Raw genomic sequence first — 56,188 nt, forward strand, 5'->3', positions numbered from 1 at the left:
CCGGGTACTTCCTCGGTGCTGCCATGACTCTCATCCTCCCGTGCGATGAGAGCCTCCATCAGACCCGGTACGAGACACAGACAGCGGGAGCTGTTGTACCTCGCCTCCTCGTCGCCGACCACGGGCCCAGGTGTCCTGGGCTTCGCAGGCCTTCTGGCCGGCGGATTCGTCGCGGGAGGGCATGTGTGGAGGAACAGCCCTCTGCTCAACGGCAGCGGTTGCTGGTCGCGGTGCATGACGGTCTTCTTCAGCGAGCGTCGGCTGGGACGAGCGCACCGCGAGACGGCGCGGTCGGCGCCAGAGCCGCAGGGAGGCGGCCCGTGACGCATGAGCAGGTGACACGGTCCGGCCTCGCCACACGCCGATCCTCGACCGGACGCCAGGGCCGCGTGTCGCCAGCTCGTGCAGCAGTCTCCCATCGACGATGTCGCCGCCAGCGCTCAAGCTCCTCCCCAGATGATCTTCGCTAGGTTCGTGGTCATGCGCACAGACGCGACCTCTCGATACGGCGGGTCGCTGCTCATCGCCGTGGTCTTCGGCCTCGTGCTCGGCTTCGCGGTGACTCCGACCGTCGGCGTGGTCGTCGGACTCGCCGCCGGCTCCGCTTGGCTCGCCGTCGGACTGATCGGTCAGCGAGGCACGAGGCGCACCTGAGCACAGCGACCGCCCCTCAGTGGATCCTCGTCCGGGAAGGACGGCGCGGCGTCCTGGGTCCGGAGGCCCTGATGCACCCGCCCCGGCCACTGCCGTGCCTACGGTGAGGCCATGCCCTCATCCCGCGACGCATCTCCGTGGGCGGCCGTCGCCGTGCGCTTGATCGGCGCCCTCGTCCTGGTCACCGCCGTCGCGGGCGTCCTGGCACTGCTCGACGTCTCCGGTCTCGCCACCGCCTGGGGACTGAGCGCCATCGTGATCGGCGCCCTCGTCGGCCTGACGGCCAGCGACCAGGTCACCCGCGGCGTGGGCATCGACCTCGGCACCGCCTTCGGAGGCGGCACGGCGATCGGCCCAGACCGGCGCAGGGAGCGCCACGCGAGTCCGCTGACGGGCTTCGGGGCCTTCCTGCTCGTGGGCCTCCCCCTCGCAGCGCTGGGCCTGGTCGTCCTCAGTCTCTGACCCCTGCGCTCGCGCCGACACGCCCTACCTCGTCGACGAGGGCGCGCATCGGCTCCCGCAGACGGTCGCTGGACGGTCAGCGTCCCGCTGACGACGGCCGGCCGATCGGAGTTCCCCTGGCGACTCGCTACAAGCCCGTGCTGCACCGGTCGAGGCGCGCCCCCCGGGGGGAGCGATGAGCACGCGCCCGGCCGCCGGTCGAAGATGCAACCGACACGAGGAGCGTCATGCCGCAGCTGCTGAAGGTCCAGAACTTCACCGTCTCCGCCGACGGCTACGGCGCTGGCGACGACCAGAGCCTGGAAAGACCCTTCGGCCATGCCGACCCAGGCACCCTGCTGTCCTGGGTCTTCCCCACCGCCAGCTTCCCTGGTCGCACCGCACCCGGAGGCACGCGCGGGCTCGACGACCACCTCGCCCGCGACTTCCACCACGACATCGGCGCCGAGATCATGGGCGCGCACGAGTTCAGCCCCCACCGAGGGCCGTGGACCGACCACGAGTGGCAGGGCTGGTGGGGCGACGAGCCGCCGTTCCACACGCCCGTCTTCGTCCTCACCCACCACCACCGCCCCTCCTTCACCCTCGCCGACACGACCTTCCACTTCGTCGACGACTCCCTGGAGGACGTGCTCGACCAGGCGCGCACCGCCGCGGACGGCCGCGACGTCCGCCTCGGCGGAGGCGCCCAGACCATCCGCGCGTTCCTCGAGGCCGATCTGGTCGACACCCTCCACGTCGCCGTCGCCCCGATCGAGCTCGGCTCAGGCACCCGGCTCTGGGCCTCGACCGATGAGCTCGACGACCGGTACCACCACGACGTCATCCCCAGCCCCAGCGGAGTGGTCCACCACCTGCTCTGGCGACGTTGAGCGACCGCCGACAGGTCGAGGACCCGGGCCCACAGGTCGTCCCATCGGTCGGTCCTCGACCGGTCACCTCGTCGCGACAGCACCGCTTCGCTGTCACTGGCTCCTGCAGCACTCCCCCGCAGGAGCCCAGGAACGTGCGGGCGCGTCGAACGTCTCTGACGCATCACGGCTCCCCCACCTCGTCGCTGGGTCGATCCCGCGGCATGGGTCCCGCTCGACGTGGCGCCGCGCTGGTCCTCGTGGCGGCTCTAGCGGGCTGTGGTGAGTCGGCGCCGACGACGCGAGAGGACGGCCTCGCAGTCGCCTACGACGAGCCCACGGGCGGTGGCGGGAACAGCGCCCTGCTCACCGGCGTCGTCGAAGACCTCGACGGCTGCCTGGTCGTGCAGCAGGACGGCGGTGGTCAGGAAGAGCCTTACGTGCCGGTGTTCCCCAGCAACGACAGCACGGCGCGCGACGTCACCGAGGGAAGCACCGTCGAGCTCGGCGGCGGATGGACTCCTGAGCTCGATGCAGACGCGGACATCCCCGACGCCTGTCCGACGGACGGCCCCTTCTGGGTGGTCGCTCAGCCCGACTGAGACTCGGTGGACGGCATCCCGCAGACGGTCGTCGACCGGCGATGGGCAGGCTGTTCGGGCCTGGGGCAGCGTGGAGCACGACCCGCAGACCTACGTGCCGGTGCGCTCTCGGTGCGTGCACCCCGGCCAGCAGCACGGTCGCCGCTCGCCGCGCTGCAGCTCGTCCTCGGTGACGCGGATGCGACGTCGGCGGGTCTGGTCCTGCTCGGCGTCCTCGACCCAGCAGATGAACTCGTTGCGGGCCAGTGGCGTGATGTCCCGCCATGCGGTGAGTGCGGTGTTGTCGTCGACGAGCATCCGGTGCAGGTCCTCCGGCAGTGGGTGCACCACTCCGCCGGGTACGTCGTGGACGCCCTGCTGGGCGACTACCTGGTTCATCGTGCTGCTCACGCGCTCCCTGTCCGCAGGTGATGGCCTGTGCCCGGTGGGTCAGCTGTCCGGAAGGCCGGCGAATGTCCTGTGGACGTCGCGGTACCAGCCGAGTGACTTCTTGGGGTGACGCCACCGGGCCCTCATCGCGTCCCGGGCGAGCTGGTGAGACGCGTCCCCGGCCTTCTCAGCCTCCTTCAGGTGTCGGTCGTTGGCGATGATGATGTCGTCGGCGGTCTTGCCCTGGTGCTCGACGTCGCAGGCGCCGCCCAGCTGGCGGCAGGTCATGGTCTTCACAGCGGGTCTCCTTCAGCGCAGTCCTGCACGTGGTCGGGGTTCCGTGCTCTTGACGTTCCTGAGGGGTCGGGTGTGACCGGCCCCTCCAGTCCTCCTCCTCACTGGCGTCGCATCCCGCCGTCGCGGCGGACCACCTGGGCCAGCACGTCGGCGTCGGCGCGGAAGGTGATGCGCGCGACGACGCCGTCGATGACGGTGATGTCGAAGACCACCCGCGCGTGCCCGCGGTGGAACCAGGCGGCCACCGGCCGGTCCCGGAGCAGGACCGGCAGCGCGGCGCTGGCGCTGCCGTTGAAGAAGGCGGCGACCTCCTGCCGTCCGTCGAGCCGCTCAGGGGTGCCGAGGCCGGCAGCGGCCGCGTCGGCGCGGACCCCGACGTCCGGAGCCAGCAGCTGCAGGAGTCGCTGGAGGTCCCCGCCGCGGGCGGCCGCCATGAAGGCGTCGACGACCTGCCAGTCGGCCAGCCCGTCCTGCGGGTCGGGCTGGCCGATCTTGGCGCGGGCCCGGGAGGCGAGCTTGCGCGCGGCCGCCGGCGTGGTCTCCAGCACCGCGGCGATGGTGGAGAAGTCGAACCCGAAGCTGTCGTGCAGGACGAACGCCACCCGCTCCCGCGGGAAGAGCCGCTCGAGCACGACCTGGAGGGCGATGCCCACGGTGTCGGCCAGAGCGACCTCGTCCGCCGGGTCTCCTGCGGCGCCCGCCTCGACCTCGATCCCCACGTCCTCAGCCAGGGGGGTGCGCGCCCGCAGGCGGTCGAGGCACAACCTGGTCGTGACCGTCGTCAGCCACGCGGGCAGGCTCTCGATCTCTGCGGTGGTGCCGTGCAGACGCAGCCAGGCCTGCTGCACGACGTCCTCGGCCTCAGCCGGGTCGTCCAGCACGCGCGCCGCGATCCCGACCAGCCGAGGGCGTTCCCCCTCGAAGGCCTCCGTCACATCCACCGACGACACCCCTTCTCGACGACCACGCCTTGACGGGCACTGACGTCTGGACAGCGGCGAGTGTGACGGGACCATCGGCCCCATGACCGAGACGGTGGCCCTCGATCATGACGTCGAGGACTGCCGCACGAGGGTGGCACCTGGGTCGTGGCGTCCGAAGACGACCGCTGCCTGCACGCTGGTGGACGCCGGCGACGCCGCCGACGCCTGCACCTGAGCATCCCGCTGACGATGGTCATCCGGGGCGGCATGACGGTGGGAGAGCACGAGCGCACCTGGAGCCGTCGAGACCTGATGAGGAGCGCCCGCGAGCCCTGCGAGGTGAGCGGGCAGTTGGCGCAGCCTGCGCCGCCGGGCGGGGCCGGTGGGGCGCTCAGGCGAAGGCTGAGATCACGGCGACCAGGGCCGCGAGGCAGAGCAGCGCGAGGACGAGGACCTCGTAGCGGCCTGGGTCGAGTGCGCGGAAGATGCGGTCGCCGGCGAAGAAGCCGGCGAGGGCGGACAGGACCAGCCAGCCGAGACCGGGGATGAGGACGAGCACGCCGCCGATGGCCAGTGCGGTCACGCTCAGCGGAAGACGGACGAGGTTGAGCGTGACGAGGGTGTCCCTGACCGTCGCCGGGCCGTGAGGCCGATGGGTGAGGTAGTAGACGGTCGGAGGGCCACCGAGCGTCGTCGAGGTCGCCAGGGCGCCGGACAGCAGGCCCGCCACGGCACCCCACCTGCGCGAGGCGGGCTTCGCCGCCTGGCCTGCGCGGCGGGAGGCGACCCGGAAGGCGATGGCGACCAGCACCGCGGCGGCGATGACGATCATCAGCAGCCGCTGGGGCAGGACGACGAGCAGGTACGCGCCCAGGGCCAGGCCGGGCAGCGAGCTGATCCCGAGGACGGCGACCTCGTCCCACCGGGGGGCAGGTGGGCGGCGCCGCAGGAGCAGGACCAGCAGGTCGACGGCTGTGCCGACGATCACCACGGTGGTCACGGCTGCGGCCGGGCTGTGGAGCAGCACGGCGCCGAGGGGGGCGCTGAGGATCGCGAAGCCGAACCCGGTGGCGGTCTGCAGCGCGGAGCTGACCGCCACGAGCAGGGACAGCGCGACCAGCAGGCCCGGGTCGGGGACCGCGAAGAGCGCCACGGGCTGCATCCTCACGCACGCACGAGCACCGGCGGCACTGGCCCATGGACGGCTGACACCGGACCCGTCGCGCCCGTGAGCCGACCCTGCGACTGCTCGACGACATCACCGACGAGAGCGCCGCAGCCGCCCACTCGACGATCGCTGGCCGGTCGCCGTGCCGCTGACGGTCGTCGACCGGACGATGATCGACGACCGGCCACGCACCGTGGGTCCGTCGGCGGGCACGAGTGATGCTCGGGCGTCCGCCATGGAGCGCCGGTGGACGCCCGAGCGGCCCGGAGGATCAGGAGGGCTGGTCGAGGCCGCCGGACTCGGCGGCGGCGGGGACGTCCATCCACGTGACCTCCCACACGTGGCCGTCCGGGTCGCGGAAGCTGGTGCCGTACATGAAGCCGAGGTCCTGCGCGGGACCGTAGGGCGATCCGCCGTGGGCCAGAGCCTTGGCCCTGAGGGCGTCGCACTCCTGGCGGCTGCCCGCCGACAGCGCGACCATGAACGCCGTCGTCCCTGCGGGCGCGGCCTCCGAGTGCAGGAACTCGCGCCACCTCGTCGGCTCGTGGACGAGGACGAAGATGTTCTCCTCGACGACGATGCACGCGGTGGTGTCGCTCTCGAACTGCGGGTTCGGCGTGAAGCCGAGGGCGGAGTAGAAGGACTTCGAAACCTCCTTGTCCGCGACGGGCACGTTGATGAAGGCCATGCGCACGGCGATCTCCCGGTCGGTCGGTCGGCCCCTCGCGGGCCGCCTGCTGCGTGGACGTGCGGCAGTCGCCGAAGTCATCGGTCCCCTGCCGTCGGGTGTGCGGGCTCAGGCAGGTCCACCGCACCGCGCCGCCGAACCCGATGCCGCGGCCGGGTCGAGGGGCCACGCCCGCCGTGCGACCCACGCATCCGGTAGACGACGCCCCTTACCGGTGACGGCCGAGGTCGGAGAGCCGTCGTCCACGACGGCCCCCTCCTCGGAGGTCACGGGTCTGCGCGTGCGTCGGTTGCACCCCGTCGACGAGCGGCCCCACGCCTGGCGCGGCGACCGTCCGCGCAGCGACGTCGTCAGCGCCCGCCGACCGCCACGAGCACCCGCCCAGCAGCGCGCCACCGCCCGGCGGGCCTGCTGGGACGCCGGCGGGGCGCCGTCCCAGCAGGCCGCCACGGCGTGGCCCGAGATCAGCCCGGGACCACGTCCACGCCGACGACGCGCCGGTCGGCGGTGGTGACGCGGTGCACGGCACCGGTGAGCTCGACGGCGGCGGTCAGCACCGGGTCCTGGCAGGAGGTGCCGACGGCCAGGTCGATCGCCCCCGGCTCGACGACCCGGGTCATCGAGCGGTCGGTGAACGCCAGCCGCGTCGTCGGGACGTCGAAGACGACCTCCGCGCTCTGCCCGGGCGCGAGCTCCACCCGCGCGTACCCGAGCAGCTGCGTGACGGGCCGGGTCACCGAGGCCACGGGGTCGCTCGCGTAGAGCTGCACGACGTCGGCGCCGGCCCGCTCGCCGGTGTTCTCCACGCGCACCGAGACCTGCAGCGCGCCGTCGGTGGGCACCTGCGCCGAGGCCACGCGCAGGTCCTCGTGGGCGAAGGTGGTGTAGGACAGGCCGAACCCGAAGGGCCGCACGGGCGCGGTGTCGATGTTGCTCACCGAGCTCTGCGCCCCCAGCTTCGGGTGCAGGTAGGAGTACGGCTGGGCCCCCACCGAGCGGGGCAGCGACACGGGCAGGCGCCCCGAGGGGTTGACCCGCCCCGACAGCACCCCCGCGACGGCCCCGGCGCCCTCCTGGCCCGGGAAGAACGCCTGGACGACGGCGGCGCAGCGCTCCAGCGCCCAGTCGACCGCGTAGGGCCGGCCGGTGAGCAGCACGGCCACGACCGGGGTTCCCGTGTCGAGCAGCGCCTCCAGCAGCTGGCGCTGCACGCCCGGCAGGTCCAGGGACTCGGCGTCGCAGCCCTCGCCCGAGGTGCCGCGGCCGAAGAGCCCGGCGCGGTCGCCCAGCACCGCCACGACGACGTCGGCGTCGCGCGCCGCGTCGACGGCCGCGGCGATCTGCGACGTGTCCGCCGTGTCGACGTCGCACCCGCGCGCGGAGGTGGTGGTCGCCCCGCTCAGCTCGGCGCGCACGGCCTCGAGCACGGAGGCGACGTCCAGACCCAGCTCGACGCCGGGGTGCTGGGCCAGCACGTGGTTGGCGAAGCTGTAGCAGCCGAACAGCGCGGAGGTGTCGTCGGCGTTGGGGCCGACGACGGCCACCCGCCGCGGCTCGGCCGCCGCGAGCGGGAGCACGCCGTCGTTGCTCAGCAGCACCACGCCCTCCTCGGCGATCTGCCGGGCGAGCTCGCGGTGCGCGGGCGGGTCGAGGTCGATCTCCCCGACGGCGTCCGGGTCGAAGACGGCGTCGAGCAGGCCCAGGCGCTCCTTCTGCGCCAGGACGCGCCGCAGCGCCCGGTCCACCAGCTCCTCGCCGGTGCGGCCGTCGCGGACGCGGGCGGCCAGGGGCTCGAGGTAGGTGGTGCCCGTGGGCAGCTCGACGTCGATGCCGGCGGCGAGCGCCTGCGCGGCCGCGTCGCCCGGGTCGCCGGCCACCCCGTGCAGCGACTGCAGGAACGCGACGGCGAAGTAGTCGGCGACCACCGTGCCGGTGAAGCCCCACTCGTCGCGCAGCAGGTCGGTGAGCAGGGACGCGTCCGCGGCCACGGGCACGCCGTCGACCTCGGCGTAGGAGTTCATCACCGAGTCGACGCCGCCGTCGAGGACGGCCATCTCGAAGGGGGGCAGGAGCACGTCGGCGATCTCGCGCGGGCCCGCGTGGACCGGGGCGAGGTTGCGGCCGGCGCGGGAGTTCGAGTAGCCGACGAAGTGCTTGAGGGTCGCCACGACGCCGGTCGACTGCACCCCACGGACGTAGGCGGTGGCCACGGTGCCCACCACGTACGGGTCCTCGGCGATGCACTCCTCGACCCGTCCCCAGCGGGCGTCGCGCACGACGTCGAGCACCGGGGCCAGGCCCTGGTGCACGCCGAGGGACCGCATGGACTCGCCGATGGCCGCGCCCATGCGCTCCACCAGCTCGGGGTGGAAGCTCGCGCCCCAGCTCAGCGGCGCGGGGAACGTGGTGGCGCGCCAGGCCGCCAGGCCGGTCAGGCACTCCTCGTGCACGAGCGCGGGCAGGCCCAGCCGCGTCTTCTCCGTCAGCCACCGCTGCCGGGCGGCCAGCCCGCGCGCCCCCTCGACGGGGTCGAGCGGTGCCGTGCCGAAGGGGCGGGTCAGCTGCCCCAGCCCCTGGGTGGCGAAGGCCTCGAACTCCGCGTCCTCGGACTGCATGGCGTCCTGCATGGGCGCGACGTCACCGCCGTCGCCGTCGCCGCCCCTGCCCTCCCACAGGCCGACGAGCTGGGCCAGCTTCTCCTCCAGCGTCATCGACGCCAGGAGCTCCTCCACGCGCGCCGAGGCGGGAGCCGGGGCTCCGAGGCCGGTGGGCGGGGACAGGTCGGTGCTCATGGGGTCCTTCCGGAGGGCGTGGTGGAGAGGAGGGCTCGCGGCGGCGGGCGGTGCGCCACCGCGAGGGGGCGGCTCGACGGTAGGCCGCTGCAGCGGGACGGAGGCAGGTCGGTGCAGAGGGATCGAGGTCCGCTCAGCCCTTGACGGCGCCCTGGAGGCCGTTGACGATCCGCCGCTGCATCGCGAGGAAGAAGATCAGGGCCGGGATCATCGCCAGCGAGGTGAAGGCGAGGACGCCCGCCGTGTCCTGGGCGTACTGGCTCGAGAAGCTCGCCACGCCCAGGGGCAGGGTCTGCGAGGCGGGGTCGGAGAGCACGAGCAGCGGCAGCAGGTAGGCGTTCCAGGAGGCGACGAAGGCGAGCACGCCCACCGTGACCAGGCCGGGCCCGGACAGCGGCAGCAGGACCCGCCAGAAGAAGCCGAACCGGGACGCGCCGTCGATCATGGCCGCCTCCTCGAGCTCCTTCGGCAGCGCCGCGAGGAAGGGCCGGAGGATGACGACCGTCAGCGGCAGGGCGAACGCGGCCTGCGGCAGGGCCACGCCCCAGACCGAGTTCGTCAGGCCGACGTCCCGCACGAGCAGGAAGAGCGGGATGATCGCCACGGTCAGCGGGAACAGCAGGCCCAGGGTGAAGACCAGCGCCAGGGCCTCGCGGCCCTTGAACTGGTAGCGGGCCAGCGGGTAGGCCGCCATGACGCCGAGGACGCACACGATGACGGTCGTGACGAGCGCCACGAGCGTCGAGTTGAGCGTGTAGCGCCAGAAGCTCGGCGACGTCAGCACGTCGACGTAGTTGTCGACCACCCACGGGTCGGGCAGGCCCGTCGGGTTCGCGGCCAGCTGCGCGTTGGAGCGGAAGCCGCCGAGGAAGGCGTAGGCGACCGGGGCCACGGTGACCACGACGACGACCGCCGCGATCGCGTAGACCAGCGGGCCGCCGCCCCCGAAGGCGGTGCGGCGACCGCGCCGCTCGGGCTGCAGCGGGACCGGTCGGCCCGGGGCGGGGGTGGTGGTGGGTGCGCTCATCGCACGGCCTTCCTCGGCGTCGGTGCGCTGTCGGTGTCGCGACGCAGGATGAACTGCTGGTACAGCACGGCCAGCACCAGCGAGATGACGAAGAGGATGACGGCGACCGCCGAGGCGTAGCCGTACTGGCCGCGCTCGGTGCCCTGGTTGATGAGGTAGATCGCCATCGTGACGGTCGAGTTGGCAGGACCACCGCCGGTGAGGATCCACACCATGTCGAACAGCTGCAGCGAGCCGATCATGGACAGGAAGCCCCAGGTGCGGATCGTCGGCCCCAGCAGCGGGATCGTGATCCGGCGCTGCACCTGCCACCACGACGCGCCGTCGAGCTGCGCGGCCTCGTAGACGTCCTCGGGCACGCCCTGCAGGCCGGCCAGGAACAGCAGCACCGCCAGGCCGAGGTACTTCCAGGTGAGCACCACCATCACGGTCCCGAGCGCGACCTCGGGGTCGCCGAGCCACAGCTGGGTCAGCCCGCCGAGCCCCACGCCCTCGACGACGGCGTCGACGAGGCCGTTTGGCTGCAGGAGCAGCACCCAGACGACGCCCGCCACGACCTCGGCGAGGACGTACGGCATGAAGATGACGACCCGGAGGAAGCCCCGGCCGCGGATCTCCCGGTTGAGCAGGAGCGCGATCCCCAGCCCCAGCGGCAGCTGGATCGCGATGGACAGCCCGATGATGAGGAAGTTGTTGAGCACCGCGCTCGTGAAGACGGTGTCCTGCAGCGCGCGGGCGTAGTTCGCCAGGCCCACGAAGTCGTCCAGGGGCCCCAGGCCGTTCCAGTCGAACACCGAGTAGCGCACGGCCTGGACGACCGGGACCACCACGAAGAGGGCGAGCAGGGCCAGCGCCGGGCCCGTGAAGACGGCGATCTCCAGGCGCTGGCGCCCCGCCGAGGAGAGCCCGCGCCGGCCGCTGCCGCCCCCGGCCGCCGCGGGGTGGGGCCGCGACGTGCGCGCCCGTCGAGCGTCCGCTCACGTCGTCCGCCCCCGGCCTCAGGCGGTGCCGGCCGCGGCCTGGACCGCGTCGACGACGTCCTGCGGCGTGGCCTGCCCGGCGAACAGCAGCGCGATCTCGTCGTTCATCGCCCCGCCGACGTTCTCGCCGAACGCCGTGTCGAAGTACAGCTGCACGTACGGCGCGCTGTCGCGGTACTCGATGAGGTCGGCCAGCGCCGGGTCGGACACCGCGTCGTTGGCCGCCGGGTTGGTCGGCAGGCCCATGTCGCGCTCGGCGAAGCCCTGCTGGACCTCGTCGCTCAGGAGGTGCTGGACGAAGTCCACGCACACCGGCGGGGCGTCGGCCGCGCAGGCCCAGGCGTCACCGCCGCCGAGCGCGGCGTCGGGCGCGCCGTCACCGCCCTCCACGGAGGGGAAGGGGAACCAGCCGGTCTTCTCGCCGAGGCCCTCGCCGTCCTCGGTGAGCCCCTGCATGACGCCGGGCTCCCAGTGGCCGGCCAGCTCCATGGCCACCTGCTCGGTCGCGAGCAGGCCGGAGGCGCTGGCGGGGCCCTCCTGGGCGGGGGTGCCCAGGAAGCCCTCGTTGAAGGGCTCGGTGGCGACGAGGCCCTCGAGGTCCTCGCCGGCCGCGACGAAGCACGGGTCGGAGAAGTCGAGGGTGGTCACGGCGTCCTCGAGGACGTCCTGGCCGCACTCGCGCAGGGCGGTGTAGTACCAGTAGTGCGCCGCCGGCCACTTGTCGCCGGCGCCCACGGAGATCGGCTGGATGCCGGCGTCCTTGAGCGCCTGGACCGCGGCGTCGAGCTCCTCCATCGTCGCGGGCGGCTCGGTGATGCCGGCCTGCTCGAAGAGCTCGGTGTTGTACCAGAAGCCCACGACGCCGACCGAGAACGGCAGGGCGTACGTGGCGCCGTCGACCTGCCAGCCGTTGACCGAGCTGCCGATGGTCTCGATCGTGTCGGCGGCGGCCTCGGAGAGGTCCATCGTGAGCCCGGCCTCGACGTGGTCGGCGAGCTCGCCGCCGCCGCGCTCCATGTAGACGTCGGGCGTGTCACCGGTCTGGAAGGCGGCGTTGAGCCGCGTGAGCATGTCCTCGTGCGCCAGGGCGCTGATCTCGATCGTCGTGCCCGGGTTGGCCTCCTCGAAGTCCGCGGCGACCTGCTCGTAGTAGGCCTTGCCGGGGTCGCTGTTGGAGTTGTGCCACCAGGTCATGGTGCCGTCGGACTCGCCGCCGCCGGCGTCGGAGTCGCCGCCGCCGCAGGCGGTCAGGACGGACGCCGTCGCCAGGATCGCGACGGCGGAGAGGGCTCGGTTCCTCGCCATGGGGAGTGTCCTTGTCGTCGTTGACGGAGGGGTGCGCCGCCGAGGATGCACACGCCCCATTCCGGGTGTCAAACGTTTTCGACAACGGTTTCGAAACGCTAGGCTCCTCGCGTGGACGAACTCCGTCAGCGCGCGACGACGCCCGCTGACCCCCAGCGCGTGACCATCACCGACGTCGCCCGGCTGGCCGGGGTCTCCGCGGCGACCGTCTCGAAGGTGGTCAACGGCCGCTACGGGGTCTCCGCCCGGACCGTCGAGCACGTGCGGGGCGTCATCGAGGAGGTGGGCTACGAGTCGAGCCTGGTCGCGCGCAGCCTGCGCAGCCACCGCACCAACGTCATCGGGATCCTCGTGGCCGAGTTCGAGCCCTTCAGCACCGAGATCATCAAGGGCACCGCGGCGGCCATCAGCGGCACGGGGTACGAGCTGCTGGCGTACTCCGGCGGCGGCCGCGCCGAGGAGGACGCGGGCTGGGAGCGCAGGTCGCTCTCGCGGCTGGGGGGCACCCTCATCGACGGAGCCATCCTCGTGACCCCCACCGTCGTCGGGGCCGCCGGCGCCGTGCCCGTGGTCGCGATCGACCCGCACGCCGGCCCGAGCGACCTGCCCACCGTCGACGCCGACAACGTCCGCGGCGCCGTCCTCGCCACCGAGCACCTGCTCGGCCTGGGCCACCGCCGGATCGCCTTCCTGGGCGGGCGCCCGGGCCTGGAGTCCTCCCGCCTGCGCGAGGAGGGCTTCCGCACCGCCATGGCGGCCGCCGGCGCGCCCGTCGACCCCGACCTCGTGCGGGTGGGCGGGTACCGCCCCCAGACCGCCACGGGCCCGGCCCACGAGCTGCTGGCGCACCCGGACCGCCCGAGCGCCGTCTTCGCGGCGAACGACGTCTCCGCGATCGCCACCATGGGCGTCGCCCGCGAGCTGGGCCTGTCCGTCCCGGGCGACCTGTCCGTCGTCGGCTTCGACAACGTCCCCGAGTCGGTGCTGGCGGAGCCGCCGCTGACCACCGTCAGCCAGCCGATGCAGGCGATGGGCACGTCCGCCGTGCAGCTGCTGGTCCAGCTGATGAACGGCTCGCCGGAGACCGCCCCGGACGGCGGCACGCACGTCCGGCTGCCCACCGAGCTCGTCGTGCGCGGGTCGACCCGGGCGCTGTAGCCCGACCACCCGCGCCGCGCCGGCGACCCGTCCGCGCCCGGTCCGGCCGCTCCCCCGGCCGCCGCTCCCCCAGCCACCGCTCCCCCAGCCACCGCTCCCCGACCGCCGACGAGAGGCGCACGCCGTGCCCCTGCCCCACCGCTCGCCCTCCCCCGACCCGCAGCTGGCCCACCGCACCGCGGACGCCGTGCTCGAGCTGCGCGGGCCCGACGGCGCACCGCTGGCCGGCACCGACGTCGTCGTCGAGCAGACGCGGCACGCGCTGTCGCTGGGCAACATCGGGTTCGACTTCGTCGGCCACGCGAACGGCGAGACGGAGGCCGACCCGGACAGCGCCTTCGGCGGCGCCTCGCCCGGGCTCGCCGAGCGGCTGGCGGAGCTGTACGTGGACCTCTACAACACCACGACGCTGCCCTTCTACTGGGGCGGCTTCGAGCCCGAGCGCGGGAAGCCGGACACCGCTCGCCTGCTGCGCACCGCGCGGTGGTTCGCCGACCAGGGGGTCCGGGTCAAGGGGCACCCGCTCGTGTGGCACACCGTCACGGCGGACTGGCTGCGCGACCTGCCGACCGAGGAGGTGGAGGCCGCCCAGCGCGCCCGCATCCGGCGCGAGGTGGGCGCCTTCGCCGGCGTCGTGGACGTGTGGGACGCCGTCAACGAGGTGGTGATCATGCCGGTCTTCACCAACGAGGAGCGGATGAACGGCATCACCCGCCTGTGCCGCGAGCGGGGTCGCATCGCCGTGATCCGGATGGCGTTCGAGGAGGCCCGCGCCGCCAACCCCTCAGCCACCCTGCTGCTCAACGACTTCGACATGTCCCCGGCGTACGAGTGCCTGGTCGAGGGCGTGCTGGAGGCCGGCGTGCAGGTCGACGCCCTGGGCCTGCAGAGCCACATGCACCAGGGCTACTGGGGCGAGGAGAGGACGCTGGCCGTCCTCGAGCGCTTCTCCCGGTACGGCCTGCCGATCCACATGACCGAGAGCACGCTGCTGTCCGGGCCCCTCATGCCGCCGGAGGTCGAGGACCTCAACGACTACCGCGTCGAGTCCTGGCCGTCCACGCCCGAGGGCGAGGAGCGGCAGGCCGACGAGCTGGTGCGGCACTACCGCACCCTCGCCTCCCACCCCTCCGTGGAGGCCATCACCTACTGGGGCCTGACCGACGACGGGGCGTGGCTCGGCGCGCCGGTCGGCCTCGTGCGGGCCGACGGCACGCCGAAGCCCGCCTACGACGCGCTGCGCGACCTCGTGAAGGGCGAGTGGTGGCTGGCGCCCACGACGCTGCGCACCGACGAGCAGGGCCGCGTGCGCGTGCGCGGGCTCCTGGGCGACTACCGCGCCACCGCGGGCGGCGCCACGGCGGCGTTCTCGCTGCAGGCGCCGGGCGAGGTGCGGGCGAGCGCCGTCCTGACGGGCTGAGACCGCCAGGAGGGCGCGGCCCCCGGCCTCAGCGCCCCCCGAAGGCCGCGTCGAAGGAGGCGGACGGCGGGTCGAACTGCTGGGCGCGCACGAAGGCCAGGGCCTCCGGCGCCCCGTGCAGCCGGTCCATCCCGGCGTCCTCCCACTCCACCGAGACGGGGCCCTCGTAGCCGATCGTCGTGAGCATCCGGAAGCACTCCTCCCACGGCACGTCGCCGTGCCCGGTGGAGACGAAGTCCCACCCCCGGCGGGGGTCCGCCCACGGCAGGTGCGACCCGAGCCGGCCGTTGCGCCCGTTGCCCACCCGGCGCTTCGCGTCCTTGCAGTCCACGTGGTAGATCCGGTCCCGGAAGTCCCACAGGAAGCCGACCGGGTCCAGGTCCTGCCAGACGAAGTGGCTCGGGTCCCAGTTCAGGCCGAAGGCCGGGCGGTGGTCGACGGCCTCGAGCGCCGCCACCGTCGTCCAGTAGTCGTAGGCGATCTCCGAGGGGTGGACCTCGTGGGCCCACCGGACGCCCACCTCGTCGAAGACGTCGAGCAGCGGGTTCCACCGGTCGGCGAAGTCCCGGTAGCCGGCCTCGACGAGGCCCTCGGGCACCGGGGGGAACATGGCGACGTACTTCCAGATGCTCGAGCCGGTGAAGCCGACGACGGTGTCGACGCCGAGCCGGGCCGCGGAGCGCGCCGTGAGCTCGATCTCGCGCGCCGCCCGCCGGCGCACGCCCTCGGGGTCGCCGTCGCCCCACACCCGCTCCGAGAGCATCGCCCGGTGGCGCTCGTCGATCGGGTCGTCGCAGACGGCCTGACCGGTGAGGTGGTTCGAGATGGCCCAGACCCGCAGGCCGTGGCGCTCGAGGACGTCGAGGCGGTCGCGGACGTAGGCGTCGTCCTCGGCGGCGCGGGCGACGTCGAGGTGGTCGCCCCAGCACGCGATCTCCAGGCCGTCGTAGCCCCAGCCGGAGGCGAGAGCGCACACCTCCTCGAACGGGAGGTCGGCCCACTGGCCGGTGAACAGGGTCACGGGACGGGTCACGCGCGTCTCCTCGGGTCGGGCTCGTCGAGCCGGATCTCGGACTCGGGTTCTCCAGCAGCGGTTCTGGGTGCGGCCCGCCCGCCCCCCGCACGGGCGGGCCGCACCGGCTCAGCCGGCGGCGCGGCGCGGCGCGGCGTCCTGCGCGGGGGCGGGCACCTCGACCCACCGCCCCCCGGCCGCCGCGCTGCGCTCCACCGCGTCGAGGACCCGCTGCACCACCAGGCCCTCCCGGAAGGACGGCGAGGGGGCGCGACCGGCGGCGAGGTCGCCGAGCAGGTCCACGGCCTGGTGCGTGAAGGCGTGCTCCCACCCGAGGACGTGCCCGGGGGGCCACCAGCCCGACATCCAGGGGTGCCCCGGCTCCGTGACCACCACGCGGCGGCGGCCCTCGACCAGGGCGTCGCCCCCGCGCTCGTGGACCTGGAGCTCGTTGAGCCGCTCGAGGTCGAAGACCACGCTGCCCAGCTCGCCGTCGACCTCCAGCCGGAGGGCGTTCTTGTGCCCCGTGGCCGTCCGCGACGCCTCGAAGGTGGCCAGCGCGCCGCCGTCGGTCCGCGCGAGGAAGACGGCGGCGTCGTCCACCGTCACCGGCGCCGTGGCCCCCCGGGCGCCGGTGCCGCCGGTCAGCCCCGAGGGACCGTCCACCACCGGGCGCTCGCGGACGAAGGTCTCGAGCAGCCCGGTGACCCCCGTCAGCCGCTGGCCGGTGACGTGCTGGGCGATGTCCACGGCGTGGGCCCCGATGTCGCCGAGCGCGCCGGAGCCGGCGCGCTGCTTGTCGAGGCGCCACGACATCGGCGCGTCGGCGTCGACGAGCCAGTCCTGCAGGTAGGCCACGCGCACGTGGCGCAGCGCCCCGAGACGCCCGGAGGCCACGAGCTGGCGCGCCAGCTCCAGCGCGGGCACCCGTCGGTAGGTGAAGCCGACCATGGAGCGCACGCCGCGCGCGGACGCCTCCTCGGCGACGGCCACCATGGCCTCGGCCTCCTCGACGGAGTTGGCGAGCGGCTTCTCGCACAGCACGTGCTTGCCGGCGGCCAGTGCGGCGCAGGCGATCTCGGCGTGCGTGTCGCCCGGCGAGCAGATGTCGACGAGGTCGACGTCCTCGCGCTCGAGCAGGGCCCGCCAGTCGGTCTCCACGTCCGCCCAGCCCAGGCGCTGCGCCGCCTCGGCGGCCCTGGTCCCGTCCCGCCCCGCGAGCGCCGCGAGGCGGGGCAGCAGCGGCACGGGGAAGCTCGCCGCCGCCGAGGTCCAGGCGCGGCTGTGGGCGGCGCCCATGAACGAGTGGCCCACCATGCCCACCCCGAGGGCGGGCCGGTCGTCGGCTGCGCCGACCCGGGGGCCGGACGGGAGGGACCCCTGCTCGGCGGTGCGCGGGCTCACGACTCGAACGCCATCGGCAGGTAGTCGTCGACGTTCTCCGCCGTGACGACCGGGGCGTACAGCGTCATGGAGCGGGGCACCTCGTTCTCCACGAGGTCCGAGAGCCCCTTGCCCTGGGCGATCAGACGGGCCAGGCGGATGCCGTCGGCCGCCTGGGTCGAGGGGTAGACGACCGTGGCCTGCACGACCGAGCCGCCCTCCTGGATGTCCCGCATCACGTTCGCGGACCCCGCCCCGCCGACCATGATGAACTCGTCCCGACCGGCCGCCTCGATGGCGGCGAGCACGCCGACGCCCTGGTCGTCGTCGTGGTTCCACAGGGCGTCGATCTCCGGCGCCGCCTGGAGCAGGTTCGCGGTCACCGCCTCCCCCGACTCCACGGTGAACTCGGCCGCGACGCGGTTGTCCACGTCCAGGCCGCAGTCGGCGAGCGCGTCGGCGAAGCCCTGGCTGCGGTCCTGCGTCAGGGGCAGCGAGTCGATGCCGGCCACCTCCGCGACGACGGCGTCGGGCTGGTCGCCGAGCTGCTCGCAGATGTAGGTGCCGGCCGAGACGCCCATGCCGTAGTTGTCGCCGAGGACGGTGGAGCGCGCGGCGAAGGGGCTCGAGAACTCGCGGTCCACGTTGATGACGGGGATGCCCTCCTCCATGGCGCGCAGGGCGATCGGCGTCAGCGCGGCCCCGTCGACCGGGAGCAGCACGATGGCGTCGACGCCCTCGTTGATGAAGGTCTCGACCTGGCTGATCTGCAGGCCGACGTCGTTGGTGCCCTCGGCCTGCCGGAGCTCGACGTCCTCGTAGCCGTCGGCCTCCGCGACGGCGGCGGTGCTGACCGCGGCCATCCAGCCGTGGTCGGCGGCCGGTGCGGTGAAGCCGATGACGACCTCGTCGCCGGGGGCGTCGTTGCCGCTGCCGGCGGCGGGCGCCGCCGCGGCCTCGGCGCTCTCCTCCTCGGGCGCGGCGTTGCTGACGCAGCCGGGGAGCAGCACGGCGACGGCCAGGGCGGTCGGCAGGGCGAGCGCACGGCTGCGGCTGCGGCGGGCGGCGGTGCGGGGGGTGCGGGTGGTCGACATCGTCGTCTCCTGGGGGTGGTGGCACGGGGTGCGCGGTCGGGTGGTGCCGGGGGGCGCGGCGGTGCGCGGGGTCGCGGGGAGGGCCGGCGGGACGGGTGCGGGACGCGGAGGCCGGCGCTAGTGCCGCCCGCTGCCGGAGCTCGCCCTCCCGGCGACCCGCTGCTGCAGGAGGACCGCGCCGACGATGACCGCGCCGCTGGCCACGGCCTGCACGGACGTGGAGAGGTTGTTGAGGACGAAGACGTTGGTCAGCGTCGTGAAGATCAGGACGCCCAGGACCGTGCCCGTGATGGTGCCGCGGCCACCGGCCAGGAGGGTCCCGCCGATGACGACGGCCGCGATGGCCTCGAGCTCGAGCAGGGTGCCGTGGGTGGAGCTGCCCGTCGTGGTGCGGGCCATGAGCATCACCGCGGCGATGCCGCAGGTGAGGCCGCTCAGGGTGTAGAGCATCAGCGTGTGCCGCTGCACGCGGATGCCGGCGAGGCGGGCGGCCTCGGGGTTGCCCCCGACGGCGAAGGTGCGCCGCCCGAAGGTGGTGCGGTTCAGCAGGACCCAGCCCGCGGCGGCCACCAGCCCGAAGACGAGCACGAGGACGGGGACGCCGAGGACCGACGCGCCGAAGAAGTCGGCGAAGCCGGGCACGCCGTCGATGATCTGGGTGCGGCGGCCGGCGATGATCTCGGCGAGGCCGCGCGAGGCGACCAGCATGGCCAGCGTCGCGATGAAGGCGACGACCCTGCCGTAGCTGATGACCACGCCGTTGACGAACCCGGCCGCGGTCCCCACGGCGAGGGCCGTGAACACCATGACGCCCCAGTGCAGGTCCGCGGCCAGGGCCTGGGTCGCCAGGGTGGTGGCCCACACCGAGGACAGCGCCACGAGGCCCCCGACGGACAGGTCGATGCCGCCGCCCGTGATGACGAAGGTCATGCCCACGGCCACGATGCCGACGACGGCCGCGGCGCGCAGCACCGTGACGAGGTTGTCCACCGACGCGAAGCGCTCCCCCGCCGTGAGCGCGCCGACGGCGCACAGCACGAGCAGGGCGAGCACCAGGCCCGCGCTGCGCCCGGCCGAGCCGGACAGGAGCCCCGCCCGCCGGCGTCCGCCGGAGGCCCCGGGCTCGGGCGACGGCTCGGGCAGGCCCAGGGCCGCCCCCGGCTGCGCCGTCGTGCTGCTGCTGCTGCTGACGCTCATGCCGCGCTCCCGTGCGTCGTGGGGGCTCCGGGCCCCGGTGCGGTCGTGCTGGGCGGTGCCGTCGGGCCGGGCGGGGCGGACGTCCCCGGCGAGGAGGTGGAGGCCCTGCTCCCCCGCCTCGCGCCGCCCCCCTGCATCACCAGGTCCAGGACCCGGTGCTCGTCGAGCTCGCCGGCGGGCCCCTGGTGCACGACCTCGCCGTCGGCCACCACGAGCACGCGGTCGGACAGGCCGAGGACCTCCTCGATCTCGCTCGAGACGACGACGACCGCCACGCCCGAGTCCGCCAGCGCCCGCACCAGGGCGTACAGCTCGGACCGGGCGCCGACGTCCACGCCGCGCGTCGGCTCGTCGAGCAGGAGCACGCGGCAGCCGCGCAGGAGCCAGCGCCCCAGCAGGACCTTCTGCTGGTTGCCCCCCGAGAGGTCGCCCGCGGGCCGCTCGGGGTCGCGGGGCCGCACGTCGAGCGCGGCCACCTGCTCGTCGGCCGCGGCGCGCTCACGCCCCCGGTCGACGAGGCCGCCACGGGCGAAGCGGCCCAGGCTCGAGAGGCTGATGTTGCGGACGACGGACTCGCCGAGGACCAGGCCCTGGCTCTTGCGCTCCTCCGGGCACAGCCCGACCCCCGCGCGGACGGCGCCGGCCACGTCCCCCGGGCGCAGCGGCCGGCCGTCCACCTCCACGACGCCCGAGGTGGCTCGGCGTGCGCCGTAGACCGTCTCGACGATCTCGGACCGGCCGGCGCCCACGAGCCCGGCGAGGCCGACCACCTCGCCCGCGCGGACGTCGAAGCTGACGCCGGTGAACTCCCCCCGCCGCGCGAGGTCCCGCACCGAGAGCACCGGGGCGGCGTCCTCGACCGGCGCCGGGCGCGGTGGGAAGACGTTCTCCACGGAGCGCCCGGTCATCAGCCGGATGACCTCGTGCGTGGGGGTGTCCCGGACGTCGAGCGAGGAGGCCACCGTCCGGCCGTCCTTGAGGACGGTGATGCGGTCCCCGATCTCGCGGACCTCCTCCAGCCGGTGGGAGATGTAGACGACGGCCACGCCCTGGGCCGTGAGCTCGCGCACGACGGCGAACAGCCGCTCGACCTCGCCGGAGTCGAGCACGGCCGAGGGCTCGTCCATGATCATCAGCTGCACGTCCCGCGAGAGGGCGCGCGCCATGCTGACCACCTGCTGCGCCGCCGCGGGGAGCGAGCCCACCTCCGCCGAGGGCGAGATCTCGGGGTGCCCGAGCCGGGCGAGCAGCGCCGAGGCCCGCTGCCTGGCCTCCCTCCGCCGGGAGAGCCCGGCGCGCGAGCGCTCCTGCCCCAGCTCGACGTTGTCCGCGACGGTCAGGCCGTCGACGAGGTCGAGCTCCTGGTAGATCGTGCCGATGCCGAGGTCGATGGCGGCCTGGGGGGTCGTGACCCGCACGGGCTCCCCCCGCCACACCAGCTCCCCCTCGTCGGGGGCGTGGGCCCCCGCCAGGACCTTGATCAGCGTGGACTTGCCGGCGCCGTTCTGGCCCAGCAGGCAGTGCACCTCGCCGGGGAGGACCTCGAGGTCCACGCCGTCGAGGGCGCGCACGCCCGGGAAGGCCTTCACGAGACCGGTGCACCGCAGCAGCGGCGCACCCGCCGCGGGCCGCGGCGCCGGGGGCGCGGTGCTCGGCTCAGCTGGCACGGGTGCCTCCTCGTCGACGTCGACGCCGTCGTCTCCGCCACCCCGGGGGGTGACCCGGCTCCTTCGCCGGGCACGACGGACGCTAGGGAGACTTCTGACGCCCGTCAAGCAAAAGTTCTCCGTCGACGGTGTGAAAGGCCTCACGTCCCGCCGCGTAGTGTCGGTCGGCGGTCACCTGGCACCGCGGCAGAGCAGGAGGACCCATGGCGCAGCAGACCCCCGCCGCCGGGACGGCCGAGGCCGTGCCGCCCCCCGCCGGGGCGCCCGCGAGCCGCTCGGGCGCCGCACGCCCGCGGCCGGCCGTCGCCGGGGTCGGCGACCTGTTCCAGCACCTGCGCGACGGCCGCGCCCGCACCCGCGCCGAGCTCGCGGAGACGACCGGCCTGTCGCGCTCCTCCATCGCCTCCCGCGTCGACCGCCTGCTGGAGTCCGGGCTCGTCGCCGCGGTGGGAGAGGCGGTCTCCACGGGCGGGCGGCCACCGGCCCGCTTCGCCTTCGCCCCGGGGTCGCGCGTCGTGCTGGGCGCCGACCTCGGGGTCACCCACGGCGTCGTGGAGCTCACCGACCTCGCCGGCGAGGTGCTCGCGGCGCACGCCGCGCCGCTGCGCATCGCCGACGGCCCGGAGCCCGTGCTCGAGTGGGTCGTCCGGACGGCCTCGCACCTGCTCGAGCGCGCCGGGCGCGGCCCCGAGGAGCTGGTGGGCACGGGGATCGGCCTGCCGGGCCCCGTCGACCACGGCAGCGGGCGCCCCGTGCGGCCGCCGATCATGCCCGGCTGGGACGACGCCGACGTCCGCGGCCTCGTCGGCGCGCACCTGCCCGGCGTCGTCCTGGCCGACAACGACGTCAACCTCATGGCGCTGGGAGAGCACGTCCACGCGTGGCGCGGGGCGGACCACCTGCTCGTGGTCAAGGTCTCGACCGGCATCGGCCTGGGCATCATCAGCGGCGGCCGGCTCGACCGCGGCGCCCGCGGCGCAGCGGGCGACCTCGGCCACGTCCAGGTGCCCGGCCGCGACGACGCCCCGTGCGCGTGCGGCCACACCGGGTGCCTCGAGGCGGTCGCCGGGGGCGGGGCCCTCGCGCGGGCGCTGGCGGCGGACGGCGCGCGGGTCGAGGGCGTCGGGGACGTCGTGGAGCTGGTGCGCGGCGGGGACGCCCGGGCCGTGGCCGCCGTCCGCACCGCGGGTCGCGACCTCGGTCGCGTCCTCGCCACCTGCGTCAACATCCTCAACCCGTCGGTGGTCGTCCTGGGCGGCTCCCTGGCCGAGGTGGACGAGCACCTGCTGGCCGGCGTGCGCGAGGTCGTCTACGCGCGCTCGCTGCCCCTCGCGACCGCGGACCTGCGGGTGGTCCGCTCGCAGATGGGCGACCGGGCGGCGGTCGCGGGCGCCAGCGCGATGGTGGCCGAGCACGCCCTCTCCCCCGAGGGCGTGGACGCCGCCTGCGGGTGACCGGGGGCGGGTGACGGGCGGCCGCCGCCCCGGCACCCGGCGCTCAGTCGCCCCGCAGCGCCCCCGCGACGGCGCGCCCGGCGGCGCCGACCGACTGGCGCAGGCCCTGGCGCAGGACGCCGGCGGCAGCCGGGTCCCCCTTGAGCTGGCTCTTGAGGGTGTTCCACGCCTGCTCGGCGCTGGGGTGCGGCGGGATCATCGGCACGTCCTCGTCCACGACCGCGTCCAGCACGAAGGGGCGGTCCCACGCCCACGCGGCGTCGAGGGCCGACCCGACCTGCTCGGGCCCGTCGAGGCGCCGCCCGGCCAGCCCGAGCAGCTCCGCCCAGCCCGCGTAGGGGACGTCGGGGACGCGCTGGGCGTCGGCGTAGGGCACCTCGCCCTGCTGCGCCCGCGCCTCCCAGGTGACGAAGGACAGGTCGCGGTTGTTGAGCACGAGGACGACGAAGCGCGGGTCCGCCCACCCGCGCCAGCGCTGGGCGACGGTGATGAGCTCGTTGACGCCGTTCATCTGCATGGCCCCGTCCCCGATGATCGCGAGGACGGGCCGGTCGGGGTGGGCCTCCTTGGCGGCGAGGGCGTACGGCATCCCGCCGCCCATCGACAGCAGCGTGCCGGACAGCGAGGCGAGCATCCCCGGGCGCATCGACAGGTCCCGGGCGAACCAGGCGGTCGCCGTGCCGCAGTCGGCAGCCACCATGACGTCGTCGGGCAGGCGGTCGGACAGGCCGCGCACGACCAGCTGGGGGTTCAGCGGCTCCGCCTTCGCCGTCGCGCTCTCCAGGCTCCAGGCGTCCCACGCGCGGTTCCAGCGCGCGACGTCCTCGCGCCAGGACGGGTCGGGCTGCGCCCCGCCGTCCTCCTCCAGGAGCGGCAGCAGCGCCGCCAGGGTGAGCGCCGCGTCGCCGACGAGGTTGACCTCCGTCGGGTAGCGCAGCCCGCAGCGGGCGCCGTCGACGTCGATCTGCACGGCCCGCGCCGCCCCGGGCGCCGGGTAGTACTCGCTGTAGGGCATCGTCGAGCCGACGATGAGGAGGGTGTCGCAGCCGTCCATGAGCTCCCACGACGGCCGCGTCCCGAGCAGCCCGATGGCGCCGGTGACCCACTCGAGGTCGTCGTCGAGCACCGTCTTGCCGAGCAGCGCCTTCGCGACCCCCGCGCCCAGCCGGTCGGCCACGGCCGTGAGCTCCTCGCGAGCGCCCGCGGCGCCGACGCCGGCCAGGACCGCCACCTTCTTGCCCGCCCGCAGCACCTCGGCGGCGGCGCGCAGGCTCTCGGCCGGCGGCGTCCCGACCGGGCTGCTCGGCACGGACGAGGTGTGCACGTACCCGTGCGCGTACGGCGGGTGCTCGACGGCGTCGGCGTCCTGGAGGTCGCTCGGCAGGACCAGCACCGTGACCGTCCGGTGCGCCAGCGCCGTGCGCGCCGCGCGGTCCACCGCGTGCTGCACCTGCGAGGCGTCCGACAGGACGTGCACGTAGTCCCCGGCGACGTCCTTGACGAGGTTCGCCAGGTCCACCTCCTGGTAGAACGACGTCCCCAGCGCCGAGGTGGCGGTGTGCCCCAGCAGCGCGACCACGGGGACGTGGTCCATCTTCGCGTCGTACAGGCCGTTGAGGGCGTGGATCGCCCCGGGGCCCGAGGTGACGGCCACGACGCCGAGGTCGCTGCCGCCGTACTTGACGTCCGCGCACGCCGCGAAGGCGGCCGTCTCCTCGTGCCGGACCTGGACGAACTGCGCCGCGCCCCGCTGGGCCGCGCGGTCGACGGCGGACATCACGCCGCCGATGCCGTCCCCGGCGTAGCCGTAGTACCGGTGGGCGCCCCAGGTGGCCAGGCGCGAGACGAGGTGGTCGCCGACGGTGGGCATGGGGGACCTCCGAGGTGGGGGGGTGGGCGCCCCACCCTCGCCGCCGGGGCGGCCGGGCGCACGCCGCGGGGCCTCGGCGAGGCCCCCCAGGACGGGGCCGGCCGGACAGCCGGCGCCCAGCGACCTCCCAGGCGAGGGGCAGACGCGGGCCAGGCTCGGCGCGCACACTGGCCGACATGACCGACTCACCGGAGGCCCGCCTCCTCGTCGTCGACGACGAGCCGAACATCCGCGAGCTGCTGTCCACCTCGCTGCGCTTCGCGGGCTTCGAGGTGCACACGGCCGCGGACGGGCACGAGGCGCTGCGGCAGGCCGAGCGCGTGCGCCCGGACCTCCTCGTCCTCGACGTGATGATGCCGGACCTCGACGGGTTCGCCGTGACGCGCCGCCTGCGCGAGCGCGGGCGCGACACGCCGGTCCTCTTCCTCACGGCGAAGGACGACCTCGCCGACCGCGTGCAGGGCCTGACGGTGGGCGGCGACGACTACGTCACCAAGCCCTTCAGCCTCGAGGAGGTCGTCGCCCGGATCCGCGCCATCCTGCGGCGCACCGGGGGCGGGGCGGCGCCGGCGCCGGGCCACCTGGTCTTCGCCGACCTGGAGATGGACGAGGACAGCCACGAGGTCCGCCGCGGCGGGCGCGACGTCGAGCTCTCCCCCACCGAGTTCAAGCTGCTGCGCTACCTGATGCTCAACCCGAACCGGGTGCTGTCCAAGGCGCAGATCCTCGACCACGTGTGGAACTACGACTTCAACGGCGAGGCCGGGATCGTCGAGTCCTACATCTCCTACCTGCGCCGCAAGGTCGACACCGGGACGGGCCTCGACGGCCAGCCGGTGCACCCGCTGATCCACACCCGCCGCGGCGTCGGCTACGTGCTGCGCCTGCCCCCCGAGGCGGCGTGAGCCCCACCCGCTACGCCCGGGTCACGCGCCGGCTGCCCGAGCCGGTGCGCCGGCGGCTGCCGGCCGAGCCACCGCCGCCCGAGGTGGGCCCGGACGGCACCGAGCGCCGGCCCCCCGCGTCCCGCTGGGTCGACCAGGTCCCGCTCAGCACCAAGCTCGTCGTGCTCGTCGCCGGGCTGCTCCTGCTCGCGCTGCTCGTCACCGGCGTGACGACGACGTCGCTGCTGCGGTCGGTGCTCGTGGGCAGCGTCGACGACCAGCTGGTGGCTCAGAGCGCCACCCCGCGCGACATCAGCAGTCTGCTCCAGCGCCAGGCGGCCGGCGAGGACGCAGCGGTGCCCACCGACTACGTCGTCGTCGTGACCGACGACGACGGGCGCGTCAGGTACCCGCCGGAGACCCCGGGGGCAGACCTGCCGGACCTCAGCGGCCTCGACGTCGAGGTCGCCGTCGAGCGCGAGGGCGCTCCCTTCGGCGACGACGACTGGCGGGTCGTGGCGGTGCCCTTCCCCGCCCAGGGCGAGGTCCTGTCCATCGCCTACCCGCTCGACCAGGTCGACGCGGCCGTGTCGACCGTGCGGACCCTCTTCTGGCTGGTGGCGCTGGCCGTCCTGGTCGTCGCCGCCCTCGCCGGGCGCGTGGCGGTGCGCCGCTCGCTGCGCCCGCTGCGCGAGGTGGAGGCGGTGGCCGTCGCCTACGGCGCCGGGGACGCCAGCCGGCGGGTGCCCGACGCGTGGCCGGGCACCGAGGTGGGGCGCCTGGGCGAGGCCGTGAACGCCATGCTCGAGCGCATCGAGACCTCGCTGGCCGCGCGCGAGGCGTCCGAGGCGCGCATGCGGCGCTTCGTCGCCGACGCCAGCCACGAGCTGCGGACGCCGCTGGCCGCCATCCGCGGCTTCGCCGAGCTGCACCGGCAGGGCGCCGTGCGCGAGCCCGCCGACGTCACGGCCGCCTTCAGCCGCGTGGAGACCGAGGCGTCCCGCCTGGGCGGGCTCGTCGAGGACCTGCTCGCCCTGACCCGCCTCGACGAGCAGCGACCGCTGCGCCGCGACCCCGTCGACCTCCTCGTCCTGGCCGGCGACGCCGTCCACGACCTGGGCGCGCTGGCGCCCGACCGCGCCGTCCGCCTGACCGGGCTCGACGGCTCCCCGGCGCCCTCGCCCGCCCCCGTCACCGGCGACGACGCCCGGCTGCGCCAGGTGCTCACCAACCTGGTGGGCAACGCCGTCCGGCACACGCCCGCGGGCACCCCGCTGGAGATCGGCGTCGGCGTCCGGCGGCACGAGGGCGGGGCCTGGGCCACGTGGCAGGTCGTCGACCACGGCGCCGGCATCCCCCCGGACGAGGCCGAGCGGGTCTTCGAGCGCTTCTACCGCTCGGACACCTCGCGGACCCGGGGCAGCGGGGGCGGCAGCGGGCTGGGGCTCGCCATCGTCGCCGCCCTGGTCCGGGCCCACGGCGGCGCGGCGCGGGTCGTCCCGACGCCCGGCGGCGGGGCGACCGTCGAGGTGGCGCTGCCCGCGGAGGAGCTGCCGGACGACGACGCCGCCTACGACGACGAGGTCGACGACCTCGACGGCGAGGGCCCGCTCGAGCGCTGAGCGAGCCGCCCGCCCGCCCGCGTCGGCCGGCAGCGGGAGCGTGCGGGTGCGGGCGGTCCGGCGCACGGGCCCGCCTTCGGAGGCAACGTCCAGGCTGCACCCGGGGTGCGCGCATCCGCGGGGTCTCTACTGGTCGCATCGCCCGGAGCGTCCCGCTCCGCGCCTCGCACCACCCGCAGGAGGAACGACGTGACCCACCCCGCCCCGCCCCAGGCCGGCGTCCCCGGTGACCGGCTCCCCCCGCGCGACGGCTCCGACCGGGACCCGCACGGCCCCTACGACGTGCACGGCCACCACGACGGGGCGCCCGCTGCGCGCTACGCGGGGCAGCCGGTGGGTGGCGGCGCACCGTCCTCGTGGGAGCGCCCCCGGGCGAGCTCCCCGCAGACCGGCTCCGCCCAGGCCAGCCCCTCGCAGACCAGCCCCTGGCCCTCGGACCCGTGGGCGGCGCCGACCACCGGTGCCCGCCACGGCGGCGAGCAGCCGACCGCCTGGTACGGCGCGGCTCCGCCGCCCCAGGGCCCCGGGGGCAGCGCCCCGACCGACGGCGCGCGCCCGTCCCGCCAGCGCCGCGGGCCCGGCTGGGGCTCCCTGGTGGCCGTCGGCCTCGTCGCCGCGCTCGTCGGCGGGGGCGCCGCCCTCGGCGTCGACGCGCTGACCGACCGCGGCGCGTCCACGACGTCCGCGGCGGCCCTCGCGCCGTCCTCCAGCTCGTCGTCCGCCTCCGGCTCCGCCGGCGCCCCGGCCACCACCGGCGCCGTCGACTGGCAGCGCGTGTCCCGGGAGGTCGCCCCCAGCGTCGTCGCGATCCAGGTGGCGAGCCAGGCCGGCTCGGGCGAGGGCTCCGGCGTCGTGCTGGACGACCAGGGCCGGATCCTGACGAACTACCACGTCATCAACGGCGCGGGCCCGGGCGCGCAGCTGCGGGTGGTCCTGTCCGACGGCCGCGTCCACGACGACGTGACCGTCGTCGGGGAGGACGCCGCCACGGACCTCGCCGTGCTCCAGATCGCCGACCCGCCGGCCGACCTGCCCGCCGCGACCCTCGGCGACTCCGCCGCCGTCGAGGTGGGCCAGCCCGTCATGGCCGTCGGCAACCCGCTCGGCCTCACCGACACCGTGACGACCGGCATCGTCTCGGCGCTCGACCGCCCCGTGACGACCACGCAGCAGACCGCGCAGGAGCAGCCGCAGCAGCAGCTGCCCTTCGGCACCTCGCCGCAGCAGCAGCAGACGGAGCAGGTGGTGACCAACGCCATCCAGACCGACGCCGCCATCAACCCCGGCAACTCCGGCGGCGCGCTCGTGGACGCGAGCGGCGCCGTGATCGGCATCAACTCCTCGATCGCCAGCACGGGCGAGGCGGCCGGGTCCATCGGCCTCGGCTTCGCCATCCCCTCGGACGAGGCGCGGCGGATCGCCGACGAGCTCATCGCGGACGGGACGGCGGACCACGCCTGGCTCGGCGTCTCGCTCACCGACGCGACGGCCACGGCCGACGGCACGACGCGCCTGGCCGCCGGCATCCAGGAGGTCACGGGCGGGACGCCCGCCGAGGAGGCCGGCCTGAGGGCCGGGGACGCCGTGACGGCCGTCGACGGCCAGCCGGTGGTCGGCGCCGAGTCCCTCACCGCCCAGCTGCGGGAGCGGGCGCCCGGCACCGAGGTGGAGCTCACGGTCGTGCGCGACGAGCAGCAGAGCGCCGTGCCGGCCGTGCTCGGCACCCGCGCCGTCGGCTGACCACCGCCCTGCCGGCACCTCCGACGACGCCCCGGCGCACCGCGCCGGGGCGTCGCGCCGTCCGCGCCCGCGGCGGCGCCCGGGGCCTGTGGACGAGCGCTGCGGAGGCGCGGCGCGGCGACCTAGCGTCCCGCGCAGCGGGACCGCACCGGTCCCCGAGACGAGGAGGTGCCGTGAGCAGGTTCGAGGTCGACAGCGGCCAGGTGCAGCAGGCGAGCGCGGCGGTGCGGGCGTCGTCCGCCGCCCTGGCCGGCGAGGTGGACCGGATGATGCGCTCCCTGCTGGACCTGCAGGGCAGCTGGAAGGGGCAGGCCTCCAGCCAGTTCCAGGCCGTCGTGGCCGACTGGCGCGGCACGCAGGAGCGCGTGCGCTCCTCGCTGGACCAGGTGAACGGCGCGCTCGCGGCCGCGGGCACGTCCTACGCCGAGGTCGAGGAGCGCAACGCGCGGATGTTCGCCCTCTGACGGTCCGCCCACGCCCTCGGGCGTCCGCCCTCCGGAGCCCGGTCACCGGCCCGCCCCCCGTCGGGCCGGTGGCCGACCGGGACCTCGGTCGGGGGCGGGCGCCCTGCCGCAGACGTACCCTGGTGGGCGATGAGCGTCCCGCAGGCACCCACGGCACCGACCGGTGCCGTCGCGCTCGGCATGCCCCCCGTGCGGCGCCCGCCGCGGGACGCCCGCGACCCCGCCGCCGTGGCCGCGGCCACGGCGGGGCGGCCCGCCGTCCCCGGGCTGGTGGACCGCTCCGGGCGCACGGCGGTCGACCTCCGCGTCTCGCTGACGGACCGCTGCAACCTGCGGTGCGGGTACTGCATGCCGCCCGAGGGCCTGGACTGGATGCCGGACGACCAGCGCCTGTCCGACGACGAGGTCGTCCGCCTCGTGCGCCTCGGGGTGGAGCGCCTCGGCGTCCAGGAGGTCCGCTACACCGGCGGTGAGCCGCTGCTGCGGCGCGGCCTCGAGCGCATCGTCGCCGAGACGACCGCCCTGCGGACGGCCGACGGCGCCGCCGTCGAGGCGTCCCTGACCACCAACGCCCTCGGCCTGGACCGACGGGCCGCCGGGCTCGCCGCCGCCGGGCTGCGCCGGGTCAACGTCTCCCTCGACACCCTCCGCCCCGACCGCTTCGCGCGGATCACCCAGCGCGACCGGCACGCCGACGTCCTCGCCGGCGTGGCCGCGGCCGCCGCCGCGGGCATCGGGCCGATCAAGGTCAACGCGGTGCTCCTGCCCGGGGTCAACGACGACGAGGCGCCCGAGCTCCTCGCGTGGGCCCTGGAGCACGGCTACGAGCTGCGCGTCATCGAGCAGATGCCGATCGACGCCCAGGGGGCCTGGACGCGCGAGGGCCTCGTCACGGCCGACGACGTCCTCGCCCGCTTGCGCAGCGCCTACGACCTCGAGGCCGAGGACCCGGCGGTGCGGGGCGGCGCCCCCGCGCAGCGGTGGTGGGTGCGCCCCCTGGGCGCCGACCCGGCGTCGCCGCCGCTGGGCCGCGTCGGCGTCATCGCCTCCGTCACCCGCCAGTTCTGCGGGCCGTGCGACCGCACCCGGCTCACCGCCGACGGCCAGGTGCGCAGCTGCCTGTTCTCGACGTCCGAGACCGACCTGCGCGGGCTCCTGCGCTCGGGGGCGAGCGACGACGAGGTCGCCGACGTCTGGCGCGCGGCGATGTGGGGCAAGGCCCCGGCGCACGGCATCGGCGAGGCCGAGCCGCTGACGACGAGCGGCTTCGCGCGTCCGTCGCGGTCCATGAGCGCGATCGGTGGATGAGGAGCGCATGACCACGCACGACACCGCGCGCAGCGGCACCGCCGTGGACGGCGCCCGCCTGCGCGTCCGGCTCTTCGCGGGCGCCGCGGCGGCCGCGGGCACCGAGGAGGACGTCGTCGACGTCCTCGCCGGCGAGGCGGGGGCGGTCCCGGTGGTCGCCGACCTGCGCCGCGCGCTCGCCCGGCGCCACCCGGCCCTGGGCCCGGTGCTCGAGGTCGCCACCGTGCTCGTCGGGGAGGTGGCCGCCGGGCCGCAGGACCCGGTCGTCGTCGGGCCGCAGGACCCCACGGCACCGCTGCCCGTCGTCGACGTGCTGCCCCCCTTCGCCGGTGGCTGACGCCGGGCGGGGTGGCGTCGAGGTCCGCGTCGTGCCCGGTGACGACCCGCGCCACGCCCGGCTGGTGCGCGCCGCCGAGGCGGAGCTGCGCCGGCGCTACGGCGACGGCTCGCTCGAGCCGCCCGAGGGCCTGCCCGCCCCAGAGGCCGGTGACGTCGTCCGCCTGCTCGCGTCGGCGCCCGACGACGCGGAGCCCCTGGGCTGCGCGGTCGTCGCGCCGCTGCCGGTCGCGGGCCCGGGCGTCGGCGAGCTGAAGCGGCTCTTCGTGCCCGCGTCGGCCCGGCGGCGCGGCGTCGCGACGGCGCTGCTCGCCGCCGCCGAGGACGCCGCCCGGCAGCGCGGGTTCCGGGCGCTGCACCTGGTCACGGGCACGCTGCAGCCCGAGGCGATCGCCCTGTACGAGCGCGAGGGATGGCGCCCGGCCCCGGCCTACGCCTGGGCGGACGACGAGATGACGCGGACCTACGGCAAGGGCCTGGTCGCCGCACCCGCCGAGCGCTAGGGCCCGGCTCGAGCTCCACCCCCGTCCCGGCCAGGCCGAGGCACGTCGGCGGAGCGCCGCCGCGGGGCGGTCGTGGCATGCCGGCCCGCTCGTCGGGCGGTCAGGGCGTGCCGGCCCGCTCGTCGGGCGGTCAGGGCGTGCCGACCCGCTCGTCGGGCGGTCAGGGCATGCCGACCCACTCGTCGCCGCCGTCGGACAGGAGCTGGTGCTTCCAGACCGGCAGGCGGGCCTTGACCTCCTCGACGACGACCTCGCAGGCGGCGAAGGCCTCGCGGCGGTGCGCGGCGGACACGGCGACGGCGAAGGCGACGTCCCCGACCTCCAGGGCGCCGGTGCGGTGGCTCACAGCCAGGGCGTCGACCGGGTGCGCCGCCAGCACCTCACGCGCCACCTCCTCGACGACGCGACCGGCGGTGGGGTGCGCGGAGTACTCCAGCCGCGCCACGCCGACCCCGTGGTCGTGGTCGCGCACCACGCCGCCGAAGGTGACGACCGCCCCCGCCGCGGCGTCCTCGACGGCGGCGGCGTGCTCGGCGACGTCCAGCGGCTGCTCCGTGACGACGGCGCGGGCCAGGCGCCGAGCCGGTGCCGAGACGCGCGAGGAGTCGCGCTCCCGGGCTGGGCCGCGGGGTGCGGAGACGTCCGAGGTGCTCACGCGCCCACGGTAGGCCTGCGCCGAGGTCAGCGCCGCGCGGCCACGACCGCCTCGAGCGAGTGGACGACGAGCGGCCACCAGGGCGGCGCGCCGCACACCTGGGCGGCGCTGGTCACCGGGACGCGACGCAGCTCGTCGAGCGCCCCCGCGACGACCTCCGACGGGGCCGCGTCGACGAGCGCGAGGTGGCGCCAGGACGACGACGGCGCCCGACGCCCCCCGGCGGCGGGGTCCGCCGGCGGCCGGTGGCGGGTGAAGCCGAGCGGCCGGCCCACGACCGGGACCACCACGGGCAGCGCCCAGCGACCGTCCTGCGAGCCCGCCAGTCGGCGCAGCAGCAGGCACCGGTCGTCGTCGAGCACGAGCCCGCGGACGCCGCGGGTCGTGGGGGCCGGGGGCGGGTGGGAGCTGGCGACGAGGTCGACGTGGACGGCCGCGCCGTCGGTCCTGCGCTCGAGCCAGCTGTCGAGCACCCGCTGCCCGCGGCGCTTGGGCACCCGCAGGCCGCTCGCGACGAGGCGTCGCAGCAGCTCGCCCGCCGGCACGAGGACCGCGCCGGCGGCCAGCAGGTCCTCGAGGCGCTCCGCCGGCACGTCGTAGTGGTCGCCCTCGAAGCCCCGCGCGGGGATGCCGACGCGGCGCGCGAACGCGTGCAGCTCCTCGAGGGAGACGTCGCTCACGAGGTGCGACCACTCGCGCCCGTGCGCGGGCCAGCGCGGGGGGTCGACGAGCACGGCCACCGCCCGACCCTACGTCCGGGCGCGCCCGCTCCCGCCGGCCGACGTGGCCGCGCGCCGCCGTCCCCGGCGCCCCTCGCCCGACGTGGCCGCAGGTCGGGGTCTCGACGGCACGGCGAGCGGGCACGGGGACGCCACGAGGGCGGCACCCCGGTGGGGTACCGCCCTCGTGGGACGTGCAGCTCGGTCAGGAGCGGTGCCGGGCGAGCCCGGCGGGCGGACTCAGAAGTCCATGCCGCCCATGCCGCCGTCGGCGCCAGCGCCGGCGCCGGCGCCAGCCTTCTCCGGCTTGTCGGCGATGACGGCCTCGGTGGTGAGGAACAGGGCCGCGATGGACGCCGCGTTCTGCAGCGCCGAGCGGGTGACCTTCACCGGGTCGTTGATGCCGGTGGCGAGCATGTCGACGTACTCGCCGGTGGCCGCGTTGAGGCCGTGGCCGACCTCGAGGTTGCGCACCTTCTCCGCCACGACGCCGCCCTCGAGACCGGCGTTGACCGCGATCTGCTTGAGCGGGGCCTCGACGGCGACCTTGACGATGTTCGCGCCGGTGGCCTCGTCCCCCGTGAGGGACAGGGTCTCGAAGGCGGTCTTGCCGGCCTGGATGAGGGCCACGCCACCACCGGCGACGATGCCCTCCTCGACGGCCGCCTTCGCGTTGCGGACGGCGTCCTCGATGCGGTGCTTGCGCTCCTTGAGCTCGACCTCGGTGGCCGCGCCCGCCTTGATGACGGCGACGCCGCCGGCGAGCTTGGCGAGGCGCTCCTGGAGCTTCTCGCGGTCGTAGTCGGAGTCGCTGCGGTCGATCTCCGCGCGGATCTCGTTGACGCGGCCGGCGATCTGGTCGCTGTCGCCCGCACCCTCGACGATGGTCGTCTCGTCCTTGGTGATGGTGACCTTGCGCGCCTGGCCGAGCAGCTCCAGGCCGGTGGTCTCGAGCTTGAGGCCCACCGTCTCGGAGATGACCTGGCCGCCGGTGAGGATGGCCATGTCCTGCAGCATCGCCTTGCGGCGGTCGCCGAAGCCCGGCGCCTTGACGGCGGCGGAGCGGAAGATCCCGCGGATCTTGTTGACGACCAGCGTGGCCAGGGCCTCGCCGTCGACGTCCTCGGAGATGATGACGAGCGGCTTGCCCGACTGCGTGACCTTCTCGAGCAGCGGGAGCAGGTCCTTGATCGAGGAGATCTTGCCCTCGTTGAAGAGGATGTACGCGTCCTCGAGGACGGCCTCCATGCGCTCGGAGTCCGTGACGAAGTAGGGCGAGATGTAGCCCTTGTCGAAGCGCATGCCCTCGGTGAGCTCGAGCTCCAGGCCGAAGGTGTTGCTCTCCTCGACCGTGATCACGCCCTCCTTGCCGACCTTGTCCATGGCCTCGGCGATGAGCTCGCCGATGGACGCGTCGCCCGCGGAGATGCCCGCGGTGGCGGCGATCTGCTCGCGCGTCTCGACCTCGGTGGCGGAGGCGAGGAGCTGCTTCGAGACGGCCTCGACGGCCTGCTCGATGCCCTTCTTGAGGGCCATCGGGTTGGCGCCGGCGGCGACGTTGCGCAGGCCCTCGCGGACCATCGCCTGGGCCAGGACCGTGGCGGTCGTGGTGCCGTCGCCCGCGACGTCGTCCGTCTTCTTGGCGACCTCCTTGACGAGCTCGGCCCCGATCTTCTCGTAGGGCTCCTCGAGCTCGATCTCCTTGGCGATGGAGACGCCGTCGTTCGTGATCGTGGGGGCGCCCCACTTCTTCTCGAGCACCACGTTGCGGCCCTTGGGGCCGAGGGTGACCTTGACGGCGTCGGCGAGCTGGTTCATGCCGCGCTCGAGGCCACGGCGGGCCTCCTCGTCGAACGAGATGATCTTGGCCATGCTGGGGGTTTCCTCCCGGTGACGGGTGGGCGGCCGGTCGGTGCCCGCGACGGACGAGCCGCGGCGCAGCGGTCACGTCCCGCCGCGCGCACGGCCCTCACCTGACGACCGAGGTCCGTTGTCACTCTCGTGCGAGAGTGCCAGTCCCCATGATGAGCACTCCTCCCCCTCGAGTGCAAACGACCCGGCCCCCGGATCTGCGGCCGCGCGGGCGCCGGCGCCCCGGCCCCGGGACCCCGACGCACGACGACGCCGCCGCCCGGTGCGGGCGACGGCGTCGTGGGTGGCAGCCCGGCTCGGGCGCCGTGAGGGTCAGGAGGCGAGTCGCACGGCCTCCGCCTGGGGGCCCTTCTGGCCCTGGCCGACCTCGAACTCGACCTGCTGGCCCTCCTCGAGGGAGCGGTAGCCGTCCATCTGGATGGCGGACCAGTGCACGAAGACGTCCGGGCCACCGCCGTCGACGGTGATGAAGCCGTACCCCTTCTCGGCGTTGAACCACTTCACGGTTCCCTGAGCCATGGTGCTACTCCTGTGTCGCTGTGTGCGGGTTCGCGGCGCCGTCGGGCACCCCGGGTCTCACGCTCGCGGAGCTCGCGATGGTTGCGACGCGCGGGTCGTCCGTCCGGGCGCGCCCGGGACCGGTGCTCGTCGAACTGCTCGACCGGCGCCGAGAGTAGCCGCTCGCTCCCCGCGCTGGCGAGGAACGGAGGAGGTCGCTGCGCCCCCTCAGCGGCGCGGAGGAGCTCAGCGACCCAGGTCGAACCAGAGGGTGACGACCAGCGCGGCGAGCACCGCCAGCGCGAGGACGAGCAGCACGGGGGCGACCCGGCGCAGCGCGCTCGGCCGGGCCCGGTGCGCCCCCTGGCGGCGGGGGTCCTCGGGCAGGTCGTCGAGCTCGTCGCGCGGCGGGCCGGACGCCACGCCTAGCCCCGCGCGCCGAGCCGGCGCTCGGTGCGCGAGCGCTGGCGCTGGCTGCGCATGCGCCGCAGCCGCTTGACGAGCATGGGGTCGTGCGCCAGGGCCTCCGGGGAGTCCAGGAGGGCGTTGAGCACCTGGTAGTAGTGCGTCGCCGAGAGGTCGAACAGCTCGCGGACCGCCTGCTCCTTGGCCCCGGCGTAGCGCCACCACTGGCGCTCGAAGGCGAGGATCTCCGCGTCGCGCTCGGACAGCGCGCCCACCGGCGGGCCGGGGACGGCGGGCGCGTGGTCGGCGCCGGCGGCTGCCTCGTCCACGGGGTCTCCTCTCGAGCGCGGCGCGGCGCGCGTCCGCGCCGCTCGGGCACCCTACGCCGCGGATGACACCGGTGTGGTTCGTCGCAGGAGCACCACCCGACCGGCGCCCGCGCGGCCCCGGGGGCCGCCCGGGCGCCGGGCCGTCGCGGGCCGCGCCTAGCGTGGACGGGTGCCGAGGCCGCCGTCCCAGTCCCCGTCGCCGTCGTCCTCCCCGCCCCCGGTCCCGGACGACCAGCTCGCGCTCCTGCCCGAGCCGCCGGCACCGGCGCCGGAGGGCCCGTCGGCGGAGGTGGGCCCGTCGGCGGAGGTCGCGCGCGCCGCGGAGCGCGCCGGCGTCGACCTGGGTGTCGTGCACCCCGGGTGGTGGCCCGCGCTGGGCGCGGCCCGGCACGCCCTCGTGCGCGCGCTGGACGCGCTGGCGGACGACGTCGCCCGCGGCCTCGAGGTGCTGCCGCGCGGCGGCCGGGTGCTGCGCGCCCTCGCCCAGCCGCCCGGGGACGTGCGCGTCCTCGTGGTCGGGCAGGACCCCTACCCGACGCCGGGCCACGCGGTGGGCCTGTCCTTCTCCGTCGAGGCGCACGTGCGCCCGCTGCCGCCCACGCTGCGCAACCTGCTCGCCGAGCGCGACGCCGACACCGGCCTGGCCCCGGCCGCCACGGGCGACCTCTCCCCCTGGGCCGACCGCGGGGTCCTCCTGCTCAACCGCGTGCTCACCGTGGAGGCGGGCCGCTCGGCCGCCCACCGGGGCCGCGGCTGGGAGCAGGTCACCGAGGAGGTCGTGCGGGCCCTGGTCGCCCGGGACCTCCCGCTGGTGGCCGTGCTCTGGGGCCGCGACGCCCAGGCGCTGCGCCCGGTGCTCGGCGTCACGGCGGTCGTGGAGAGCGCGCACCCCAGCCCCCTGTCCGCCCGGCGGGGGTTCACCGGCTCCCGGCCCTTCTCGGCCGTCGACGCGGCCCTGGCGGCGCAGGGCGCGGGCCCGGTCGACTGGTCGCTCCCGACGTCCTGAGCGCCGCCTCGACCAGCGGACCGGCGCGCCGTCGTCGGCGGGCGCTGGTAGGACTGCCTCCCCCCGGTCGGGCACCCTGGGGGCGCGTCGGCGCCAGCTCCCCGCCCGCCGCTCGACCCAGCAGAGACGGGACCCCGCTGTGACCACGCCGCCCACCGGCCCCGCGCCGACAGCGCCCGCGCCCGCGGCGACGGCGCGGACGGCCGCCGCCTGATGCCCCTGGTCGTCCTGCTCGCCGGCCTCGTCGCGCTCGCCGCGGCGGCCCCGGTCCTGGGCCGGGCCCTGGGCCGCAGCTCCTGCCTGGTCCTCGCCGGGGGCCTCGCGGCCGCCTCCGCGCTCGCGCTCGCGCTCGCGCCCGGCGTCGTGGCCGGGCGGGACGTGGTCGTCTCCGCGCCCTGGCTGCCGTCGCTCGGGGTCAGCGCGGCGCTGCGCCTGGACGCCGTCGCCCTGGTCTTCGTGCTCGTCGCCCTGCTGGTGGGCGTGCTCGTGCTCGTCTACTGCGCGCGCTACCTCGACGACGAGGAGGCGCGCGGGCCGGTGCCCGCCCTCCTCGTGCTGTTCGCGGCGTCCATGACGGGTCTCGTCCTCGCCGACGACCTGGTGCTCCTCTACCTCTGCTGGGAGCTCACGACGCTGTGCTCCTTCCTCCTGATCTCGACCGCCGGGGCGGACGCGACGGCGGCCGGGCGGCAGGCCCTGCTCGTCACCGTGGCGGGCGGGCTCTGCCTCCTGCTGGCCGTCGTCCTCGTCGCCGCGGCGACCGGCACGACGAGCGTCTCGGAGCTGACCGCGCAGCCCGAGCGCCTGCTCGGCTCGCCCCTGGCCCTCCCGGTGGCCGCCCTCGTCGTCGTGGCCGCCGCCACCAAGTCGGCGCAGCTGCCCGTGCACTTCTGGCTGCCCGGCGCCATGGTCGCCATGACGCCCGTCAGCGCCTACCTGCACGCCGCGACGATGGTCAAGGCCGGCATCTACCTGCTGGTGCGCACCAGCAGCGTCTTCGCCGGCGAGCCAGCCTGGACGGCCGTGCTCGTCACCCTCGGCCTCACCACCGCCCTCGGCGGCGCCCTGCTGGCCCTGCGCGACCACGACCTCAAGGGCGTGCTCGCCTACTCGACGGTGAGCCAGCTCGGCCTGCTCGTGGCGGCCGTCGGGGTGGGCACGCCCGAGGCCCTCGCCGCGGCGCTCCTGCACACGGTCGCCCACGCCCTCTTCAAGGCCACGCTCTTCATGCTCGTCGGGATCGTCGACCACGAGACGGGGCAGCGCGACGTCCGCGACCTCGCCGGCCTGCGGAAGGTCATGCCCTGGACGGCGGCCGCCACGGGCGTGGCCGCCCTGTCCCTCGGGGGCGTGCCGCCCCTGCTCGGCTTCGTCAGCAAGGAGTACCTCTTCGAGGGCTACCTGACCGCCGGGCCCGCCGCGTGGGCCGGGCCGCTGGCGGTCGGCGCGGCCGTGGCCGCCTCAGCCCTGACCTTCGCCTACGCGGCGCGCGTGGCCCACGGCGCCTTCGGCGGCGGGGAGCTCTCGCACCCCGGCCTGCACGAGCCCGCCCGCCTCTTCGTCGCCCCCGCGGCCGTGGCGGCGCTCGCCGGCCTCGTGCTCGGTCCGGCCGTGTCGTGGCTGTCCCCCCTGGTGGCGGCCGCGACGGCGGACGCCCTGCCCGGAGAGGAGCCGCCGGAGGTCTACCTCTGGCACGGCCTGACCCCCCAGCTCGGGCTCTCGGCGCTGACGCTCGCGCTCGGGGTCCTGCTCTTCTGGCGGCGCGACGACGTGGACCGCCTGCTCCAGCGGCCCCGGCTGCCGTCCGCGGCCGACGCCTTCGAGCGCGCGCACTCCGGGCTCGTCCGCCTGGGCGACGCGGTCGGGGCGCCCGACCGGGCCGGCGGCGCGCCGGCGCAGCTCGCCCGCCTGCTCGTCGCACTCGTGGTGCTCGCCGGGGTGGGCGCGGCCGTCCTCGGCCCCCAGCCGGCGCGCGTGGCGCTCGACGACCCCGTGGGCTGGGCCGTCCTCGCGCTCGTGGCCGCCGTCGTCGCGGTCGCGGTGGTCGTGCGCTCCTCGCTCGTCCTCGTCGCGGTGACCGGGCTGGTCGGCCTGCTCGTCACGCTGTGGCTGCTGCTGCAGGGGGCGCTCGACGTCGCCATGACGCTGCTGCTCGTCGAGGTGCTGACCGCCGTGGTCGTCGTCCTCGTCCTGCGCGGCTCCCCGCGCCGGCTGCCGCGGACCCCGCCGCGCCGCGCCGTCCCCACGGCCGCGCTGGCCCTCGGCGTCGGGCTCGCGGCGGGGGCCGGCACCTACGCGCTCACGGGACGGCGGGAGCTGTCCGACACCGGCGCCACCGTCCTGGCCCGGGCGGAGGAGCTCACGGGCGGGCTGAACGTCGTCAACGTCGTGCTCGTCGACCTCCGCGGCCTGGACACCCTCCTCGAGTCGGTCGTCGTGGGGGTCGTCGCCGTCGGGCTCGTCGTGCTCGGGCGCGGGCCCGCCGGACGCCGCGCCGGCCCGCCCGGCCCCGACCCCGTGACCGAGGACCTGGTCCTGCGCGTCGGCACCCGCCTGCTCGTGCCGCTCATGCTCGCCCTGTCGGCGTTCCTGCTGTGGCGGGGCCACGACCAGCCGGGCGGCGGGTTCATCGCCGCCCTCGTGACCGGCACCGCGGTGGGTCTCGGCCACCTCGCCGGCGGGCGCTCGCCCCTGGCCCGCACCCCGCGGGTCATGCGGCCCAGCACCCTCGTCGGCGCCGGCCTCCTCGTCGCGGTCACCACCGCGCTGGTGCCGGTCCTGGGCGGCGGCGCGCTCTTCGAGCCCTTCGACCCGCCGCTGCTCAGCGCGCTGGGCGTCACGTCCGCGCTGCTCTTCGACGTCGGCGTCTACCTGCTCGTCCTCGGGCTCGCGGTGGCCGCCGTCAGCTCGCTGGACGCCGGGGCGCCGAAGGTCGACGGGGCGCGGCACCAGCGGGCGGCGACGGCGCCCGGCCCGTCCGGCGAGGCGCCGGCGCCCGAGCCGGCCGGCGAGGGGGCCCCGAGGTGACCACCGCGCTGCTCGTCGCCGTCCTCGCCGCCGGCGGGACCGCCCTCGTCCTCCAGCGCGGGCCGCTGAGGCTCGTCATCGGCTTCGTGCTGCTGGGCCACGTGGGCACCGTCCTCGTGCTCGCCTCGGGCGGCGGCGACCGGCGCGGCGTGCCCCTGCTCGGCCAGGGGCCGGAGGACGTCCCGCTCGGCGACCCGCTGCCGCAGGCCTTCGTGCTGACGGCCGTGGTCATCGCCTTCGCCATCACCGTGCACCTCCTGGGCGTCCTGCGCGCCGAGGAGTCCGCCGCCGAGGACGACGAGGAGGACGCCGACGTGGAGGTCGAGCAGGAGCGCCGCGCGCGCAGCCGCCGCGCCGAGCAGGGCGCCGACGGCCCGTCGAGGGCCCGCGAGGTCGCCGCGGACGAGGCGGGCACGCCCGCCCCGGGCGACGACGGGACGGGCGCGTCGTGAGCGGCGAGGTGCTCGTCGTCCTGCCCGTCGTGCTGCCCCTGCTCGTCGCCGGGGCCCTGGTCCTGGTGCGCGGGGCCACGCGCGGCGGGTCGCCGGCGCTGGCGCGCTGGGCCGGCGTCGTGACGACCGGCGCGGTCGGCGTCGTCGCCGGCGCCCTGCTGGCGACCACCCTCGGCGGCGAGGTGCCGGCGGTGCGGGTGGGCGGGTGGGCGCCGGGCATCGCCATCGCGCTGGCCGCGGACGTGTTCTCCTCCGCGGTGCTGCTGGCCGTCTCGCTCGTCGTGCTGGCCGGGCTCGTGCACGCCCGCGGCACGGGCGAGGACCGGGCGCCGGCGCTCGTCCCCCTCGTGCTCGTCATGGCCGCCGGCGTGCACGGCGCGCTGCTCACGGCGGACCTGTTCAACCTCTTCGTCTTCGTCGAGCTGATGCTCGTGCCCAGCTACGTGCTGCTGCTGCTCGGCCGGCGGCGCACGAAGCGGCGGCTGGCGGCGGCGCGGCTCTACGTGTCGGTGAACCTGCTCGCCTCGACCGTCTTCCTCGTCGGCGTGGGCCTCGTCTACGCGGCGACGGGGACCGTCGCCCTCGGCGAGCTCGCGCAGGGCGAGCCGACGCCCGCCCGCCAGGCCGCGGTGTGGCTCCTGCTGCTGTCCATGGGCGCCAAGTGCGCCGCCGTCCCCCTGCACGGGTGGCTCTCGCGCTCCTACGCGGTCGCCGGCCCGGCGGTGGTGGCCATCTTCTCCGGCCTGCTCACCAAGACCGGCGTCGTCGTGCTGGTGCGCCTGGACGCGCTGCTCGTCCCGGAGGGCTCCGCCGTGCCCGCGGTCGTGCTCGTCGTCGGGCTCGTCACCGCGGTCGTCGGCGTGCTCCTGGCGGTCGGCGAGCACGACGTCACCGCCGTCCTCGTGGCGCACATGGTCAGCCAGGTGGGCTACCTGCTCACCGGCCTGGGCCTGGCCACGACGGCGGGCACGGCGGCGGTCGTGGTCTTCCTCGTGCAGTACGTCCTGGTCAAGGCGGCCCTGCTGATGGTCGCCGGGGCGCTCGAGACGCGCTACGGCACCGGTCGCCTCGACGACCTCGGGTCCCTCGCCCACCGCGAGCCCGTGCTCGCCGCCGCCTTCGCGCTCTCGGCCGCGGCGCTCGTGGGGCTGCCGCCGACCTCCGGCTTCGTCGGCAAGCTCGGGCTGGTGACCGCGGCCGGCGAGGACGGGCGGTGGGTCACCGCGGCGGTGCTGGTGGCGGTCAGCCTGCTCACGCTCGTCTCGATGCTCAAGCTGTGGGACCGCGTCTTCTGGGGCCCCGCGGAGGCCGCCCCGGCGCTCGCCATGGCGCCGAGCGGGTCCGGCGCCGCCGACGACGCCGACCCGGGCCGCACGGCCGGCGTCACGCCGCAGGCGCCCGCGGGCCGGGCCGGGGCCGGGAGGCCGGACGCCGGCCCCGACGCCGGAGCCGGCTCGGGCCCCGGCCCCGGGAGCGCCCGGGCGCCGGGAGCCGACGGGTCCGGGTCGGACGCCGCGGGCTCCGACGTCGCCGGCGGCCGCGGCGGCCACCGCGAGCGGGTCGCGCTCGTCGGACCCCCGCTCGTGCTGGGGGCGCTGGCCCTCGTGGCCGGCGTCGGGGGCGAGGCGCTGCTCGTCGTGGGCGCGGCGGCCGCGCAGGGGCTGGCCGACCCCTCGGCGTGGGTGGCCGCGGTGACGGGCGGCGCCCCGTGAGCGTCCTGCGGCAGCTCGGGCGGCTCGTCGCCTTCACCGCCTGGTACCTGGGCCGCTTCCTGAGCTCCAACCTCGTGGTCACCCGCGAGGTCGTCTCCCCCGGCACCGACGTGGCCCCGGCGGTCCTGGACCTCCTGCTGCGGTGCCGCACCGACGTCGAGGTCGCCTCCTACATCGCGCTCGTCGGGCTCACCCCGGGCACCCTCGTCCTGAGCAGCGACGACCAGCGGGAGCGGGGCGGCGGGGCGCGCGTCGGGGTCCACGTCATGCACGCGGCGGACGCCGGGCAGGCGCGCGCGGAGCTGCGCGATCTCGAGGCGCGCCTCCTGCGCGCCCTGCGCCGCCACCCCGACCCCCTCCCGCCGGAGCCCGACGAGAGCGGCCGCGACCAGGACCCCAGGGCCCCGGACGGACCGCCCCCGGCCGACCCGGACCGGAGCGGAGCGGTCCGGACCGAGCCGGCCCGTCCCGCCCGGAACCACCCCGCCCGGAACGACTCCGCCCGGACCGACCCCGCCCGGACCGAGGAGGACTGATGGTCGTCGAGACGGCCCTCGTGGTCATGGCCCTGTCCCTGGCGGTGGCCGCCTGGCGCGTCGTCGTGGGCCCCAGCGACGCCGACCGGGTGCTCGCCGTCGACCTCGGCTTCATCGTCGTCGTGTGCTCCATCGCGCTCCTGGCGGTGCGCGCGCGCACGCCGGCGCTGCTGGACCTCGTCCTCGTCGCCACGCTCGTGGGCTTCCTCACGACCGTGGTGCTCGCCCGCCTCGTCGCCGGGAGGGGCCGGTGAGCGGGGACGCGCTGGGAGAGGTCGTCGCCGTCGCCGCGGACGTCCTCGGCCAGGGGCTGCTGCTCGCGGGGTCGCTGCTCGTCGGGGTGGCGGCCCTGGGGCTCGTGCGCCTGCCGGACGTCTACTCCCGCATCAACGCCGGCACCAAGGCGGCCGCCCTCGGGCTCGTGCTCGTGCTGCTGGGCGGCGTGGTCCTCGCGCCGACGGCCGGCTCGGTCCTCGTCCTCCTCGTGGCCATCGCGCTGCAGCTGTTCACCGTGCCGATCGCCGGCTTCGAGATCGCCCAGGCGGCGCGCCTGACCGGCACGCCGGTGACCGGCCGGACGCACCACGACGAGCTCGGCCTACCGGGCGCCGGCGCCACGGGCGCCGCCGACGAGGGCCCCGACGGGGAGCCCCCCGGGGCCGGGCGCGGCGCCCGGCCCTGACGAGGGCCGCGGCGGCGCGACGGGCGCGGGCCGCGGGGGCTCAGCTGGTGAGCGGCGCCTGCCGCCGGCGACGACCCACCTGGTCCAGGCCGCGCTCGACGGGCGCCGCCAGGGAGTCCCCGAGGGAGACGCCCGCGCCGATCGCCAGGGCCACGGCTCCCGCCTCCGCGAGCAGGACCAGCCCCGTGATGACCGTGCCGGTCGTGAACTCCACCAGCGAGGTGTAGATGGTCAGGCCGGGCAGCAGCATGATCGTGCCCGGGACGACGACGGCCAGCGGCGTCGCGCGGCGCCGGAGCGCGGCGACCCGGCCCACGGCGCCGATGGTGATGGCCGCCACGAGGGTGCCGGCCGCCCGCGGCCCGGCCGCGTCGTCGGACAGGCTCAGCGCCACCTGGCCGGCCATCGCGGCGACGGCCGTGGCCGCCAGCAGCCGCGGCGGCGTCCGGTAGGCCACGGCCGCCGCGGAGGCGCCGAGGGCGGTGGACAGCAGGAGCACCGGGAACGGCGTCAGGGCGCCCCCGACGGCGGCGGCCGCGGCCTGCGGGTCCACCCCGGGCACGCCCGCCCGTCGCGCCAGGTCGAGCGACAGCACGACGCCGGCGATGATGGCCGCCGCCGTCATGAGGACCGTGACGAGGCGCGCGGCCGCCGTCACGGGGAAGCTGCGCAGGGCGTCCTCCACCGCCGCCACGAGGGTGGCGCCCGGGAGCAGGACGATGATGCCGCTGGCGACGACGAGCGCCGAGGGCGGCACCTGGCCGGCGAGCGAGGGCGGCAGCAGGTCGGCGACCAGCGTCAGCACCGACGACAGCGCCCCCGCCACGAAGGCGCCCGCCCCGACCGTGAAGAAGGCCGGGGCCCCCGCCCTCGACATCGCCCGGGCCCCGGCGTCCACGGCCACGGCGAGGCCGAAGCCCGTGAACAGCGCGAGCGGACCGCCGCCGAAGCGGACGACGACGGCGACGGCGAGCAGGCCCCAGGCCACGCGGACCATCCATCGCCGGTAGGGACGCGGGCTGCTCTCCACCTCGGCCAGCCGCACGGCCACGTCGCTGCGGTCCAGGCGCCCCTCGACGAGGTCCAGCACGAGGGCGTGGGCCTGGCTGAGGCGCGCGTACTCCGTGCCGGCGGAGCGCACCACCTGCAGCCGCACCACCGGCAGCACGCCCTCGGGCGCGTAGGCGACGGTCACCGAGGAGTACGTGAGGTCGACGTCGAGGTGCTGCTCCTGCAGGCCCAGCGCGACCGCGGCGGCGACGACGCTGGACTCCACCTCGGCGGTGCCGGACCCCGAGCGCAGCAGGAGGACCGCCAGGCGGAGCACCAGGTCCACCGACCGCTGCGGGTCGACCGGCGCGGCCATCCGGTACGGGGAGGAGAAGGGCGTGCCCCGCAGCCGGTCCACGATGAGGACCGGTCGGGTCTGCTCCTCCGAGCCGATGACCCGGCGCCTCCAGCCGGCCGTGCGCGGCTGGCCCGCGACGCGCGGCACCCCGGACGGCGTCACCGGGGCCGACGGCGTCACCGGGGCCGACGACGTCACCGGCGTCGTCGGCGACGCCGGTGCCTCGGCCGCGGGGCGCCGCAGGGCGCCGTCGAGGTCGTCCTGGTCGGTCACTGCGAGATCCTCCCGAACCACATGAGCGAGCCGAGCGCGGAGAGGACGACGAGCGCGAGCGCGAGCCCCGTCCACCGCGCCGTCGTCTCCTCCTCCTCCACCACCGTGCCGATGGAGGAGCCGATGTCCTGGTACACCTCGTCGAGCTCGCCCGCCGACTCGGCCTCGTACGCCTGGCCGCCGGTCGTCTCGGCGATCTCCGCGAGCTCGCGCTCGTTGACCGGCACGGGCGTGCGCACGCCCTCCTGCACGATGACGCCGCCCGGGGTGCCGAAGGCGATGGTCGAGACGGGCACGCCCGCCTCGGCGGCCGCGCGGGCGGCGTCGGCGTTGGTGCGGCCGACGGTCGTCTCCCCGTCCGAGAGCAGCACGACCGCGGCCGGGACCGGGGCGGTGGGGTCGTCGGGGTCCGGCGGGGCCTGCTCGACCGCGGACAGGGCGGTGTAGAGACCCTCGCCGATGCCGGTGTAGGAGGCGAGCTCGAGGCCCTCGACGCCCCGGGCCACGAGGCTGCGGTCGGTCGTGGGCGGCACGAGCACCTGCCCGGCGCCGGCGAAGGCCACGAGGCCGACGTTGAAGCGCGGCGGCAGCTCCTCGACGAAGGCCAGCGCCGAGCGCTGGGCGGCCGTGAGCCGGTCGGGCTCGACGTCGGTGGCGCGCATCGAGATCGAGACGTCGACGGCGAGGACGACCGTGGCGCGCTCGCGGGGCACCTCCACCTCGCCGAGCGGGCGCGCGAACCCGACGGCCGCGGCGCCCACGCCGGCGACCAGCCCGGCCGCGACGACGTGGCGCCGCCAGGCAGCGCGGCGCGGCGCCACCGCGCTGAGCACCGGCAGCGCGGAGAACCGCAGCGCGTTGCTGCGGCGCCGCCGCTGGGCCAGCACGTGCGCGGCCACGAGGAGCGGCACGAGCAGCAGCAGCCACAGGCGCTCGGGGGCGAGGAAGCCCGTCACCAGGCCGTCGAGCGGACCGCCGTCCGCCGCGGCGAGCACCCGGCTCACGACCGGCCCGCCATCCGGTCGACGGCGCGCGCGGTCCGCCGCTGCGCCAGCACGAAGCGCGCGGTGGCGGCCACCCAGTCCTCGTCGGTGGCCAGGCGCAGGTGCGCCGCGCCGCACCGCCGCAGCGCGGCGGCGACCCGCTCCCGGTGCTCGGCGCCCGCGGCGGCGAAGGCCGAGCGGACCTCGGCGCGGCCGGTGTCCACCTCGACGACCTCGCCCGTCTCGGGGTCGACGAGGTCGACGACGCCGACGTCGGGCAGCTCGGACTCGCGGCGGTCGACGACCTCGACCGCGAGCACCTGGTGACGGGCGGCGAGGCGGCGCAGCGCCCGCTCCCACGGCGGGGGCGGGCCCCCGGGGAGCCCCTCGCCGTCGAGGAAGTCCGAGACGACGACGCGCAGCCCGCGGCGCCGGTGGGCCGCGCCGAGCCGCTCGACGGCGGCCGCGAGGTCCACGACGGGGGCGCCCGGCGCGGCGGGCGCGCCGCGCCGGGCGCGACGGGGCGGCTCGGGCAGGGGCGCGGGCTCGGCCAGGGAGCGGACCAGCAGCTCGCGCAGGGCGGCGTGCAGGGCCGTCCGCCCCGTGCGCGAGGGACGGCGCACGACCCCCTCCTCGTCCAGCACCCACGCGCCGAACCGGTCCCCGAGCCGCGTCGTCAGGTGCCCGACGACGGCCGCGGCCGTCACCGCGAGCTGGCGCTTGTCGCTGGTCGCGGTGCCGAAGGCCATCGAGGGCGACAGGTCCACCAGCACCCACGTCTCCAGCTCGCGGTCGGCCACGACCTCGCGCACGTGCGGCTCGCCGGTCCGGGCGGTGAGCGGCCAGTCCATCCGGCGGACGTCGTCCTCGCCCGCGCGGTAGGGGCGGCTGTCGGCGGGCTCGCTGCCCGGGCCGGTGCGCACGCCGAGGTGCTCCCCGCGCAGGAAGCCCTCGAGCCGGCGCACGACGGCGAGCTCGAGGCCGCGCAGCGCGCGGGCCCGGCCGAGGACCGCGGTGGCCGCTGCGCGCTCGTCGGGGGCGCCCGTCGTCGCACCGGTCGTCGCCCCCCGGAGCTGGGGGCTCACCGGCGCGGACCGCCGACGGGGACGGGAGGGGGCACCGCGGCGACGAGGCGGGCGACGACCTCCTGGGCGGCGACGCCGTCGGCCAGCGCGTCGAGGGACAGGACGAGGCGGTGCGCGACGACCTCGACGGCCAGCTCGCGGACGTCCTCGGGCAGCACGTGGTCGCGCCCGCGCACGAGCGCCAGGGCGCGGGCGGCGGCGAGCAGGCCCAGCGAGGCGCGCGGGCTGGCGCCGGACTCCAGCAGCGGCGCGACGTCGGGGGCCCCGTAGGCGGCCGGCGCGCGCGTCGCCATGACCAGACGCACCACGTAGTCGCTGACGAGGGGGTGCACGTAGACGCCGTCCGCGGCCGCCTGCAGCTCCAGGACGCGCGCGGGCTCGAGCACCTGCCGCGCGCGCGGGGGCTCGACGCTCATCCGGCGCAGGATCTCCGCCTCGTCGGCGGCGCCGGGCAGGGGCACGTCCACCTGCAGCAGGAAGCGGTCGCGCTGCGCCTCGGGCAGCGGGTACACGCCCTCGGACTCCACGGGGTTCTGCGTGGCGATGACGGTGAAGGGCTCGGGCACGGCGTGGGTCTGGCCCGCGAGGGAGACCTGGCGCTCGCCCATCAGCTCGAGCATCGCGGCCTGCACCTTCGCCGGCGCGCGGTTGATCTCGTCCGCGAGGACGACGTGGGTGAAGACGGGCCCCAGCTCGACGCTGAAGCGCTCCGTGGCGGGCGACCAGATGCGCGTGCCCACGATGTCGGAGGGCACCAGGTCCGGCGTGAACTGGATGCGCGTGAAGCTGCCCCCCAGGACGGTGGCGAACGAGCGCGCCGCCAGCGTCTTGGCCGTGCCGGGGACGCCCTCGAGCAGGACGTGGCCGCGGGCCAGGACGGCCACGGCGAGCCGCTCGACCATGCCGCGCTGCCCGACGACGACCCGCTGCGCCTCCGCGACCGCCTCCGCCAGCCCAGCGGCGGCGGGGCCGGAGCCGGTCGAGGTGGAGCCGGTCGAGGTGGAGCCGGTCGAGGTGGAGCCGGTCGAGGTGGAGCCGGTCGAGCCGGAGCCGGTCGGGCTGGCCGGCGCGGTCCCGGTCGGGTCGAGGTCGGCGGTCGGCACCCGCCCATTGCACCACCTCGGCGGGGCGGCACCCGGGGGTGGCGGCGCCGCCCTCCGCGCCGGCGCCGGGGAGGGCGGCGCGGCGCTGTGGTCTCATGGCCCGCGTGAGCGCGGAGCCCGACGCAGCGGCCGGGTCGCCGTCCGGCGGGGAGCCGGGCGACGCGGCTCCCGGCGGCGCCCGGGCCGAGCACCCGGAGGACCTCCCGGCCGAGCAGGGGCCCGGCGGCGCGGCCCCCGGCCACGTGCTCCCCCTCCAGCCCGGCGACCCCGCGCGGCTGGGCCCCTACGCCGTCGTGGGCCGCCTGGACCCGGGCGAGGGCACGACCCGGGCTCTCGACCGGCGGGGCCCGGACCTCGTGGGCGCCCCCCGGCCCGACGCGGCCGAGGCCGCAGCGGTCCTGGCGGCGCACGCGCCCGACGGCACGCCCGTCCGGGTGGTCCTGCTGGGGTCGGGGCCCTCGGGCGACGCCGCGGCGCGCGACCGCTTCGGCGCCGCCGTCGCCGACCTCGGCGCGCAGGGGCGACTGCTCGGCTCCTCGCTCGCGGGCCCCTGGCCGTGGGCCGCGACGAGGGCCTCCGACGCCCGCTCAGCCGCGCACCTGGCCCGCTCGCCGCTCGCGGCCCCCGGGCTCGCCGGGGACCCGCCGCGCGGCCCCGCCTTCGCGCCGCACTGGTCGGGCGGGACGAGGCCCGAGCCGTCCGCCGCCGTCCCCGCGCCCCCGACCGGGGCTCCCGCCCGGGACCGCCGCCCGTGGCTGCTGTCGGCCCTGCTGGGGCTGCTCCTGCTGGCCGCCGTGGTGCTGCTGCTCACGGGCGCCTGCGAGCCCTCGGCGCAGGAGCCCGAGCCCGCCCCGAGCAGCTCCCGGCCCGCTCCCGAGCCATCCCCGCAGCCGAGCCCCGAGCCGACGGCGCCCCGGGCCCCGACGCCCGGGGACGGCGAGCCGGCACCGGGCGAGGAGGGCTCCCCGCTGCTGCTCGGCCCGGGCGTCGTCGGGCCCTCGTTCGGACCGGGCGAGGACACCGAGACCCTCACGCTCGAGGACCTGCCGTTCTCCTTCCGGGTGCCCGCCGGGTGGTCGTGCGAGCGCGCCGACCTGCCCTCGCCCGTCGTCCGCTACGACTGCGCCTCCCCGGACGGGGCGTCCGGCGGCGCCGTCCAGCTGCAGCCGTGCCCGGTCCCCTGCGGGCAGCAGGCCTGGGAGGCGCTGCAGGACGTCCTGGCGCCCGGGGCCACCTGGTTCGAGGTCGACCCGACCACCGTCGCGGCCGAGGACTCCCTCCCCGGCCGCGAGGACTCCTACCGGCTGCGGATGAGCCACCTGCTGGTGGCCGGGGAGCGCGAGGAGTCCGACCTGGCCGCGCTGGACTCGCACCTGTACGCCGAGTTCTGGTCGCCCGCGTCCGACCGCGGGGACGTCCAGGGCGTCGTCAACGACCTGCGGGCCAACACCCCCTGAGCCACCGGACGGGCCGGCGGGGCGGGGCCCCGGGGGAGCTCGCACGCGCCGGGCGGTCGGCGACCTACGCTGGCCCCATGGGCGCAGGGGGGTCGGCGCCGGCGGCGCGGCGCCCGGGTGCCCCCGCCGGGGCAGCGGTGGTCGTCGGCGCCCTGGGCGTGGTCGCGACGCTCCTGTCCCCCGCCGCGGTGCGCGGGTGGGTGGTGCTCGCGGTGCTGCTGCCGTCCGGGCCGCTCGTGGCCCTGGCCGTGCGCCGCTTCGCCCCGCAGCGACGGACGCAGTGGCTGCTCGTCGCCGCCGCCGGTGCCGCGCTGTCGGCCGCGTGGCTCGGCGTCCTCCTGACCTGGATCCCCCTGGCCTCGGCCGCGATGCTCGTCGTCTACCTCTGCCTGGGCACCTCCGCGCACCTGGCGCTCGGCACCGAGGGCCGCCGCGGGTGGGTGCTGGCGGTCGACGTCGCCGCCATCGCCGTCGTGGGCGCGGCGGGCGCGCTGTGGGTCCGCGGCCTGGTCGGCGGACCGGCCGCGCTCCAGGCCGCGCTGCTGGCCGCGGGCGACCTCGTCCTGCTCGCCTACCTCGTGGCGCTCCTGCACTCCCGGGCGCGCGTCACCGCCTCGGTGGCCGCGCTGGTCGGCTCCCTCGCCGCGCTCGAGCTCCACCACGTGGGCATGTGGATCGACCCCGGCGACGACGGCGCGTCCCCGTGGTCCAGCGCCCTGGTGGTGGCCGCCGTCCTCGCCGTGACCGCCGCGTGGCACCCGAGCATGGCCGCCTTCGGCGACGTCGTGAGCCCGCTCGTCGCCCCGCGGCGGCAGGTCCTCGTCATGGTCCCCGCCGTCGTCGGCCTGCTGGCGGCCGTCGCCCTGGCCGCCCTGGGCGTCCTGCCCCCGCCCCCGCCGGCCGTCGTCCCGGTCGTCGCCGTCGCCGCCCTCGCCGCCGTGCTGCTCATGACGACGAGCTTCACGCTCTCGGCGGAGGTCGACCGGGAGCAGCTGGAGACCGACCCGCTCACGCGCGCCGGCAGCCGCGTCGCCCTCGAGCGCCTGCTGGGCGCCCAGATCCACCAGGGCACCGCGCCCGTCCACCTGGTCGTCGTCGAGCTCGACGAGGTGTCGGTGCTCGCGCGCCGCCAGGGGCGCCAGGCCGCCGACGAGCTGCTCGTGCGCAGGGTCCGCGACCTGGCGGAGGGCCTGCCGGACGCCGTGGTCTGCCGGACGGGGCCGCAGACGCTCGCCGTGGTCGCCCCCACGGCCTCGCGCGTCCGCCGCGACGAGACGCCGCTCGGGCTCGTCGCCGCCGTGCGGGCGCAGCTCGGCGCCCCCGTCGGCGAGAGCGGCCGGGCGCCCTCCACGACCGCGGCCGTCCTCACGGTGCCGCCGCGGGCGGAGGTCTCCCCGGGCGGGCTGTCCACGCGGGAGATCGTCTCGGCCCTGCTGCGGCACGCCGAGCTGTCGCTGCTCGTGGCCCGCGACCGCGGGGTGCCCGTCGAGGCCGACGTCGCCCGCGACGGCGCCTACGAGCGCGCGCGCCGCCTGGACAGCGACCTGGCCGCCGCGCTCGCCGGCGTCGAGCAGATCGCCGTCCACTACCAGCCGCTCGTGGACCCGCGGACGGGCGCCGTCCGCTCGCTCGAGGCGCTGGTGCGCTGGGAGCACCCCGAGCTCGGCCCCGTGCCCCCGGACGACTTCCTGTGGGCCGCGAGCCTGCAGGGGCGCGCGCGCGACCTGGACGACCTCGCGCGCCGACGGGCCCTGGAGGACTTCGCGGGGTGGCGGGCGGCCGGCGTGGAGCCGGAGCACGTCGCGGTCAACCTCTCCGCGCAGAGCCTGGAGTCCCCCGACCTCGTCGAGCGCGTCACCGCCGACCTGGCCGCGAGCGGCGTCGAGCCCGAGCACCTCGTCCTGGAGGTCGTCGAGCAGGAGGAGCTGCGCGACCTGCGCGCGGTGGCGGAGCGGCTGGTGCGGCTGCGCCGGCTCGGGCTGGGCGTCGCGGTGGACGACTTCGGCGTCGGCCACGCCGCGCTGCAGTACCTCCTGCACCTGCCGGTCACCGCCGTGAAGCTCGACCGCTCGCTCGTCGCCGAGGTGCTGACCCCCGCCGGGCGGGCCCTGCTCGGCTCGGCCGTCGCGCTCTCCTCCTCCCTGGGCGCCGAGGCCGTCGCCGAGGGGGTCGAGTCCGCGGAGCAGATGCGCGCGGTCGCCGACCTCGGCTTCGCCCTGGCCCAGGGCTACTACTGCGGGCGCCCCCGGCCGGCCGACGAGACGGCGGCCCTGCTGGCCACGCACGGGGCGGGTCGGGGCGCCGCCGCCCCGACGCCCCTGTGACGCAGCGGCCGGTGGTCCGCCGCGGTCGCGGCGGGCAGGGCTGAGCCCGCCCCCGGGGCGGGCCCGATGCCCGGTCCGGGCTACAGGTCGTAGGCGCCGGTCGAGCGCACGAGGTCCACGCGCGCCTCGTCCTCGGCCCAGCCGGCCCGCACGAGCGCGGCGCCGGCCGCGTCCTGCACGACGTCGCGGGCCGCGACGTCGGTCTCGGCCTCCACGAGCAGCACCAGGTCCGCCCCGCGGCCGTCCTCGTCGACGCGCACGTCGCGCGCAGCGGGGTCCTCCTGCCCCGTCTCGAGGGCGGGCTCGGGCAGGTCCAGGTCGCTGCGCAGCTGCTCGACCGCCTCCCGGGACACCGGGGCGGCGAAGGACAGGACGACGTCGACGCGGTAGAGCGTGGGCATGCGGCTCAGCATCCCCTCCCGCGCGGGCCGGCGCCCGTCGTCCCGCACGGCGTCGTGCCCCACCGCCCTCCTCCGGCGCCGCCCTCCTCCGGCGCCGCGCTCCTCCGGCGTCGCCCTCGTCCGGCGTCGCCCTCGGACGTCGCGGGGGGATCACCCGTCCGGCCCTGTCGCCCCGCGTCGTCGCACATCGAGGACATCTGCGGCGACACCCGCCGATACCCTGGTCGGCACTGGTGGTCGGCGTGCGCTGCGCCGGCCACCCCGGCGCAGGACGGGCGAGGTGGGGCAGATGACCGGGCAGACGACCGGCGGGACGACCGGGCAGGCTCCGGGGACGACGAGCGCTCCGGGAGCGGCCCTCACCGGGTACCGCGAGGGCGGCTCGCGGCGCATCGACCGGGTGCTCTCGCCGCCCTTCGTCCAGGGCCTCGCCGACCTGCCGGACGCCGAGCTGCGCGAGCGCCGGGACCTGGCGATCGCCGAGGAGGCCGACCTCGCCTACACCCGCCGCCTCGTCGACGGCCGGCTCGCGCTCCTGCTCTCCGAGCGCGCTCGCCGGGAGCGCTCCGAGCGCAGCGCCGACCTCGGCCAGCGCAGCGACGACGAGATCGTCGCCGGCCTCGTCGCCGCGCTGCTGAGCCCCGCGCCGGACGGCGCCGGGGGCAACCAGGACGACGCCGCCCGCGAGGTGGTCGACGCGCGCGACATGCCCGTCGTGCCGAGCAACGCGGGCATCTACCACCGCGACGCGGAGCGCGCCTTCGCCGACATCCGCTTCAGCGACCTCGGCTCCCTCGAGGACGCCGACCTGGTGGAGCACGCGGCGCTGCTGTCCACGCTCGAGCAGCGCCTGACGGGCGACCGCGGGCGCGTCCTGGAGGTCCTGCGCCTGCTGCGCCGCGAGGCGGACGCGCGCGCGCACACCCGCTGACGTCCGCCCGGACGGGGAGCAGGTGCTCGCCCGGACGGGGAGCGGGTGCTCGCAGCCTGCTTGCCAGAGCAAGCACCCCGGGCGCACGATGGGTCCATGACCAAGGTGCTGGGCGTGGACGTGGGCCGGGTCGGCGAGCTGGGCGGCGCGGTGGGCGACCTGGGCGGCTTCCTGCGCGAGCAGCGCGAGTCGGCCCAGATGTCCCTGCGGCAGCTCGCCGCGGCCGCCGGTGTCAGCAACCCCTACCTGAGCCAGGTCGAGCGCGGCCTGCGCCGTCCCAGCGCCGAGGTCCTCCAGCAGATCGCCCGCGGCCTGCGCATCTCGGCCGAGGCGCTCTACGTGCGCGCCGGCATCCTCGAGGAGCGCCCGGGCGACGGCGGGGAGGTCCGCGCCGCGGTGCTGGCCGACCCCTACCTCTCCGAGCGCCAGCGCGAGGTGGTCCTGGAGATCTACACGACCTTCCGCGCCGAGAACGCGCGCTCGGAGGTGCCGCCGACGGCCCCCTCCCCCGCCGCGGACGCCCCGGGCGGCGAGCGCCCCTCGGCCCCCGCGGGCGCGGCGGACGAGAGCGGCGCGCCCGGCGACGAGCCCGCGCCGCCGCGCCGCCGGACGCCGCGTCGCACCGCTCCCCGCGCCACCGGCACCGCGCCCCGTCCGTCCGACGACCACGCGCCCGAGGGCGGCGCCGCAGGCGGCGCGGACGAGGACGGCGCCGCGAGCGGCCCGGACGACAGCGAGGCGGGTCGACGGGCCCCCGCCCCCGCCCCCGCCCCCGCCCCCGGCCGGGCGCGCTCGGCGCGCTCCCGGCGCCCCGGCGCCGCCGCCCGCGGCGAGGAGCCCCCGGCGGAGCAGGCGCTCGCCCCCCGAGCGGCGACCGAGGAGGCCGCGACGGGCGCGCCGACCGAGCCCTCCCCCGAGGACGTCGGAGCCCCGCGCGCCCCGTCCGCACCCCCGCAGGTCCCCAGCCAGGACCCGCGCTCGACCTGACCCCCCTCCGCGGGGGCTCCGGCGCCCGCGAGCAGCCCGTCCCTCGCCCTGCGCCCGTGCTCCACGACCCGGAAGGACCTCCATGGCTCTGTCCCACGACCTCCGCAAGACCGCTGCCGACCTCGGGTACACGCTCGCCGGCGTCGCCGACGTCGCCGCGGAGCAGGCGAAGGGCCTGCAGGAGCGGGCGCGCACGCGCCGCGACGAGGTGGTCTCGCGCGACTACGTCGCCGAGGCCCGCGCGGCCGCCGGGCGGCTCCAGAGCGCGCCCGCCCTGGCTGTCGCCAAGGGCCTCGAGGTGGCCAGCCGCACGCAGGGAGCCGTGGACGGCCTGTCGGCCCGCGGCCGCCGGCTCGTGGAGCGCAGCCAGGCCTCGGAGACCGTCGAGGAGGTCGTGGAGCAGGCCGAGGTGACCCTCGACCGAGGCCGCCGCACCGCGCGCACCGCCCAGCAGGGCGCGGAGGACGCCGCCCGCACCGCCACGCGTCGCACCCGCCGCACCGCCGCCGAGGCCCTGGACCCCGAGGCCTCCGACGAGGGCGGCCCGAGCACCAGCGCGGCCGCCGCCGCCGGGCGGCGCAGCGGGACGGCCCGCCGGACCACGACGGCGCGCACGACGACCGCGGACGGCGGGAGCACCGGCGCCCCCTCCACCGGCGCGAGCACCAGCACCGGCACCGGCACCAGGAGGACCACGGCGGCCGGGGGCGGCGGGACGCGGCGCGGCGCGGGCGAGGCCGGCGGGACCAGCGGCGTCGCGGGGACGGACGGCGGGGCCACGAGCGGGGACGCGGCGAGGGCTGGGACGCGGAGCGGCACGGCCACGGGCCGTGCGAGCGCCGGTGAGACCGACGGCCGCGGCGCGCCCGTCGCCGGCACCCGGCGACGCGCCTCGGGCGGGACCGCAGGGCGGAGGAGCGCCGCCGCGGGCGCCACGTCGAGCGGTCCCTCGTCCAGCGGCTCCCCCTCGGGGACCACCGCGTCGGAGGGCGCGGTGTCCGGTGCCCCCGGCAGCGAGGGCACCGCGGCGGCCACCCCCGGGACGACGTCGGGGAGCGCCACCTCGGCTGCGGGTCCCCGCACGGGGCGCCGCGGCGGCACCGGCGCGGGCGAGGCCCGGGCCACCACGAGCGTCGCGCGGCGCCGCGCCGAGGCGGCCCGCGCGGCGGCGGCCGGCACGGCCGACGCCGCGCAGGAGACGGCGGAGGCCGCGGGCGACGCCGTCCGCCGCACGGCCCAGGAGGCTGGGCCCGAGACCTCGGGGTCCTGAGCTCGGTCGGCTTCCCGCCGGTCGGCCCGGCCCCCGGCTGCCGTGCCGACCAGCGGGTCTCGGCCCCACGTCCCCGTCGTCGGGGGCGGCGCGGGGCCGCTGGTGACCCCGGGGGACGAGTCCTTCGCTCAGCCGCCGACGGGCGTCACCGCCAGGTCAGCAGGTCCTCGGGGACCAGGTCCTCCGGCAGGAGGTCGTCGGGGACAAGGTCCTGGGGGACCAGGTCCTCGGGCAGCTGGTCGCCCAGGTCGCGCAGACGCTCCTGCACCTCGTCGGGCAGGACGCCGCGGTCCAGCTCGCGGAGCTGCTCGAGCGAGCCCTGCAGCCCCTCGGCGGAGGACAGCGACCCCAGGGAGCTCAAGGACCCCAGCGAGGCCAGCCCGGGCAGCGACACCGTGCCGAGCAGCTCCTCCGCCCGCTGGGCGAGGTCCAGCTGCTCCCGGAGGTCGTCGCGCGCCGCCTCCACCTGGGGCAGCAGGTCCTCGCCCTGGATGTCGGCGAGCCGTCCGCGCGCGGCCTCGCTGGCCGTCCGCACCTCGCCGAGGCCGTCGAGCGCCCGCCGCAGGGCCGCCAGGTCCAGGCCCCGCCCCGTCGTGAGGGACGTCCGCGCGTCGTCGACGCCCCCGACGACGCGCTCGAGCCCGGGGAGGCCCTCGTCGGCCAGCCGGTCGACGGCCACCGACGCGGTGGTGAGGGCGGTGAGGTTCTCCCCGCCGAGGGGGAAGCGGCTGGCGAGGCGCCAGAGCGGGTCGTCGGTGGCCTCGAGCGCGCGCTGGCTGCGCTCCCGCACGCGCGCCACCGAGACCGCCAGGGCGTCCGGGTCCACGGACGTCACCGCGGACGTGATCGCCGGCACCTCCTCGCGCACGTCCTGCAGCGCCGAGTACGCCACCCAGCCCCGCG

The 56,188-nt window shown here is 76.7% G+C and carries 52 protein-coding genes and 2 pseudogenes (1 of these 54 cut by a window edge); 27 read left to right on the plus strand and 27 right to left on the minus strand.

Annotated features, from left to right (window positions below; translation table 11 throughout):
* Nucleotides 1–480 precede the first annotated feature (480 nt).
* From Q0848_RS10870 to Q0848_RS10885, 4 genes are all read left to right on the plus strand, one after another.
* Nucleotides 481–654: a hypothetical protein gene (locus tag Q0848_RS10870; RefSeq protein ID WP_299037434.1), complete on the plus strand. Its 174-nt coding sequence runs from the start codon at nt 481–483 to the stop codon at nt 652–654.
* Between the two features lie 111 nt (nt 655–765).
* Nucleotides 766–1,116 (plus strand): hypothetical protein, encoded by a 351-nt coding sequence (locus Q0848_RS10875; RefSeq protein ID WP_299037436.1) that lies wholly within the window; start codon nt 766–768, stop codon nt 1,114–1,116.
* 227 nt (nt 1,117–1,343) lie between these two features.
* Nucleotides 1,344–1,988, plus strand: a complete 645-nt coding sequence (locus Q0848_RS10880) for a dihydrofolate reductase family protein (RefSeq protein WP_299037438.1) — start codon at nt 1,344–1,346, stop codon at nt 1,986–1,988.
* 203 nt (nt 1,989–2,191) lie between these two features.
* The gene (locus Q0848_RS10885) at nt 2,192–2,569 is read left to right on the plus strand and encodes a hypothetical protein (RefSeq protein WP_299037440.1); all 378 of its coding nucleotides are present in this window, start codon (nt 2,192–2,194) and stop codon (nt 2,567–2,569) included.
* Between the two features lie 90 nt (nt 2,570–2,659).
* Here the strand turns inward: Q0848_RS10885 and Q0848_RS10890 are convergent, their stop codons facing one another.
* The 3 genes from Q0848_RS10890 to Q0848_RS10900 form a co-directional block, all read right to left on the minus strand.
* Nucleotides 2,660–2,947 carry a YdeI/OmpD-associated family protein gene (locus Q0848_RS10890; protein WP_366146553.1) on the minus strand — a complete coding sequence of 96 codons (288 nt, stop codon included), beginning with the start codon at nt 2,945–2,947 and terminating at the stop codon, nt 2,660–2,662.
* Nucleotides 2,948–2,998: 51 nt separating this feature from the next.
* On the minus strand, nt 2,999–3,235 hold the full coding sequence (locus Q0848_RS10895; protein WP_299037444.1) for a hypothetical protein: 237 nt from the start codon (nt 3,233–3,235) through the stop codon (nt 2,999–3,001).
* A 98-nt stretch (nt 3,236–3,333) separates the two neighbouring features.
* Entirely contained in the window at nt 3,334–4,176 is an 843-nt protein-coding gene (locus tag Q0848_RS10900) for a sigma-70 family RNA polymerase sigma factor (protein ID WP_299037447.1), read from the minus strand.
* A gap of 82 nt (nt 4,177–4,258) precedes the next feature.
* Between Q0848_RS10900 and Q0848_RS10905 the strand changes: the two genes are divergently transcribed.
* Nucleotides 4,259–4,393: a hypothetical protein gene (locus Q0848_RS10905; protein ID WP_299037449.1), complete on the plus strand. Its 135-nt coding sequence runs from the start codon at nt 4,259–4,261 to the stop codon at nt 4,391–4,393.
* Between the two features lie 156 nt (nt 4,394–4,549).
* Here the strand turns inward: Q0848_RS10905 and Q0848_RS10910 are convergent, their stop codons facing one another.
* The 6 genes and pseudogenes from Q0848_RS10910 to Q0848_RS10935 all read right to left on the minus strand — a co-directional run bounded on the left by Q0848_RS10910 (nt 4,550) and on the right by Q0848_RS10935 (nt 12,118).
* Nucleotides 4,550–5,311: a sulfite exporter TauE/SafE family protein gene (locus Q0848_RS10910; RefSeq protein WP_299037451.1), complete on the minus strand. Its 762-nt coding sequence runs from the start codon at nt 5,309–5,311 to the stop codon at nt 4,550–4,552.
* Between the two features lie 286 nt (nt 5,312–5,597).
* A complete protein-coding gene (locus tag Q0848_RS10915) occupies nt 5,598–6,020 on the minus strand; it encodes a VOC family protein (RefSeq protein WP_366146551.1) in 423 nt (140 codons plus the stop codon).
* 458 nt (nt 6,021–6,478) lie between these two features.
* Nucleotides 6,479–8,806, minus strand: coding sequence for a glycoside hydrolase family 3 N-terminal domain-containing protein (locus Q0848_RS10920; RefSeq protein WP_299037453.1), 2,328 nt, complete (start codon nt 8,804–8,806; stop codon nt 6,479–6,481).
* Nucleotides 8,807–8,939: 133 nt separating this feature from the next.
* Entirely contained in the window at nt 8,940–9,833 is an 894-nt protein-coding gene (locus Q0848_RS10925) for a carbohydrate ABC transporter permease (protein WP_299037454.1), read from the minus strand.
* A pseudogene (locus Q0848_RS10930) lies at nt 9,830–10,735 on the minus strand (sugar ABC transporter permease); the annotation flags it as partial. The gene Q0848_RS10925 and the pseudogene Q0848_RS10930, both read right to left, overlap by 4 nt.
* Nucleotides 10,736–10,831: 96 nt before the next feature.
* The gene (locus Q0848_RS10935) at nt 10,832–12,118 is read right to left on the minus strand and encodes an ABC transporter substrate-binding protein (protein ID WP_299037456.1); all 1,287 of its coding nucleotides are present in this window, start codon (nt 12,116–12,118) and stop codon (nt 10,832–10,834) included.
* A gap of 111 nt (nt 12,119–12,229) precedes the next feature.
* Here Q0848_RS10935 and Q0848_RS10940 point away from each other — a divergent pair, with 111 nt between their 5' ends.
* On the plus strand, nt 12,230–13,276 hold the full coding sequence (locus tag Q0848_RS10940) for a LacI family DNA-binding transcriptional regulator (RefSeq protein WP_299037457.1): 1,047 nt from the start codon (nt 12,230–12,232) through the stop codon (nt 13,274–13,276).
* 130 nt (nt 13,277–13,406) lie between these two features.
* Nucleotides 13,407–14,696, plus strand: coding sequence for an endo-1,4-beta-xylanase (locus Q0848_RS10945; RefSeq protein WP_366146554.1), 1,290 nt, complete (start codon nt 13,407–13,409; stop codon nt 14,694–14,696).
* Between the two features lie 28 nt (nt 14,697–14,724).
* Here Q0848_RS10945 and Q0848_RS10950 read toward each other — a convergent pair whose 3' ends face one another.
* The 5 genes from Q0848_RS10950 to Q0848_RS10970 all read right to left on the minus strand — a co-directional run bounded on the left by Q0848_RS10950 (nt 14,725) and on the right by Q0848_RS10970 (nt 20,992).
* The gene (locus Q0848_RS10950; RefSeq protein ID WP_299037459.1) at nt 14,725–15,729 is read right to left on the minus strand and encodes a sugar phosphate isomerase/epimerase; all 1,005 of its coding nucleotides are present in this window, start codon (nt 15,727–15,729) and stop codon (nt 14,725–14,727) included.
* 108 nt (nt 15,730–15,837) lie between these two features.
* A complete protein-coding gene (locus Q0848_RS10955) occupies nt 15,838–17,025 on the minus strand; it encodes a Gfo/Idh/MocA family oxidoreductase (RefSeq protein WP_366146555.1) in 1,188 nt (395 codons plus the stop codon).
* A gap of 83 nt (nt 17,026–17,108) precedes the next feature.
* Nucleotides 17,109–18,185 (minus strand): substrate-binding domain-containing protein, encoded by a 1,077-nt coding sequence (locus tag Q0848_RS10960; RefSeq protein WP_299037461.1) that lies wholly within the window; start codon nt 18,183–18,185, stop codon nt 17,109–17,111.
* Between the two features lie 117 nt (nt 18,186–18,302).
* Nucleotides 18,303–19,382, minus strand: coding sequence for an ABC transporter permease (locus tag Q0848_RS10965; protein ID WP_299037462.1), 1,080 nt, complete (start codon nt 19,380–19,382; stop codon nt 18,303–18,305).
* A complete protein-coding gene (locus Q0848_RS10970) occupies nt 19,379–20,992 on the minus strand; it encodes a sugar ABC transporter ATP-binding protein (protein WP_366146556.1) in 1,614 nt (537 codons plus the stop codon). The genes Q0848_RS10965 and Q0848_RS10970 overlap by 4 nt, the downstream gene beginning before the upstream one ends.
* Before the next feature lie 260 nt (nt 20,993–21,252).
* On the opposite strand from Q0848_RS10970, the gene Q0848_RS10975 reads away from it, so the two are divergent.
* Entirely contained in the window at nt 21,253–22,503 is a 1,251-nt protein-coding gene (locus Q0848_RS10975) for an ROK family transcriptional regulator (RefSeq protein WP_299037466.1), read from the plus strand.
* Between the two features lie 43 nt (nt 22,504–22,546).
* Here the strand turns inward: Q0848_RS10975 and Q0848_RS10980 are convergent, their stop codons facing one another.
* A complete protein-coding gene (locus tag Q0848_RS10980) occupies nt 22,547–24,373 on the minus strand; it encodes a thiamine pyrophosphate-requiring protein (protein ID WP_299037468.1) in 1,827 nt (608 codons plus the stop codon).
* Nucleotides 24,374–24,549: 176 nt separating this feature from the next.
* On the opposite strand from Q0848_RS10980, the gene Q0848_RS10985 reads away from it, so the two are divergent.
* From Q0848_RS10985 to Q0848_RS11015, 7 genes are all read left to right on the plus strand, one after another.
* Complete coding sequence (locus Q0848_RS10985) at nt 24,550–25,278, plus strand: response regulator transcription factor (RefSeq protein WP_299037470.1); 729 nt, start codon at nt 24,550–24,552, stop codon at nt 25,276–25,278.
* A complete protein-coding gene (locus Q0848_RS10990) occupies nt 25,275–26,879 on the plus strand; it encodes a cell wall metabolism sensor histidine kinase WalK (protein WP_299037471.1) in 1,605 nt (534 codons plus the stop codon). Before Q0848_RS10985 ends, Q0848_RS10990 begins: the two co-directional genes overlap by 4 nt.
* A gap of 189 nt (nt 26,880–27,068) precedes the next feature.
* Nucleotides 27,069–28,619: a S1C family serine protease gene (locus Q0848_RS10995; RefSeq protein ID WP_299037473.1), complete on the plus strand. Its 1,551-nt coding sequence runs from the start codon at nt 27,069–27,071 to the stop codon at nt 28,617–28,619.
* Nucleotides 28,620–28,792: 173 nt separating this feature from the next.
* Nucleotides 28,793–29,083: a WXG100 family type VII secretion target gene (locus Q0848_RS11000; RefSeq protein ID WP_299037475.1), complete on the plus strand. Its 291-nt coding sequence runs from the start codon at nt 28,793–28,795 to the stop codon at nt 29,081–29,083.
* A gap of 129 nt (nt 29,084–29,212) precedes the next feature.
* Nucleotides 29,213–30,391, plus strand: a complete 1,179-nt coding sequence (gene moaA / locus Q0848_RS11005) for a GTP 3',8-cyclase MoaA (protein ID WP_299037478.1) — start codon at nt 29,213–29,215, stop codon at nt 30,389–30,391.
* Nucleotides 30,392–30,398: 7 nt separating this feature from the next.
* Nucleotides 30,399–30,728: a MoaD/ThiS family protein gene (locus Q0848_RS11010; protein WP_299037480.1), complete on the plus strand. Its 330-nt coding sequence runs from the start codon at nt 30,399–30,401 to the stop codon at nt 30,726–30,728.
* On the plus strand, nt 30,721–31,230 hold the full coding sequence (locus Q0848_RS11015) for a GNAT family N-acetyltransferase (protein WP_299037482.1): 510 nt from the start codon (nt 30,721–30,723) through the stop codon (nt 31,228–31,230). Before Q0848_RS11010 ends, Q0848_RS11015 begins: the two co-directional genes overlap by 8 nt.
* Before the next feature lie 160 nt (nt 31,231–31,390).
* On the opposite strand, the gene Q0848_RS11020 is transcribed toward Q0848_RS11015, so the two are convergent.
* From Q0848_RS11020 to Q0848_RS11045, 6 genes are all read right to left on the minus strand, one after another.
* On the minus strand, nt 31,391–31,804 hold the full coding sequence (locus tag Q0848_RS11020) for a molybdenum cofactor biosynthesis protein MoaE (protein ID WP_366146557.1): 414 nt from the start codon (nt 31,802–31,804) through the stop codon (nt 31,391–31,393).
* Between the two features lie 107 nt (nt 31,805–31,911).
* Entirely contained in the window at nt 31,912–32,625 is a 714-nt protein-coding gene (locus tag Q0848_RS11025; RefSeq protein ID WP_299037486.1) for a DUF4031 domain-containing protein, read from the minus strand.
* A 219-nt stretch (nt 32,626–32,844) separates the two neighbouring features.
* Entirely contained in the window at nt 32,845–34,476 is a 1,632-nt protein-coding gene (gene groL, locus Q0848_RS11030) for a chaperonin GroEL (RefSeq protein WP_299037488.1), read from the minus strand.
* 312 nt (nt 34,477–34,788) lie between these two features.
* Complete coding sequence (locus Q0848_RS11035; protein WP_299037490.1) at nt 34,789–34,995, minus strand: cold-shock protein; 207 nt, start codon at nt 34,993–34,995, stop codon at nt 34,789–34,791.
* 225 nt (nt 34,996–35,220) lie between these two features.
* Nucleotides 35,221–35,397 (minus strand): hypothetical protein, encoded by a 177-nt coding sequence (locus tag Q0848_RS11040; RefSeq protein WP_299037491.1) that lies wholly within the window; start codon nt 35,395–35,397, stop codon nt 35,221–35,223.
* Between the two features lie 2 nt (nt 35,398–35,399).
* Nucleotides 35,400–35,654 (minus strand): DUF3263 domain-containing protein, encoded by a 255-nt coding sequence (locus Q0848_RS11045; protein WP_366146558.1) that lies wholly within the window; start codon nt 35,652–35,654, stop codon nt 35,400–35,402.
* A 223-nt stretch (nt 35,655–35,877) separates the two neighbouring features.
* Between Q0848_RS11045 and Q0848_RS11050 the strand changes: the two genes are divergently transcribed.
* The 7 genes from Q0848_RS11050 to Q0848_RS11080 all read left to right on the plus strand — a co-directional run bounded on the left by Q0848_RS11050 (nt 35,878) and on the right by Q0848_RS11080 (nt 43,123).
* The gene (locus Q0848_RS11050; protein ID WP_299037495.1) at nt 35,878–36,714 is read left to right on the plus strand and encodes a uracil-DNA glycosylase; all 837 of its coding nucleotides are present in this window, start codon (nt 35,878–35,880) and stop codon (nt 36,712–36,714) included.
* Between the two features lie 213 nt (nt 36,715–36,927).
* Entirely contained in the window at nt 36,928–39,741 is a 2,814-nt protein-coding gene (mbhE, locus tag Q0848_RS11055; protein WP_299037499.1) for a hydrogen gas-evolving membrane-bound hydrogenase subunit E, read from the plus strand.
* Nucleotides 39,738–40,193: a sodium:proton antiporter gene (locus Q0848_RS11060; protein WP_299037501.1), complete on the plus strand. Its 456-nt coding sequence runs from the start codon at nt 39,738–39,740 to the stop codon at nt 40,191–40,193. The genes mbhE and Q0848_RS11060 overlap by 4 nt, the downstream gene beginning before the upstream one ends.
* On the plus strand, nt 40,190–41,905 hold the full coding sequence (locus tag Q0848_RS11065) for a proton-conducting transporter membrane subunit (protein ID WP_299037503.1): 1,716 nt from the start codon (nt 40,190–40,192) through the stop codon (nt 41,903–41,905). The genes Q0848_RS11060 and Q0848_RS11065 overlap by 4 nt, the downstream gene beginning before the upstream one ends.
* Entirely contained in the window at nt 41,902–42,441 is a 540-nt protein-coding gene (locus Q0848_RS11070) for a Na+/H+ antiporter subunit E (RefSeq protein ID WP_299037505.1), read from the plus strand. The genes Q0848_RS11065 and Q0848_RS11070 overlap by 4 nt, the downstream gene beginning before the upstream one ends.
* Nucleotides 42,438–42,695 (plus strand): monovalent cation/H+ antiporter complex subunit F, encoded by a 258-nt coding sequence (locus Q0848_RS11075; protein ID WP_366146559.1) that lies wholly within the window; start codon nt 42,438–42,440, stop codon nt 42,693–42,695. Before Q0848_RS11070 ends, Q0848_RS11075 begins: the two co-directional genes overlap by 4 nt.
* Entirely contained in the window at nt 42,692–43,123 is a 432-nt protein-coding gene (locus Q0848_RS11080; RefSeq protein WP_299037509.1) for a monovalent cation/H(+) antiporter subunit G, read from the plus strand. The genes Q0848_RS11075 and Q0848_RS11080 overlap by 4 nt, the downstream gene beginning before the upstream one ends.
* Before the next feature lie 40 nt (nt 43,124–43,163).
* On the opposite strand, the gene Q0848_RS11085 is transcribed toward Q0848_RS11080, so the two are convergent.
* From Q0848_RS11085 to Q0848_RS11100, 4 genes and pseudogenes are all read right to left on the minus strand, one after another.
* Complete coding sequence (locus Q0848_RS11085) at nt 43,164–44,744, minus strand: threonine/serine exporter ThrE family protein (protein ID WP_299037511.1); 1,581 nt, start codon at nt 44,742–44,744, stop codon at nt 43,164–43,166.
* Complete coding sequence (locus Q0848_RS11090) at nt 44,741–45,748, minus strand: VWA domain-containing protein (protein WP_299037512.1); 1,008 nt, start codon at nt 45,746–45,748, stop codon at nt 44,741–44,743. The genes Q0848_RS11085 and Q0848_RS11090 overlap by 4 nt, the downstream gene beginning before the upstream one ends.
* The gene (locus Q0848_RS11095) at nt 45,745–46,812 is read right to left on the minus strand and encodes a DUF58 domain-containing protein (protein WP_299037514.1); all 1,068 of its coding nucleotides are present in this window, start codon (nt 46,810–46,812) and stop codon (nt 45,745–45,747) included. Before Q0848_RS11095 ends, Q0848_RS11090 begins: the two co-directional genes overlap by 4 nt.
* A pseudogene (locus Q0848_RS11100) lies at nt 46,809–47,777 on the minus strand (AAA family ATPase); the annotation flags it as partial. The gene Q0848_RS11095 and the pseudogene Q0848_RS11100, both read right to left, overlap by 4 nt.
* A gap of 242 nt (nt 47,778–48,019) precedes the next feature.
* On the opposite strand from Q0848_RS11100, the gene Q0848_RS11105 reads away from it, so the two are divergent.
* On the plus strand, nt 48,020–49,372 hold the full coding sequence (locus tag Q0848_RS11105; protein WP_299037517.1) for a hypothetical protein: 1,353 nt from the start codon (nt 48,020–48,022) through the stop codon (nt 49,370–49,372).
* Nucleotides 49,373–49,449: 77 nt separating this feature from the next.
* Complete coding sequence (locus Q0848_RS11110; protein ID WP_299037519.1) at nt 49,450–51,696, plus strand: GGDEF domain-containing phosphodiesterase; 2,247 nt, start codon at nt 49,450–49,452, stop codon at nt 51,694–51,696.
* 80 nt (nt 51,697–51,776) lie between these two features.
* Here Q0848_RS11110 and Q0848_RS11115 read toward each other — a convergent pair whose 3' ends face one another.
* On the minus strand, nt 51,777–52,097 hold the full coding sequence (locus tag Q0848_RS11115; RefSeq protein WP_299037521.1) for a hypothetical protein: 321 nt from the start codon (nt 52,095–52,097) through the stop codon (nt 51,777–51,779).
* Nucleotides 52,098–52,386: 289 nt separating this feature from the next.
* Between Q0848_RS11115 and Q0848_RS11120 the strand changes: the two genes are divergently transcribed.
* The 3 genes from Q0848_RS11120 to Q0848_RS11130 all read left to right on the plus strand — a co-directional run bounded on the left by Q0848_RS11120 (nt 52,387) and on the right by Q0848_RS11130 (nt 55,285).
* Nucleotides 52,387–53,028 carry a hypothetical protein gene (locus Q0848_RS11120; RefSeq protein ID WP_299037523.1) on the plus strand — a complete coding sequence of 214 codons (642 nt, stop codon included), beginning with the start codon at nt 52,387–52,389 and terminating at the stop codon, nt 53,026–53,028.
* A 96-nt stretch (nt 53,029–53,124) separates the two neighbouring features.
* Entirely contained in the window at nt 53,125–54,015 is an 891-nt protein-coding gene (locus Q0848_RS11125; protein ID WP_299037524.1) for a helix-turn-helix domain-containing protein, read from the plus strand.
* 82 nt (nt 54,016–54,097) lie between these two features.
* Nucleotides 54,098–55,285 (plus strand): hypothetical protein, encoded by a 1,188-nt coding sequence (locus Q0848_RS11130; protein WP_299037526.1) that lies wholly within the window; start codon nt 54,098–54,100, stop codon nt 55,283–55,285.
* A gap of 145 nt (nt 55,286–55,430) precedes the next feature.
* On the opposite strand, the gene Q0848_RS11135 is transcribed toward Q0848_RS11130, so the two are convergent.
* A protein-coding gene (locus Q0848_RS11135; RefSeq protein WP_299037527.1) for a hypothetical protein crosses the window boundary here: on the minus strand, nt 55,431–56,188 show its 3' portion. The gene runs 73 nt beyond the window's last position; the window shows 758 of its 831 coding nt (coding positions 74–831); the start codon falls outside the window, past its right edge; its stop codon occupies nt 55,431–55,433.

It is taken from the genome of uncultured Pseudokineococcus sp., assembly GCF_947495735.1.
Taxonomy (GTDB): Bacteria; Actinomycetota; Actinomycetes; order Actinomycetales; family Quadrisphaeraceae; genus Pseudokineococcus.

What these genes read in the sequence shown, in the direction of transcription:
- Q0848_RS10870 (WP_299037434.1), top strand. Translation starts at nt 481, where the DNA reads ATGCGCACAGACGCGACCTCTCGATACGGCGGGTCGCTGCTCATCGCC.
- Q0848_RS10875 (WP_299037436.1), top strand. Translation starts at nt 766, where the DNA reads ATGCCCTCATCCCGCGACGCATCTCCGTGGGCGGCCGTCGCCGTGCGC.
- Q0848_RS10880 (WP_299037438.1), top strand. Translation starts at nt 1,344, where the DNA reads ATGCCGCAGCTGCTGAAGGTCCAGAACTTCACCGTCTCCGCCGACGGC.
- Q0848_RS10885 (WP_299037440.1), top strand. Translation starts at nt 2,192, where the DNA reads ATGGGTCCCGCTCGACGTGGCGCCGCGCTGGTCCTCGTGGCGGCTCTA.
- Q0848_RS10890 (WP_366146553.1), bottom strand. Translation starts at nt 2,947, where the DNA reads ATGAACCAGGTAGTCGCCCAGCAGGGCGTCCACGACGTACCCGGCGGA.
- Q0848_RS10905 (WP_299037449.1), top strand. Translation starts at nt 4,259, where the DNA reads ATGACCGAGACGGTGGCCCTCGATCATGACGTCGAGGACTGCCGCACG.
- Q0848_RS10920 (WP_299037453.1), bottom strand. Translation starts at nt 8,806, where the DNA reads ATGAGCACCGACCTGTCCCCGCCCACCGGCCTCGGAGCCCCGGCTCCC.
- Q0848_RS10925 (WP_299037454.1), bottom strand. Translation starts at nt 9,833, where the DNA reads ATGAGCGCACCCACCACCACCCCCGCCCCGGGCCGACCGGTCCCGCTG.
- Q0848_RS10935 (WP_299037456.1), bottom strand. Translation starts at nt 12,118, where the DNA reads ATGGCGAGGAACCGAGCCCTCTCCGCCGTCGCGATCCTGGCGACGGCG.
- Q0848_RS10955 (WP_366146555.1), bottom strand. Translation starts at nt 17,025, where the DNA reads ATGGTGGGCCACTCGTTCATGGGCGCCGCCCACAGCCGCGCCTGGACC.
- Q0848_RS10960 (WP_299037461.1), bottom strand. Translation starts at nt 18,185, where the DNA reads ATGTCGACCACCCGCACCCCCCGCACCGCCGCCCGCCGCAGCCGCAGC.
- Q0848_RS10965 (WP_299037462.1), bottom strand. Translation starts at nt 19,382, where the DNA reads ATGAGCGTCAGCAGCAGCAGCAGCACGACGGCGCAGCCGGGGGCGGCC.
- Q0848_RS10975 (WP_299037466.1), top strand. Translation starts at nt 21,253, where the DNA reads ATGGCGCAGCAGACCCCCGCCGCCGGGACGGCCGAGGCCGTGCCGCCC.
- Q0848_RS10980 (WP_299037468.1), bottom strand. Translation starts at nt 24,373, where the DNA reads ATGCCCACCGTCGGCGACCACCTCGTCTCGCGCCTGGCCACCTGGGGC.
- Q0848_RS10985 (WP_299037470.1), top strand. Translation starts at nt 24,550, where the DNA reads ATGACCGACTCACCGGAGGCCCGCCTCCTCGTCGTCGACGACGAGCCG.
- moaA (WP_299037478.1), top strand. Translation starts at nt 29,213, where the DNA reads ATGAGCGTCCCGCAGGCACCCACGGCACCGACCGGTGCCGTCGCGCTC.
- Q0848_RS11010 (WP_299037480.1), top strand. Translation starts at nt 30,399, where the DNA reads ATGACCACGCACGACACCGCGCGCAGCGGCACCGCCGTGGACGGCGCC.
- groL (WP_299037488.1), bottom strand. Translation starts at nt 34,476, where the DNA reads ATGGCCAAGATCATCTCGTTCGACGAGGAGGCCCGCCGTGGCCTCGAG.
- Q0848_RS11035 (WP_299037490.1), bottom strand. Translation starts at nt 34,995, where the DNA reads ATGGCTCAGGGAACCGTGAAGTGGTTCAACGCCGAGAAGGGGTACGGC.
- mbhE (WP_299037499.1), top strand. Translation starts at nt 36,928, where the DNA reads ATGCCCCTGGTCGTCCTGCTCGCCGGCCTCGTCGCGCTCGCCGCGGCG.
- Q0848_RS11110 (WP_299037519.1), top strand. Translation starts at nt 49,450, where the DNA reads ATGGGCGCAGGGGGGTCGGCGCCGGCGGCGCGGCGCCCGGGTGCCCCC.
- Q0848_RS11115 (WP_299037521.1), bottom strand. Translation starts at nt 52,097, where the DNA reads ATGCCCACGCTCTACCGCGTCGACGTCGTCCTGTCCTTCGCCGCCCCG.
- Q0848_RS11120 (WP_299037523.1), top strand. Translation starts at nt 52,387, where the DNA reads ATGACCGGGCAGACGACCGGCGGGACGACCGGGCAGGCTCCGGGGACG.
- Q0848_RS11125 (WP_299037524.1), top strand. Translation starts at nt 53,125, where the DNA reads ATGACCAAGGTGCTGGGCGTGGACGTGGGCCGGGTCGGCGAGCTGGGC.
- Q0848_RS11130 (WP_299037526.1), top strand. Translation starts at nt 54,098, where the DNA reads ATGGCTCTGTCCCACGACCTCCGCAAGACCGCTGCCGACCTCGGGTAC.